This is a genomic window from Mycobacterium sp., from assembly GCF_035506235.1.
In the GTDB taxonomy this organism is placed as follows: domain Bacteria; phylum Actinomycetota; class Actinomycetes; order Mycobacteriales; family Mycobacteriaceae; genus Mycobacterium.
Window position 1 is genome coordinate 1 of sequence record NZ_DATJPU010000301.1, and the last position, 47,077, is coordinate 47,077.

Sequence of the window (47,077 nt, forward strand, 5' to 3'; positions counted from 1 at the left end):
CTGCGACGTGTTGTCCGCCACCTGATTCGTTCCTCGCTCGCTTGGCTGCCCACCCTTTGAGGCAAACCTACCCCGCCCGGCGCGGTGGCTGCCCGTTATTGCGATGCCTGTCCCAGCGGCGACACCCCCAAGGCCCGCGACCGCTCCAGGCTCGTCTTGACCTCAAACGCCATCTTCTTGCCCGCCACCCGACGGCGGTGGTTCATCCTCGTTAGGTTCATCCGCGCGAGCTGCCATGCCGCGGCGCCGGCCGGTTCGGCATGCAGGAAATAGTTCAGCACCACCCCGTCCAGCACGGGTTCCAGCCAGACCTCCATGGTGCCGGTCAATGCCCCGGTCACCGTCCACCGGACGCCTTTGTCACCACGGTGCTCGATGACCTCCAGGCGCAGGTCCGGCCACCAGCGCCGCCAGTTCGCCGGATCTGCGACAGCCTTGCCGACGTCGGCCGCGTCCGCGGCGACGAACGTCTGGTCGGCGACCTGGATGCTGTGCACGGTGGTCAGCTTTCCACGCGGGACGGGGCCGCGACTAGGGTGGATGCCCTAACAGGGCTACCGCCGTCGAGAGGCTTCCCATGGTGCGTGAGCTGAGCGCTCCGGCAACGTTTAGCGTGGCTGAACACGACAACATCGCCAACGCGGTGTTCGGCTACGAACGCACCGATCCTGACCTCGCCATCTTTGCCCGCCTCGTCGACGGGGTATGGACCGATGTGACGTGCGCGCAGGCCGCCACCCAGATCCGTTCGGCGGCACAGGGTTTGATCGCCGAGGGTGTGCGGCCTGGTGACCGGGTGGCGATCCTGTCGGCCACCCGCTACGAGTGGGCGATCCTGGACTACGCGATCCTGTCGATCGGCGCGGTCACCGTGCCGATCTATGAGACGTCCTCGGCGGAGCAGGTGCAGTTCGTGCTGAGCGATTCGCGTGCGGTGTTGGCGTTCGCCGAGACCGACGCGCATGCCGAGCTGATCGAGCAGCTGGCTGACCGGTTGCCCGACCTGCGCAAGGTCTACCGGATCGCCGGCGCCGGCCCGAAGGCCCTCGAGGTGCTGACCGATGCGGGCTCCTCGGTGGACCCGGCCGAGGTGCAACGCCGGCTGTCGGGGGTGCGATCCGGCGACCTCGCGACGCTGATCTACACCTCCGGCACGACGGGCCGGCCGAAGGGCTGCCGGCTGACTCACGCGAACCTGGTGGCCGAAACCCGCGGCGTCAAGGCGGCATTCCCCAATCTGCTGGACCGCGATGAGCGGTTGCTGGTGTTCCTGCCGCTGGCTCATGTGTTGGCCCGGGCGATCGCGATAGCGGCGTTCCAGTACAAGGTCACCGCCGGGTTCACCAGCGACATCCGCAACCTGGTGCCGATGTTGGGTGTGTTCAAGCCGACGCTGGTGGTGTCGGTCCCGCGGGTGTTCGAGAAGGTCTACAACACCGCCGAGCAGAACGCCGTCAACGACGGCAACGGGCGCATCTTCGCGATGGCCGTGGAAACCGCGGTCGACTGGAGCCAGGCCCACGACGACCGCGGGCCCGGCCTGCTGCTGCGCGCCAAGCACGCGCTGTTCGAACGGCTGGTCTACCACAAGCTGCGCGCCGCGCTGGGCGGCGACTGCCACGCCTCGGTCTCGGGCGGCGCACCGCTGGGCGCGCGGCTGGGCCACTTCTACCGCGGCGTGGGCCTGACCATCCACGAGGGCTACGGCCTGACCGAGACGAGCTCGGCCATCACGGTCAACCAGGTCGGCAGGGTCAAGATCGGGACGGTCGGCACCTTGCTGCCGGGCAACAGCATGCGCATCGCCGACGACGGCGAGCTGTTGGTGCGCGGGGGCGTGGTGTTCAGCGGCTACTGGCGCAACGAGCAGGCCACCAGCGACGCGTTCACCGACGGCTGGTTCAAGACCGGCGACCTGGGCGCGCTCGACGAGGACGGCTTCTTGAAGATCACCGGCCGCAAGAAGGAGATCATCGTCACCGCCGGCGGCAAGAACGTCGCCCCCGCGGTGCTCGAGGACCAACTGCGGGCGCACCCGCTGATCAGCCAGGCCATGGTGGTGGGCGACGCCAAGCCGTTCATCGGCGCGCTGATCACCATCGACCCCGAGGCGTTCGGCCCCTGGAAGGAGCGCAACCACAAGCGGGCCGAGGCGTCGATCGCCGACCTGGTGACCGACCCGGACCTGTTCGCCGAGGTCGACGCCGCCGTCAAGAACGCCAACCTGGCGGTGTCGCACGCCGAGTCGATCCGCAAGTTCCGCATCCTGCCGGTCGACTTCACCGAGGACACCGGCGAGCTGACGCCGACGATGAAGGTCAAGCGCAACGTGGTGGCCGAGAAGTTCGCCTCCGACATCGAATCGATCTACGAGAAGGATTAGTTTCGCCGGGCGCGCCGGTTTAGTCCGCCGAGCTGGGGGCACCGCCCGCTTGCGGGGGACACGCCGGCGTTGCGGTGACTGCCGATCGTCACGCTGGCGTGACACCCGCGCCCGCCAGTCAGCCCAGCAGTTCGGCGAGCCGGGCGGCCAGCGTGTCCCAGCGCCACTGGGACGTCACCCACTTGCGGCCGGCCGCGCCCATCGCGGCGGCGCGGTGGGGATCTGCCAACAGCCCGGCGACGGCCTCGGCCACCTCGTCCACCGAGCGGCCGTCCACCACCAGCCCGGTCTTGTTGGGCTGCACCGTTTCCGGGGCCCCGCCCGACAGGCCGGCGACGACGGGCACGCCCGTCGCCGAGGCCTCCAGGAAGACGATGCCCAGGCCCTCGACGTCCATGCCCGCGCCGCGGGTGCGGCACGGCATCGCGAACACGTCGGCCAGCGCGTGGTGGGCGGGCAGTTCGTCGGAGCGCACGCCGCCGGTGAATGTCACGTGCGCGGCCACCCCGCAGTCCCGGGCCAGTTTGCGCAGCGCCTCCAGGTAGGGGCCCCCGCCGACCACGACCAGCGCAGCCCCGTCGACCCGCCGCCGGATCGACGGCAGCGCCCTGATCAGCGCGTCCTGGCCCTTGCGCGGCACCAGCCGCGACAGGCACACGACGACGGGCCGCTCGCCCAGTCGGTAGCGCCGGCGCAGCTCGGCCCGGGCCGCCGGGTCGGGCCGGAACCGGTCGGTGTCCACCCCGGGCGGCAGGTACTCCAGCCTCGCCGCGGGACCGAAGGCCGACGCGAAGCGCGAGCGCGTGTAGCGGCTGACGAAGGTCACGACGTCGGTGCCGTCGCCGATGCGGCGCAGCACCGACCGCGCGACCGGCAGCATCGACCAGCCCACCTCGTGGCCGTGCGTGCTGGCCAGCACCCGGGTCGCCCCGGCCTGCCGGGCGCGGGGCGCCAACAGCGCCAGCGGTGCGGCCGCGCCGAACCAGACGGTGTTGATGCCGTGCTCGCCGATCAGCCGGCGCATCCGGGCATCGACCGCCGGGCCCGGCAGCATCAGCGTGCCGGGGTGGCGCACCACGCGATAGCGGGCCGCGGCGTCGTACGCGTCGGCCCCCTTCCATTGCGGCGCGTACACCGTCACCGAATGCGACCCGGCGTCCACCAGCCGGCCGACGAACTCGCCCAGGTAGGACTGGATGCCGCCCGGGCGGGGCGGAAAGTCGTTGGTTACCAGCAGAACCCGGCTCACCTGCGTCAGGCTAGCGGGCCAGCCATTGGTGCCACCGCACCAGCAGGCCGGCCGTGTCGGCGCCGAGGACGTCGTGGACGGCGGTGGGCACGTCCACGTGACCGGCACCGCAGCCGGCCAGGTACAGCTCGCGCAGTTTCGGCGTCCCGTAGGTGTCGGCGACGAAGCGGGCGAACCACCATGCCTTGTCGTACGCCAGTGAGCGCTGCGGTCCCGGCGCGTCCAGATCGCTGTCGGCCGGCAGCGTCAGCGGCACCGGCAGCGCGTCGGCGGGCACCGGGATCTGCGGGCGGGCGACGAAGTCGGCGACACCCTCGGTGAGCCATCGGGGCGCGTCCGCGGCGGTGTCGGCGCGCGCGGCGTAGTGAAAAAGCTCGTGTGTCAACACAATTCGTAACGCGCCCTCGTTCATGTTGGCCGCGCCCGGTGCGAACACGATCCGTTGGCCGACGGCCACGCGGCGCGCGGGATCGACGCGTTCGGCCACCGTCACCGCCGCGATGTCGGCCCACTGCGACGCCGGTCCCCCGCCTGCGGCGGCCCGAAACTGTTCGTCCGAGCCGGCGGCGAGGATCGAGATGTCGCGCGGCCAATCAGCGCCCCAGAAAGCCGTCACCGCGGTGATCGCGGCACCGATGTCGGAGGCCACCCGCGACAGCAGCCGGTCGGCGGCGGCGCCGCCCGGGCCCGCGAGCCGGACGGTGCGGCCACCGACGACCAGCGACCTCGCCGCAGCCCCGACCTGGCTGCGGGCGGGCGTGACGAGCTGCGCGTGCCTCGCCTTGCCGTCGCCGGCCGCGTCGAACGGCACGGCCGCGGCCACGATCAACTCAAGGGCGAAAACCCACGCCAGCAGGATCGGCAGCCGCCGACGCCGCGGGCCGAGGTGGTCAGTAGCGACGGGCGTCGTGGACCGGGCCGGCGGCGTTCATGGGCACCACCCGCACCGGCACGCCGTAGGTGGAGGAATGGATCACCATGCCGTCCCCGATGTAGATGCCGCTATGTGACGCGTCGGAGTAGAAGGTCAGCACGTCGCCGGGCTGCAGGTCCGCCAGCGACACCGGCTGACCGCCTTGGGCCTGCGCCTGGCTGGAGTGCGGGAGCGAGATGCCGGCCTGCTGGAACGCCCACATCACCAATCCGGAGCAGTCGAAGCCGCCGGGTGCGGCACCGCCCCACACGTAGGGCGAGCCGACCTGCGTCAACGCCGCCTGCACGACGGTCGCGCGGTCACCCCCGCCGACGCCGCCGGGAGCCATGCCGGGCAGTCCGGGCATTCCGGGCATTCCGGGCATTCCGCCGGGAGGGGGAGCCATACCGGGGGCCTGCCCGCCGGGAGCCCCGGGTGGCGCCGCGTCCGGCGCCGGCGCACCGGGTGCCGGGCCGGCCGCCGGAACCTGCCCGGGGTCGGCGAGCGCGGTGCGCTGCTCCGGCGTCAGGGCCACGTACTGCGATTTGACGACGGCGATCTGGACCTGCAGCTGGCTCTGCTTGGACTGCAGGCCCGCGCGGACCGCGGCGGCCCGCTCGGCCGCGCTCTTCGCGTCGGCCGCGGACTTGGCGGACGCCTGCTCGGCCTTGGCCGCCTGCTCGCTGGCGGCCCGGTAGCTCTCCATCTGTGTGCGCAGCTGCGCCGCCATCAGACGCTGCACGGCCAGCTTGTCGATCAGGCCCTGCGGCGATCCCGCGGTCAGCATGGCCTCCATGCCGTCGACGCGGCCACCCATGTACTGCGCGGCGGCGAGCTTGTTGACGGCGCCCTGGAAGGAGGCCAGGCGCGCCTTCGCCGAATCCACGGCGGCCTGGTCATTCGCGTGCTTCTTTTCCGCCGCCTGCTGGACCACCAGCTTCTCGTTCAGGTCGAGCTGGGCGCTGTGCATCGCCTCGGTGGTCTGTTCGGCCTGGCGGGACAGCTGGTTCAGTTTGGCCAGCGCGTCATCGGCGGGATCGGCCACGGAATTCGCGGCAAAAACCCCCGAGAAGACGACCAAGCCCGCTAACGTACCTAGGGCAGAACGTGTGATGACACGCGCACAGGGGTACATAGAGTCGAGCCTCAAAATTGCTTCCTTAAACGGCCTTGGACTGGCACTGCCGGAGCGCCGTCGAGCTAGTTTAGGTCTCAAACAGGTTACGAAACGATATCGACGTTTGTCCAAACCGGCTCGTTAAGAAATCAGAAAGATTTCTGTCATTACTTTGTGAATGATGGCAATCCCCTAAGACGATCGAGCGGTTTTGGCGCACAAGGCAATTAGGCTACACCGGCCCCGCGGTCCCGACGAATCGGCACCAGCCGCAGCCTCGGCGCCAGTCCGACGTCGGCGAGCACTTCCAGCGCGGCCCGTTCGTCCTGCAACAGGGTCTCCGGCACCCCGAGCAGCACGCTGACCACGCAGTCGCGGCATCCCGGCCCGCGCACCGCGCACTCGTCGCAGTCGATCACCACCGGCGCCTCCGGACCGGGCGCTGGTTCACCCTTGCCACTGCCGTATGCCATCTGGGCCGTCCTCTCGGTCGTTCGAACACTGACTTCGCGCGCTTATCCGCACGCTAACCGGGCGCACCGACAAAAAATCCGCCCCCGATCCGCCCGGCGTGGGAACCCCGCCGCTGTCGGTGCGGGTGCCTAACGTCTCGGCCATGACTGGTGCGACTCAGCTGAGTTTCGCCGACTTGGGACCGCGCTGGGACCCGGCCGCCTGCCCGATCGACGAAATCCCGTTGCGCGAAACCACTTTCGTCGTCGTGGACCTGGAGACCACCGGCGCGCGCACCAAGAGCGCCGACGGCGCGCCGTGCGACGCCATCACCGAGGTCGGGGCGGTCAAGGTGCGCGGGGGCGTCGTGCTCGGCGAGTTCGCCACCCTCGTCGATCCGCAGCGCGCCATCCCGCCCCAGATCGTGCAGCTCACCGGCATCACCACGGCGATGGTGTACGACGCCCCGACCATCGACGCCGTGCTGCCGATGTTCTTCGAGTTCGCCGGCCTGGAAAAAGGGGTCGTGCTGGTCGCCCACAACGCCGGGTTCGACGTGGGGTTCCTGCGGGCCGCCGCGCAGCGCTGCGAGATCGCCTGGCCCCGCCCCCAGGTGCTGTGCACGGTGCGCCTGGCCCGCCGGGTGCTCAGCCGCGAGGAGGCCCCCAGCGTGCGGCTCGCCGCGCTGGCGCGGCTGTTCGCCGTCGCGGCCCAACCGACCCACCGCGCGCTCGACGACGCCCGCGCCACCGTCGACGTGCTGCACGCGCTCATCGAGCGGGTGGGCAACCAGGGCGTGCACACCTACGCCGACCTGCGCTCGTACCTGCCCGGCGTGACGCCCACCCAGCGCCGCAAACGGGTTCTCGCCGAGGGCCTTCCGCACCGGCCGGGGGTGTACCTGTTCCGCGGACCGGCCGGCGTGGGGTCCCCGCGCAGCTGGGGAGTGCTCTACGTCGGGACCGCCGTCGACCTGCGCCGCCGGGTGGGTCAGTACTTCACCGGCTCCGAGCCCCGCGGCCGGATGAAGGAGATGGTCGCGCTGGCCGGCGCCGTCGACCATGTCGAGTGCGCGCATGCGCTCGAAGCCGGTGTGCGGGAGCTGCGGTTGCTGGCCGCGCACGCGCCGCCCTACAACCGGCGGTCGAGGTTTCCGCAACGGTGGTGGTGGCTGGCGCTCACCGACGAGGCGTTTCCGCGGCTGTCGGCGATCCGGGCGCCCCGGCACGACCGCGCCGTCGGCCCGTTCCGATCCCGCGCCGACGCCACCGACACGGCGGCGCTGCTGGCCCGGTTCACCGGGCTCCGGACGTGCACCGGGCGGCTCGGCCGTTCGGCCCTGCACGGGCCCGCCTGTCCGGAGGGCGTGGTGTCGCCCTGCCCGGCCGCCCGCGGCGCCACGGCCACCCAGTACGCGGCGGCCGTGGCGCGGGCCGCGGAACTGATCGACGGGCTGGACGACGCCGCGCTGGCCGCGGCCGTGCGCCACGTCACCTCGCTTGCCGAGCAACGCCACTTCGAGAGCGCCGCGCGCCTGCGCGACCGCACCGCCACCGCCATCGAGACGCTGTGGCGCGGCCAACGGCTGCGGGCGCTTGCCGCGCTGCCCGAGCTGATCGCCGCCGCGCCCGATGGTTTGGGCGGCTACCACCTCGCCGTGATCCGCTACGGCCAACTCGCCGCGGCCGGCACCGCCGGGCGCGGGGTGCCCCCGATGCCGGTGGTCGACGCCATTCACGCCGGCGCGCAGGCGATCCTGCGAACGGCGGCCCCGCTGGGCGGCGCGCTGGTCGAGGAGACCGCCCTGGTCGCGCGGTGGCTGACCGCCCCCGGGGTGCGCATCGTCCGGGTGGCCGGTGTTGACGACGCCGGGTGGAGCACTCCCTTGCGGTCGGCCGGCGCGTGGGCGGCGTGGGCGGCGTTGGCCCGCTCGGCGCGGCTGGCCTGCCAACAGGATCCGGCACAGGCGGGCTCAGCCCTGCTGGCCGAACCGCACCCATCGCGCGAGCAGCTGTTCGGCCGCACCGGAGTCGATGGCCGCGCACGCACGCCGCAGCCCGTCCTCCCAGGCCGGCAGCCATTCAGCGCGGCTGGATAGGCCGGCGTGCGCGACGATCGCCCCGGCGGCGTTGAGGACGACCGCGTCCCGGACCGGGCCCTTGGCGCCCGCCAGCACCGCGCGCGCCTCCGCCGCGTTGGCCTGCGCGTCGCCGCCCAGCAGCTCGTGCAGCTCGGCCCGGGCGAACCCGAATCCGGCCGGATCGAACGTCAGCCGGTCCACGGTGCCGGCCTGCACCCGCCAGATCGTGCTCGTGGTCGTCGTGGTCAGCTCGTCGAGTCCGTCGTCGCCGTGCACGACCAGCACGCTGGACCGGCGCGCCGCGAACACGCCGGCCATCACCTCGGCGAGGCCCGCGAACGCGCAGCCGATCAATCCCGCCCGCGGTCGGGCCGGATTGGTAAGCGGCCCAAGCAGATTGAACACCGTGGGCACCCCGAGCTCGCGGCGCACCGCAGACGCGTGCCGGTAGGACGGGTGGAACAGCGGCGCGAAGCAGAACCCGATCCCGATCTCGGCGAGGCTCTGGGCGACCTGCTCGGGCCCTGAGTCGATGCGCACCCCGAGTGCCTCCAGCGTGTCGGCTCCCCCGGACAGCGACGACGCCGCGCGGTTGCCGTGTTTGGCCACCGGCACCCCCGCGGCGGCCACCACGATCGACGCCATGGTGGACAGGTTGACCGTGTTGACGCCGTCGCCGCCGGTGCCGACGATGTCGACGGCGTCGTCGGGGATCGCGTCGGCGGGCATCGGGCGGGCGTGGCTCAGCATCACGTCGGCCAGCTCGCTCACCTCGCCCGCGGTGGGCACCTTCATCGTCATCGCCACCGCGAAGGCGGCGATCTGGGCCGGGCTCGCGGCGCCGGACATGATCTCGTCCATGGCCCAGGCGGCCTGGCCCCGCGCCAGTTCCCGACCGCCCGTCAGGCGGCCCAGGACCTGCGACCACGACGGCGCCACCCCGGGGGCTCCCCGGGGAGAGAAGGCTTCGGACGACGCGGGCACGCGCCGATGGTCCCACGAGGATCTGCCGCCCCCCAACCATTGCCGTAAGCGCGCCGGTGGGGCCCGATCGCGGCGGGGGAAACGCCGATCGGAGAAATTTCGGACCCGGGTAGAGTTCGACAACTACAAAGCGTCATACTTGCGGATGTGACCAGCGCTGTGGGGACCTCGGGTACTGCGATCACGTCGCGAGTGCATTCGCTGAATCGGCCCAACATGGTCGCTGTCGGCACCATAGTGTGGCTGTCCAGCGAACTCATGTTCTTTGCTGGACTGTTCGCGATGTATTTCACGGCGCGGGCTCAGGCCGGCGGGAAGTGGCCTCCGCCGCCGACCGAGCTGAATCTGTATCAGGCCGTTCCGGTGACGCTGGTGCTGATCGCGTCGTCGTTCACCTGCCAGATGGGCGTGTTCGCGGCCGAGCGCGGCGACGTGTTCGGGCTGCGCCGCTGGTATGTGCTCACCTTCCTGATGGGTTTGTTCTTCGTCCTGGGCCAGGCGTACGAGTATTACCACCTGATGTCACACGGGACCACGATCCCGGGCAGCGCCTACGGCACCGTGTTCTACCTGGCCACCGGCTTCCACGGCCTGCACGTCACCGGCGGACTGATCGCCTTCATATTCCTGCTGGCCCGCACCGCGATGAGCAAGTTCACGCCGGCGCAGGCGACGGCCAGCATCGTCGTCTCCTACTACTGGCATTTCGTCGACATCGTGTGGATCGCGCTGTTCACCGTGATCTATTTCATCCGCTGAAGCCCGGCGCTGGCAAAGGGAATGGACAGGAGTGCTCGGTTGAAGAAGCTGGTGTCTACCCGAAACGGTGCGCGGCGTGGCCGGGCCCGAAATGGGCACAGCGATCGCTCGCGACGGCGCCTGCGGCGCAGGCTGTCGGGCGGGCTGCTGCTGCTGATCGCGCTGACGGTCGCCGGCGGCCTGGCCGCCGTGCTGACCCCCACCCCGCAGGTGGCCGTCGCCGACGAGAACTCGTCGGCGCTGCTGCGCACCGGCAAGCAGCTGTTCGACACGTCCTGCGTATCCTGCCACGGCGCCAACCTGCAGGGCGTGCCCGACCACGGGCCCAGCCTGATCGGCGTCGGCGAGGCCGCCGTCTACTTTCAGGTGTCCACCGGCCGGATGCCGGTCATGGCCGGCGCCGCCCAGGCTCCCCGTAAGGAGCCGATTTTCGACGAAGCTCAGATCGACGCGATCGGCGCCTACGTGCAGGCCAACGGCGGCGGCCCCACCGTCGTCCGCAACCCCGATGGCAGCCTGGCGATGCACTCGCTGCGCGGCGACGACGTGGGCCGCGGCGGCGACTTGTTCCGGCTCAACTGCTCGTCGTGCCACAACTTCACCGGCAAGGGCGGGGCCCTGTCGTCGGGTAAGTACGCGCCCGACCTGGGCGGGGCCAACGAGCAGCAGATCCTGACCGCGATGCTGACCGGCCCGGAGAGCATGCCGAAGTTCTCCGACCGCCAGCTGTCCTTCGACGCCAAGAAGGACATCATCGCTTACGTCAAGACCGTCACCGAGGAGCGGCAGCCGGGCGGCTACGGCCTCGGGGGCTTCGGACCCGCGCCCGAGGGCATGGCCGCTTGGATCATCGGCATGGTCGCCGCCATCGGGCTGGCACTGTGGATTGGGGCGCGATCATCATGAGCGAGCAGGACGTGCGCGGCTCTGACACCGACAAGGGCGGACCGGGGGCACCCCACGAGCCCAGCGAATCGGCGCTGGCCGCGATGTCGCAACAGGAATTGGTGGCCCTGGGCGGAAAAATCGACGGCGTCGAGACCGTCTTCAAAGAGCCACGCTGGCCGATCGAGGGCACCAGGGCCGAGAAGCGCGCCGAGCGCTCCGTGGCCCGGTGGCTTTTGCTGGGCGGTTTCTTCGGGGTGGCGTTGCTGCTGATCTTCCTGTTCTGGCCGTGGGAGTACAAGCCGAAGGACGCCCCGGGCAGCCTGCTGTACACGCTGGCCACCCCGCTGTACGGCCTGACCTTCGGGATGTCGATCCTGTGCATCGCGATCGGCGCGATCCTGTACCAGAAAAGGTTCATCCCCGAAGAGCTTTCGATCCAGGAGCGCCATGACGGCGCCTCCCGCGAGATCGACCGCAAGACGGTGGTGGCGAACCTGGCCGACGCGTACCAGGGTTCGACGGTCGGGCGGCGCAAGGTGGTCGGCCTGTCGCTGGGGCTGGGGCTGGGCGCGTTCGGGCTGTCCACCCTGGTGGCGTTTGCCGGCGGCCTGATCAAGAACCCGTGGAAGCCGGTGGTGCCGACCGCTGACGGCAAGAAGGCCGTGCTGTGGACGTCCGGGTGGACCCCGCGCTACAAGGGCGAGACCATCTTCCTGGCACGTGCCACAGGTTCGGCCGGCGCGTCACCGTTCGTCAAGATGCGCCCCGAGGACCTCGACGCCGGCGGCATGGAGACCGTCTTCCCGTGGCGGGAGTCCGACGGGGATGGCACCACCCCGGAGTCGCAGGAAACGCTCCGCGCGATCAACCAGGGCGTCCGAAACCCCGTGATGCTCATCCGGATCCGGCCCAGCGACATGTCGCGGATGGTCAAGCGCCAGGGCCAGGAGAGCTTCAACTGGGGCGAGTTCTTCGCCTACACCAAGGTCTGCTCGCACCTGGGCTGTCCCGCGTCGCTGTTCGAGCAGCAGACCTACCGGATCTTGTGCCCCTGCCACCAGTCGCAGTTCGACGCCCTGCACTTCGCCAAGCCGATCTTCGGCCCGGCGGCGCGTGCGCTGGCGCAACTGCCCATCACGATCGACTCCAACGGGTACCTGGTCGCCAACGGCGACTTCATCGAGCCCGTCGGACCGGCATTTTGGGAGAGGACGACGACATGAGCCCCAAACTGAGTCCCCCGAAGATCGGTGACGTCCTGGCCCGCCAAGGCGAGGACATCGATACGCGCTACCACCCGTCGGCGGCGGTGCGCAGGCAGCTCAACAAAGTGTTCCCGACGCACTGGTCGTTCCTGCTGGGCGAGATCGCGATGTACAGCTTCATCGTGCTGCTGCTCACCGGCGTGTATCTGACGCTGTTCTTCGACCCGTCCATGGCCGAGGTCACCTACAACGGCGCCTACCAACCGCTTCGCGGCGTCGACATGTCCAAGGCCTTCGCCTCGACTCTCGACATCTCGTTCGAGGTGCGCGGCGGGCTGTTCGTCCGCCAGGTACACCACTGGGCCGCTTTGCTTTTCGCCGCGTCGATCATGGTGCACATGGCGCGCATCTTCTTCACCGGCGCGTTCCGGCGGCCCCGCGAGGCCAACTGGGTCATCGGCTCGCTGCTGTTTATTCTGGCGATGTTCGAGGGTTTCTTCGGTTACTCGCTGCCCGACGACTTGCTCTCGGGCATCGGGATCCGGGCGTCACTGTCATCGATCACGTTGGGGATGCCGATAATTGGCACCTGGCTGCACTGGGCGCTGTTCGGCGGCGACTTCCCCTGCGGCGGTGTGGGTAACGAGTGCGCGACCGCAGGCTACATCATCCCGCGCATGTACGCCCTGCACATCCTGCTGTTGCCGGGGATCATCCTGGCGCTGATCGGACTGCACCTGGCGTTCGTGTGGTTCCAGAAGCACACCCAGTTCCCCGGCCCCGGCCGCACCGAGCACAACGTGGTCGGCGTGCGGGTGATGCCGATCTTCGCGGTGAAGTCCGGCGCATTCTTCGCCGCGATCGTCGGTGTGCTCGGCCTGATGGGCGGGCTGCTGCAGATCAACCCGATCTGGAACCTGGGCCCCTACAAGCCGTCCCACGTTTCGGCCGGATCGCAGCCCGACTTCTACATGATGTGGACCGAGGGTCTGGCCCGTGTCTGGCCGCCGTGGGAGTTCTACTTCTGGCACCACACCATCCCGGCCGCGGTCTGGGTCGCGCTGTTGATGGGGCTGATCTTCATCCTGCTGATCATCTACCCGTTCCTGGAGAAGCGGTTCTCCGGCGACTACGCCCACCACAACTTGCTGCAGCGGCCGCGCGACGTTCCGGTGCGCACCTCGATCGGCGCGATGGCCATCGCCTTCTACATGGTGCTGACCCTGGCGGCGATGAACGACATCATCGCGTACAAGTTCGAGATCTCGCTGAACGCGACGACGTGGATCGGGCGCATCGGGATGGTGATCCTTCCGCCGTTCGTCTACTTCATCGCCTACCGGTGGTGCCTCGGGCTGCAGCGCAGCGACCGCGAGGTGCTCGAGCACGGCATCGAGACCGGCATCATCAAGCGGCTGCCGCACGGTGCGTACATCGAGCTGCATCAGCCGCTCGGCCCCGTCGACGCCCACGGACACCCGGTGCCGCTGGAGTATGAGGGTGCCCCGGTGCCCAAGTCCATGAACAAGCTGGGCTTCGCCGGCTCACCGGGCAGCGGCAGCTTCTTGCGCGCCGACCCGGCGTCCGAGGACGCCGCTTTGCGCGAGGCGGACCATGCCGCCGAGCACCGTGAGCTGACCGCGCTGCGCGAATACCAGGAAAGCATCGTCGGCTCCCCGAACGGCGAGCACGGCGAGCACTAGGCCGGGCCGCCCTCCCCGACGGATGAGCGCGGCGCATCCGCCGAATATCGAGCACACCAACCTGTCGCCGCAGCCGGGCGGCCGTAGCGCGGCTAGCGCGCGTCCTGAAGGCCGCGTAGCTGCCGGATGTGCAACCACTCCACCGCCGGCATCGCCGCGGTGACGACCCCGGCCACCGCGTAGACCACCCAGGACGGGCCGTCGTGACCGGCGGCCATCAGGTACGTCGCCGCCGCGGCCGCAATCAGAGCGGCACCCATCGTGCCGGTGAGGATGACGGTGCCGCGCAACCAAACCCGGTCCACCGCGGCGCCGGACCACTCCGTCGCCGGCTCCGCCGCCTGCATCCTCGGCTGGCGCGCCCGCTCGGCCGCGGTGCGCGGCGCGGGGGCCATGAGGCGCACCGGAGGCCGGTCCGGCGCGCCCGCCGGACCCGCTCCCGGCCGGGTTGCCGGCTCGATCAGGCCCATGCGACGGGCCCGCAACAGCACCGGGATCGCCCCGGCGATGATCAGCGCGGACACGATGATGACGGCGTACAGCCCCCACGGGGTGTGCGAGCCGCCGGCCGTCTTGTGAAAGCCCCGGCCCAGATTCGCCAGCGCGACGGCGGCGGCCACGCTGACGCCCAGCAACACCAGCCAGACGGCGGCGCAGGCGCCGATCAGGAGGCGATCGATGACGTCGGGCGCGATGGTGTCCGAACCGCGCCGGTAGGCCGAATATCTGCTGACCATCAGCAGCTCGTCTGCGGTGCGTCGCTGTTGTTCGACGACAGCACCGCTCCGTCGCTGGTGGTGATCGAGCAATTGAGCCGGCTGACCCGGAAGAGGCTGGAGGCCTGGACCGATCCGACGTCGGACGTGGAGATCGGTGTCACGGTCATCGACCACGGGATGTACACGTTGTGCTGGGTGCGGGACCGGCCGGAGGCGTCGACGTAGGTCACCGAGATGATGTCCCCCGGCGCCTTGGTGCCGGTCACCGAATAGGTCACCTGCCGCGGCCCGGCCGGCGTCGTCGTAGGCGGGGGCGCCGCCGCCGCGGTCGAGGTGGCCGGCGGCGGAGCCGGCGCGGGCGGGGGCGGCGGTGGCGGCGGTGGCGGCGGAGAGGGCGTCACCGTGACGGTATGCGTCTCGGTTGCCGTCGGCGGCGGCGGCGCCTCGGTGGTGGGCGGTGGCGGCGGAGGAGGCGGCGGTTTGGTGGTCGTTATCTCGTCCTGCGGGGCCGGCGCCGACGGGGTGGTCGTGGTGGCGGGGTTCGCCAGCTTGTTGGTGTCGGTGCGCGTGACGAGCAGCGAGACCGAGACCACCAGCGCGATCGCGGCCACGATGGCGGCGATGCCGACCACCCACGGCCAGCGCGGTGCGTGGTGTTCGTCGTCCGGGTCGGCAGACTCGTCGTAGCCGTCGTAGTCGTACAGCCGCAGATCGGCCGGCAGGTATGGGCCGCTGAGGAAATGCTCGGATTCGGGCGCCGAGTAGGCCCGCGAGTATGCGTCCGTCTGACCGGTCTGTTCCGCAGGCGCGATCTCGGCGCCTTCGTCGACGGGTTCCGGCTCCTCGTGGGAATCGACTGCCTCGTGTCCCGACTCGTCGCCGGAGACCGGTTCGTCAGGTTCCCGGCCCGGGGGATTCGGCCCGCTCATAATCGCCTGCCCTGTCCAACTGCATCACCAGCGCGCGGGGCTTCACGGGTACCTCGTTGCGCGCGCGCTTGGGAGTTTCTCATATGCCTGGGCAAACCCTACCGAACCGGATGAAGCGGGATGTCTTGGCAAACGGGCCACCGATCAACTGATGCCCTGATTGTGACCTTTGAGTCGCAAATCAGTGCTTCTCGGGGCCGATGTAGTACTCGAAGACCAATCCGGCCGCCGAAGCAAGGACGAACACCACCCCGGCGACGATCAGCCACGGCAGCCACAGCGCGATGCCGGTCGCCGCCACCGCGGCCGCCAGCGCGATCAGGATCGGCCACCAGCTGTGCGGCGCGTAGAACCCCAATTCCCCTGCGCCGTCGCTGATCTCGGCGCCCTCGTAGTCCTCGGGCCGGGTGTCCAGCCGGCGCGCGACGAACCGGAAGAACGTCGCGGTGATCAGCGCCAGGCCACCGGTCAGCGCCAGCGCGGTGGTACCCGCCCACTCCTCACCGCCGGTGGCGTACAGCGCGGTCAGCACCCCGTACAGCACCGCCACCAGGAGGAAGAAAGCGGCGATGAATTCGAACAGCCTCGCTTCGATATGCATTGAGCGTCCTCACCTACTGGCTTGTGGTCATTTCACCGCGGCGGGTATCGAACGGGTGGGTGGTCACCGCGACCGGCGACTGCGCGATCGCCTTCAGCGCCTCGGCGTTGTTCTTGCCGGCGACCCGCTGCTGCAGGTAGGCCTTGAAGTCGTTGGCCGCCACCACCCGAACCTCGAAGTTCATCATCGAGTGATAGGTGCCGCAGAACTCGGCGCAGTGCCCGACGAACGCGCCGGTCTTGGTGATCTCGTCGACCTGGAACACGTTGACTGAGTTGTTCGCCTGGGGGTTGGGCAGCACGTCGCGCTTGAACAGGAATTCCGGCACCCAGAAGGTGTGCACGACGTCCGCGGAGGCCAACTGGAATTCGATACGCTTGCCGGCCGGCAGCACCAGCACCGGAATCTCGGTCGCGGTTCCCAGGGTCTCGACCTTGTCGTAGTTCAGGTAGGTCCGGTCCTGGGGGTTGAGCCCGCGCACCGCGCCGACGCGCTCCTCGCCGTGGGCGTCTTTACCCTCGGGCCTGGACACCATCGCGGCCTTGCGCGCGGGATCGGCGCCTTCGTAGGTCAGCGTGCCGTCCTTGAAGTTGACGCGCTGATAACCGAACTTCCAGTTCCACTGGAAGGACGTGACGTCGACGACGACCTCGGGATCCTTGGCCAGATGCGTCATCTTCTCCTGCACCACCACGGTGAAATAGAACAGCACCGAGATGATGAGGAAGGGCGTCACGGTCAGGCCCAGCTCGAGGGGCATGTTGTAGCCGAACTGCCGGGGCAGTTCGGTGTCGGTGGCCTTCTTCCGGTGAAACGCCGACGACCAGAAGATCAGCCCCCACACGATGACCCCGACGACGAGGGAGGCGATCACCGCTCCCAACCACAGCTGCCGGTTGACATGGGCCTGCGGCGTGATGCCCTCCGGCCACCCCATGCCCAGCGCCTCCGACCAGCTGCATCCGCTCAGGGTGACCGCCAGCACGCCCAGCGTCGCGGCCAGCGCCAGCGGCCGCAGACGACGGGAAAGACCCCCGGACCGGCGCTGGAACCTGGCCTGCGACAAACGTTGCGAACGGACCTGCTCGCGAGGTGTCACGTTGGCGCCTCCTGCTCGGATATCGAATACTACGCAGCGTAGACCACGCCGCTTACCTCGGCGACGAAACCCCGACCCGTCAGCGGTGTGCGGCACCACATGTGGCGGCCACGTGCGGCATACTGGGGCGCCGTGTGTGGTCTGCTGGCGTTCCTCGCGGCCTCCGCCGGGGGCGATCCGGCCAGAGCCGACGGCGCCATCTCCCGCGCGTCGCACCTGATGCGCCACCGCGGGCCCGACGAGCCGGGAACGTGGGCCGACCCCGGCGCCGACGGCCTGGTGGTGTTCGGCTTCAACCGGCTGTCCATCATCGACATCGCGCATTCGCACCAGCCGCTGCGTTGGGGGCCGCCGGAGGCGCCCGACCGCTACGTGCTGGTGTTCAACGGCGAGATCTACAACTATCTCGAGCTTCGCGACGAATTGGCCACGCGCCACGGTGCCGCGTTCGCGACCGACGGCGACGGCGAGGCCATCGTCGCGGGCTACCACCACTGGGGCACCGAGGTCTTGACCCGGCTGCGAGGCATGTTCGCGTTCGCGCTGTGGGACACCGTCACCCGCGAATTGTTCTGCGCCCGTGACCCGTTCGGCATCAAACCACTTTTCATGGCCACCGGCACCGGCGGCACCGCGGTGGCCAGCGAGAAGAAATGCCTGATGGAGCTGGCCCAACTGATCGGGTTCGACACCGGTATCGACGAGCGGGCGGTGCAGCACTACACGGTCCTGCAGTACGTGCCGGAGCCCGAGACGCTGCACCGCGGGGTGCGCCGGCTGGAATCGGGCTGCTACGCGCGCATCCGGCCCGGCATCGCGCCGGAGATCACCCGGTACTTCGTGCCGCGATTCGCCGCCACGCCGATCACCCGCGACGCCGAACAGGCCCGCTACGACGAGATCACCGCGGTGCTCGAGGACTCGGTGGCCAAGCACATGCGCGCTGACGTCACCGTCGGGGCGTTCCTGTCCGGCGGTATCGACTCCACCGCCATCGCGGCGCTGGCCATCCGGCACAACCCCAGGCTGATCACCTTCACCACCGGCTTCGAGCGCGAGGGGTTCTCCGAGATCGACGTGGCGGTGGCCTCGGCCGAGGCGATCGGCGCCCGCCACATCGCCAAGGTGGTCAGCCCCGACGAGTTCGTGGCCGCCCTGCCCGAGATCGTCTGGTACCTCGACGAGCCGGTTGCCGACCCGGCGCTGGTGCCGCTGTTCTTCGTCGCCCGCGAGGCCCGCAAGCACGTCAAGGTGGTGTTGTCCGGCGAGGGGGCCGACGAGCTGTTCGGCGGCTATACGATTTACCGGGAGCCGTTGTCGCTCAAGCCGTTCGACTATCTACCGCGGCCGGTGAGGCGGTCGATGGGCAAGGTGTCCAAGCCGCTGCCGGAGGGGATGCGCGGCAAGAGCCTGTTGCACCGCGGGTCGCTGGCGCTCGAGGAGCGCTACTACGGCAACGCCCGCAGCTTCTCCGACGCGCAGTTGCGCGACGTGCTGCCCGGGTTCCGCGACGAGTGGACCCACACCGACGTGACCGCATCGGTGTACGCCCAGTCGGCCGGCTGGGACCCGGTGGCCCGCATGCAGCACGTCGACCTGTTCACCTGGCTGCGCGGCGACATCCTGGTCAAGGCCGACAAGATGACGATGGCCAACTCGCTGGAGCTGCGGGTGCCGTTCCTGGATCCCGAGGTGTTCGCCGTCGCGTCCAGATTGCCCGTCGAGGCCAAGATCACGCGCACGACCACCAAGTACGCGCTGCGACGCGCGCTGGAGCCGATCGTTCCCGCGCATGTGCTGCACCGGCCCAAGCTCGGCTTTCCGGTGCCGATCCGGCATTGGCTGCGCGCGGGCGAACTGCTGGAGTGGGCGTATGCGCTGGTGGACTCGTCGCAGGCCGATCGCCTGGTCGACCCGGCCGCGGTGCGCCGGATGCTCGACGAGCACCGAAGCGGCACAAGCGATCACAGCCGCCGGCTGTGGACGGTGCTCATCTTCATGCTGTGGCACGCGATCTTCGTCGAGCACAGCGTGGTGCCCAGGATCAGCGAGCCCGTCTACCCGGTCCAGCTTTAGCGCCTCGCGAAAAATCACGCGAAATTCCGCAGCGTGGTTACGCTCGCGGCGTCAACTCAGGCGAGCACGGCGGCGATCTCGGCGGCCGCGTCCTCGCCGTAGGCGCCGGCCAGCCGGGACTTCGCCACCTCGTGGTCCCAGGCCCACTCCTGCGTCCCGACCGACTCGAGCACCAGCACCGCCACCAGCGAGCCCAGCTGCGCAGAGCGCTCCAGGCTCAGGCCCGCGCTGCGCCCGGTCAGGAAACCGGCGCGGAAAGCGTCGCCGACGCCGGTGGGGTCGGTCTGGCTGGTCTCGGGCACCACGTCGACGTGCGTGGTGGTGCCGTCGGGCTCGACCAGGTCGACGCCCTTGGGGCCCAGCGTGGTCACCCGCAGGCCCACCATGCCCTGCACCTCGGCTTCCGACCAGCCGGTCTTGTTGAGCAGCAGCTCCCACTCGTAGTCGTTGGTGAACAGGTAGGCGGCGCCGTCGACGAGCCTGTCGATCTCGTCACCCGACAAGCGCGGCAGCTGCTGGGACGGGTCGGCGGCGAACGGCAGGCCGAGCTTGCGGCACTCCTCGGTGTGCGCCACCATCGCGTCCGGGTCGTTGGCCCCGATGATGACCAGGTCCGGCTCCCCCACGGACGACACGACGTCGGCGAGCTTGATGTTGCGGGCCTCCGACATGGCCCCGGGATAGAACGACGCTATCTGGGCCATGTCGAGGTCGGTGGTGCAGACGAAGCGCGCGGTGTGCGCGGTCTTGGAGATCAGCACGTGGTCGCAGTTGACACCGTGGGACTGCAGCCACCGCCGGTAGTCGTCGAAATCGTCGCCGGCCGCACCCACCAGGGTGACGTCCCCGCCCAGCACGCCGATGGCGAAGGCGATGTTGCCCGCCACACCGCCGCGATGGATGACCAGGTCGTCGACCAGGAAGCTGAGCGATACCTTCTGCAGATGATCAGCCAGCAGCTGCTCGGAAAATTTGCCGGGGAACCGCATCAGGTTGTCGGTCGCAATCGAACCAGTCACCGCGATCGTCACGAAGTCTCCATCCGTCGTTAGTAAGGTTATCTAGCTTACTCAGGCGTATCGGGCGTCGTCGCGTCCCGGTCGGCGCAAAGCCGTGCGCTAGCCTGCCTTACGAACGACTCAAGTCGCCGGGACCCCAGTCCTCGGGCCCCGGGCCCCGGCCCGCCCGATGGTCCCTTCCACCACCGTAGGAGAACCACATGGCAGGTCCGCACCCGCCGAACCACACCGTCGGCGCCGCCGGACCAACGCCCCACGCCGAATCCCGGCCGCTCGAGTTCCCCCATCAGCCCGCCGCTCCGGGCAACTATGCGGGTCAGCCGCCCCCGGTGCCCTACCCGAGGCGACGGCCCAGGCGGCGGCTGCTCATCGGCGCGCTGATGGCCGTCGCGCTGGTGGCCGCGATGACGCTGGCGATCGCGTACGGGGTCCGCACCAATGGGGCCAACACCGGCACCTCGTTCTCCGAGGGCGCGGCCAAGACCGCGATCCAGGGCTACCTGGACGCCCTCGAGCACCGCGACGTCGACGTCATCATGCGCAACGCGCTGTGCGGCATGTACGACGCGGTGCGCGACAAGCGGAATGACCAGGCGCTGGCCAAAATGAGCAGCGACGCCCTGCGCAAGCAGTTCTCCGAGGTCCAGCTCACGTCGGTCGACAAGATCGTGTACCTGTCGCAATATCAGGCCCAGGCGCTGTTCACCATGCGGGTATCCCCCGCGACCGGCGGCCCGACGCGCGACGGCGTGCAGGGCCTTGCCCAGCTGCTTTTCCAGCGCGGCCAGATCATGGTGTGCGCGTACGTGCTCCGCACCGCGGGCTCGTACTAAGCGGCGAGACCGGTCAGTTGAACGAGTCCCCGCAGGCGCACGAACCCGTGGCGTTGGGGTTGTCGATGGTGAAGCCCTGCTTTTCGATGGTGTCGACGAAGTCGATGGACGCGCCCTCGACGTAGGGCGCGCTCATCCGGTCCACGGTCAGCGTCACGCCACCGAACTCGGCGGTCAGGTCGCCATCCAGCGACCGGTCGTCGAAGAACAGGTTGTACCGCAGGCCGGCGCATCCGCCCGGCTGGACCGCGATGCGCAGCGCCAGGTCGTCACGGCCCTCCTGGTCCAGCAGGGACTTCGCCTTGGCAGCGGCGGCTTCGGTGAGGATCACGCCATGCGTCTTGGCGCTCGACTCGTTTTGCACCGTCATTGCTTCTCCTACATAGCTCATGGTCGGGCACGACCCGCGCGGGGAACGCCCACTGCCTCAACGGTACATTGCGGGACCGCTATTCCCGAGTCGCGCCGCCACCTCAGATGCCAAACCCATGAGCTGGTTGGCCGCGTCGGCCTGCGCCAACCGCACCGAACCGGCGTAATCGGCGATCGACAGGGCGGACATGATGCCCGACGAGCGCACCGCGGAATTTTCCAGGCCGACCTGGCCGGCCAGCACGATCACCGGAATTCCCAGCGCACCGGCCGACTCCGCAAGGCAGCCCACCACCTTTCCGTGCAGGGACTGCTCGTCGAACCGGCCTTCACCTGTGACGATCATGTCCGCGGTCTCGAGATCGTCGGCCAGGCGGGTGTGCTCGGCGATGATTTCCGCGCCCAATTCACACCGGCCGCCCAGCGCAAGCAGGCCGGCGCCAAGACCACCGGCGGCGCCCGCGCCGGGTTCCGAGCTCACGTCCCGGCCCGCCGCCGCCTCCAGTTCGAGCGCCCACGCCTCGAGCCGGACTTCGAGCGCGGCGACGGTGACGGTGTCCGCGCCCTTCTGCGGCCCGAACACCTTGGCCGCGCCCCACGGGCCCAACATCGGGTATTCGGTGTCGGTGGCGGCGATCAGGTCCACGTTGGTCATTGCCCGGCGAGCCTCTTGCAGCCCGCCGAGCTGGGTGATCATTCCCTTCCCGCCGTCGGTGCACGCGCTGCCGCCCAACCCGACCACGATGCGGCTCGCCCCGGCCCGCAACGCCTCGGCGATGAGCTGACCGACGCCGCTGCTGTCGGCCGTCAGCGCGGTCTCCAGGGTGGGAGGACCACCGAGCAGGGCGAGGCCGCACGCCTGCGCACACTCCAGGTAGGCGGTCGACGAGCGACGGTCGAACACCCACTCGGCGTCCACCTGGGTTCCCAGCGGCCCGAACACCTTCACTCGCCGCTTCTGTCCCAGCCGGCTGGCCAGCACCTCGATGAAGCCCGGGCCGCCGTCCGACTGCGGGGCGACGATGAACCGATCGGCCGGACGCGATCGGGTCCAACCGGTCGCGATGGCGGCGGCGGCCTGCACGGCGGACAAACTGTCCCCATAGCAATCCGGGGCGACCAATACCTGCATGGCCGGCAGCCGGAGACGGCCGGGTGCGAGGCCATCATCCGAGGCCATCGTGCCGTCGCTCATCACAGGTAGCCATTCATCACAGTCAAGCGTAGGTGCAAGCGTCGCGCTGGCGCATGGCTAATAACGACGCATTCCGGGGGCGTTACCGGGTGGTCCCCCGGGCCAGTAACCTGGCACTGTGAAACTGATGGGCCGTAAGAAGGGCCAGGACGACGTCCTCGAAGGATCCGCCGAGGTGGCGGCGAAAATCGACGCTGCCGGTTCCGTGGACACCGCGGCACGCAGGACCGGCCCCAAGGGTCGGCCCACGCCCAAGCGCAGCGAGGCCCGGCGCAACCCGCGGAAGGGCCCGATCGCACCGGCACCCATGACCGCGTCGGAGGCGCGCGCCCGCCGGAAATCTCTGGCCGGCCCCAAACTCAGCCGCGAGGAGCGCCGGGCCGAGAGGACCGCAGGCCGCGCGCGCATGACGGATCGCCGCGAGCGCATGATGGCCGGCGAAGAGGCATACCTGTTGCCGCGCGATCAGGGGCCCATCAAGCGCTACGTGCGCGACGTGGTGGACTCCCGGCGCAACCTGCTCGGCCTGTTCATGCCGGCGACGATGCTTTTGCTGGTCGCCTCGATCGGCGTCCCGCTGCTGCAGCTCTACGCCACCCCGGCGATGCTGGTGCTGATGGTCGTCATGGGCGTCGACGCGGTGATCCTGGGACGCAAGGTCAGCAAGCTGGTGGACGAGAAGTTCCCGAAAAACACCGAAAGCCGTTGGAAGCTGGGCATTTACGCCGCGGGCCGGGCTTCACAGCTGCGCCGCATGCGGGCGCCCCGGCCCCAGGTCGAGCGCGGCAGCAGTGTTGGCTGAGCGGCGCCCGAAAGCCGTCTGATCCCGGTGCGCACCCTGGTGCTCGGCGGGATCAGGTCCGGGAAGTCACGCTGGGCCGAGGAAGCCATCGCCACGTCGCTGCCGCCCGGTGAGCCGGTCCGTTACCTGGCCCCCGCGGTGACGGGCCGGGCCGACGCGGACTGGGCCGACCGGGTCGCGCGGCACCGGGACCGTCGGCCCGCCCATTGGTCGACGGTCGAAACCGACGACGTCGCAGCCGAATTGCGGCGGGCGCCGGGCACCCCGGCGCTTGTCGACGACCTCGGCGGCTGGCTGACCGGCACGCTGGACCGCAACGACGCGTGGGACGACGGCTCGGTGGCGGCCCCCATCGACGAAATGCTCGTGGCCATAACGGCATTCGGTTCGACGCTGGTGCTGGTGAGCCCGGAGGTCGGGCTGAGTGTGGTGCCGGCCACGGCGTCCGGTCGCCGGTTCGCCGACGAGTTGGGCGGCCTCAACCAGCGCGTCGCGGAGCTGTGTGATCGGGTGGTGCTGGTGATGGCCGGGCAGGCGGTGCAGATCAAGCCGTCGGGAACCTGATGGAATTCGCGCCAGTCACGCCGCTCGATGCGGTCGCCGCCGCGGCGGCCCGCGCCCGCCAGGACGCGCTGACCAAGCCCCGCGGCGCCCTGGGCCGCCTTGAGGACCTGTCGGTTTGGGTCGCGTCCTGCCAAGGGCGTTGTCCGCCAAAACAATTCGAGCGCGCCCGGGTGGTGGTCTTCGCGGGCGACCACGGTGTCGCACGGTCGGGGGTGTCCGCGTACCCGCCGGAGGTCACCGCCCAGATGGTCGCCAACATCGACGGCGGCGGCGCGGCGATCAACGTGCTGGCCGGCATCGCCGGCGCGACGGTGCGACTGGCGGACATCGCCGTCGACGCCGAGGCGGCCTCCGAGCGGATCGGCGCCCACAAGGTGCGGCGCAGCAGCGGGGACATCAGGACGCAGGACGCGCTTTCCGACGATGAGACGGTCGCCGCGATCGCCGCCGGCCGGGCCATCGCCGACGAGGAGGTCGACGCCGGCGCAGACCTGCTGATCGCGGGCGACATGGGGATCGGAAACACCACCGCGGCGGCGGTTTTGGTGGCGGCGCTGACCAACGCCGAGCCGGTCACGGTGGTCGGCTTCGGGACCGGCATCGACGACGCGGGATGGGCGCGCAAGACCGCCGCGGTGCGTGACGCGCTGTTCCGGGCGCGGCCGGTGCTGCCCGACCCCGTGGGGCTGCTCCGCTGCTGCGGCGGCGCGGATTTGGCCGCAATGGCCGGCTTTTGCGCCCAGGCCGCGGTGCGGCGCACCCCGCTACTGCTCGACGGCGTGGCGGTGACCGCCGCGGCGTTGGTCGCCGAGCGACTCGCGCCCGGCGCGCGGCAGTGGTGGCAGGCCGGTCACCGGTCGACGGAACCGGCCCATGAGCTGGCCCTGGCGGCGCTCGAAATGGACCCGATTCTGGACCTGCGCATGCGGCTGGGCGAGGGCACCGGCGCCACGGTGGCGCTGCCGGTGCTGCGCGCCGCGGTGGCTGCGTTGTCACTGATGGCGACGTTCGAAGAAGCCGGGGTGGCCGGCCCGTCCATCCCGCAGCCGTGATGCGTTCTTTGGCAACGGCTTTCGGGTTCGCAACGGTGCTGCCCGTACCGCGGAACGTCCCGATGGGCCGCGGCGCGATGACCGCGCTGCCCGTGGTCGGCCTCGCGCTGGGGGCGCTGGCCGCCGGCGTGACGTGGTGCGGCGCCGCGGCTTTCGGTCCGTCCAGCCCGCTGCCCGGGCTGCTCGCCGTGGCGGCACTGCTGCTCGTGACCCGCGGGCTGCACATCGATGGCGTCGCCGACACGGCCGACGGGCTGGGCTGCTACGGCCCGCCGCAGCGAGCACTGGCGGTGATGCGCGACGGATCGACCGGACCGTTCGGTGTGGCGGCCGTCGTGCTGGTGATCCTGTTGCAGGGGTTGGCCTTTTCGGCGCTGAGACCGCCGGCAGTCGTGCTGGCGGTCTTCGCCGGGCGGGTGACGGCGGTGCTGGCCTGCCGGCGGTCGGTGCCGGCGGCCGGGGGCAGCGCGCTGGGGGCGCGGGTGGCCGGCAGCCAGCCCGCGCCGGTGGTGGCCGCCTGGGCCGCGGCGCTCCTCGCGGTTTCGCTGCTGGCGGGCCCGCGACCGTGGCAGGGGCCGGTGGCGGTGCTGGTGGCGGTGGGCTGCGGCGCGGCGCTGGTGGCGCATTGCGTGCGCCGGTTTGGCGGCATCACCGGCGACGTGCTGGGCGCCGCGATCGAACTCACCACGACGGTGTGCGCTCTGGCGCTGGCGGCGTTGCACTAGCGGGGGGTGGGTCCCACCCGCGCCGCTAGGCTAGCCCAGCCGGGCCATCCAGCCGTGCGTATCGGCGAAGGTGCCCCGCTGAATCCCGGTCAGCGTGTCGCGCAGCGCCATCGTCACCTCGCCCGGTTGCCCGTCGGCAATGGTGAACTCGTTGTCGCCGTACTTCACCCGCGAAACCGGGGTGATGACGGCGGCGGTGCCACAGGCGAAGACCTCGGTGATCTCACCGGCGGCGGCCTTCTTCTGCCACTCGTCGATGTCGATCCTGCGCTCCTCGACCGAGAACCCGGCATCAATGGCCAACTGCAGCAACGAGTCCCGGGTGATGCCGGGCAGCAGCGAGCCGGACAGCTCCGGGGTGACCAGCCGCGCCGATCCGCCGCTCCCGAAGACGAAGAACAGGTTCATCCCGCCCATCTCTTCGATGAAGCGGCGCTCGACCGCGTCGAGCCACACCACTTGGTCGCAGCCGTTTTCGGCGGCCTGGGCCTGGGCCAGCAGCGAGGCGGCGTAGTTTCCACCGAACTTGGCCGCACCGGTGCCGCCGGGACTTGCCCGCACGTATTCCGTCGACACCCACACGGTGACGGGGCTGATGCCGCCCTTGAAGTAGGCGCCGGCCGGCGAGGCGATCAGCAGGTAGCGGTACTGCTTGGCCGGCCGCACACCCAGTCCCGGCTCGGTCGCGAAGATGAACGGCCGCAGGTACAGCGCCTCCTCGCCGCCGGTCCGCGGCACCCACGCCTTGTCGACAGCGACGAGCTGGCAAAGGGATTCGACGAACAGGGATTCGGGCAGCTCGGGAATCGCCAGCCGTCGCGCTGACGAACGCAACCTGGCCGCGTTGGCCTCCGCGCGAAACGACACTATCGAGCCGTCCGCCCAGCGGTACGCCTTGAGCCCCTCGAAGACTTCCTGCGCGTAGTGCAGCACGATCGCCGACGGGTCCAATTCGATCGGGCCGTACGGGATGACGCGCGCGTCATGCCACCCCCGGCCCTCGTCGTAGTCGATCGACACCATGTGGTCGGTGAAGTATTTGCCGAAACCCGGCTCCGCCAGGATTGATTCACGTTCTGCGTCGGTCGCCGGATTAGACGCGCGTAGAACCGTGAACTCGAGTGAGCCGCTGGTCATGGGGCCGATTCTATATCCGCGCGGCACCGGGTTTTTCCCACGTGAACCCCTGGCGGCTAACGCGTTTTCACGGCGACGAAGGGCGGGCGCACCACCTCGCACTCGACGGCGCGGCCACGGACGTCGACGGTGACGTGCCGGCCGTCCTCGATTCCGGCGTCGGTGTCGATCAACGCCAGCCCGATACCGGCCTGCAGCGTCGGCGAGAACGTCCCCGAGGTGGTGAACCCGACCGGGGCGTCGCCGGCCAGTACCGTCAGCCCGGGGCGCAGCACCCCCCGGCCGACCATCCGCAGCCCGCGCAGCAGCCGACGCGGTCCCGCCGCCTTCTCGGCCAGCAGCGCGTCGCGGCCGAAGAACGCATCCTTCTTCCAGCCGACCGCCCAGCCGCATCGGGCCTGCAGCGGCGAGATGTCGAGCGAAAGCTCGTGCCCGTGCAGCGGATAGCCCATCTCGGTGCGCAGCGTGTCGCGGGCGCCGAGCCCGGCGGGCTCTCCCCCGGCGGCCGTCACCGCGGCGATCAGCGCGTCGAACACCATCCCCGCGGAGTCCCAGGGCGGCAGCAGCTCGTAGCCGTGCTCGCCGGTGTACCCGGTGCGACAGACGCGCACCGGCACTCCTGAGTAGGAGGCGTCGGCGTAGCCCATGTAATCCATGTCGGCCGGCAGGCCCAGCTCGCCGAGGACGCCCGCCGATCGTGGGCCCTGCACCGCCAGCACCGCATACGAGCGATGCTCGTTGGTGATGGTCAGCCCGGGCCCCGAACCGGCTTCAGCAGCCGCCCGCAGCGCCTCGACCACCACCGCGGTGTTGGCGGCGTTGGGCACCAGGAAGATCTCGTCGTCGTCGACGTAGTAGGCGATCAGGTCGTCGATGACGCCGCCGGATTCGGTGCAGCACAACGTGTATTGCGCCTGGCCCGGGCCGATGCGGCCCAGGTCGTTGGTCAGCGCCGAGTTGACGAACTGAGCCGCGCCCGGCCCGCGCACCAGCGCCTTGCCGAGGTGGCTCACGTCGAACAGGCCGACCGCGTTGCGGGTGGCGTTGTGTTCGCCGACCGTGCCGGCGTAGGACACCGGCATCGACCAGCCGCCGAACTCCGCGAAAGTTGCGCCCAGGTCGCGGTGGCGGTCTTCCAGCGGTCCGTGCTGTAGCTCGGTCACGACGCCCCACCCTAATCAGGGGCATTGCTGGCACACTTGGGCAGGTGTCCGGTCCGCTCGACTCCCTGGATTTCGGAGAGCTGGAGGCCGCGGGTATCGCAAACCCCCGCGAGCGGTCCGACCTGATCAAGTACCTGGACGGGCTCGGCTTCACCGTCGGCGAAATGGCGGAGGCCGAACGGCGCGGGCGGCTGTTCGGCCTGGCCGGCGATGTCCTGGCGTGGTCGGGACCCCCGATCTACACCGTGCAGTCCGCGGCGGAACGACTCGGACTGTCCGCCGACGACGTGGCGCACGCGTGGGCGTTGCTCGGCCTGACCGTCGCCGGTCCCGATGTCCCCGCGCTGAGCCAGGCCGACGTCGACGCCCTGTCGACCTGGGTGGGGCTCAAGGCGGTGGTCGGCGAGGACGGCGCGCTCGGGATGCTGCGGGTGCTCGGCGCCGCGATGGCCCGCCTGGCGGAGGCCGAGTCGACGGTGATCCGGGCCGGGACGCCGGACATCCAGATGAACCACACCCACGACGAGCTCGCCACTGCGCAGGCATACCGGTCGGTCGCCGAGTTCGTCCCCCGCATCGGGGCCCTGATCGACGTCGTGCACCGGCATCACCTGACCAGCGCCCGAACCCACTTCGAGGGCGTCCTCCGGGACACGACGGCGAGCGTGGTGTGCGGCATCGGTTTTGCGGATCTGTCCAGCTTCACCGCGTTGACCCAGACCCTGACGCCCGCGCAGTTGTCGGACTTGCTCACGGAGTTCGGCGGCACCGTCGCGGACGTGGTGCATGCCGACGGCGGTCGGGTGGTGAAGTTCATCGGCGACGCCGTGATGTGGGTGTGCTCGTCGCCCGAGCGGCTCGCGCAGGCGGCGCTCGATCTCGTCGACCATCCGCGGGCGCGCGAGGAGGGCCTGGATGTGCGCGCCGGTCTCGCGTACGGCGAGGTGCTGGCCATCAACGGCGACTACTTCGGCATCCCGGTGAACCTGGCCGCCCGGCTGGTGGCGGCCGCCGCGCCGGGGCAGATCCTGGCCGCGGCCGCGCTCCACGAGCGGTTGCCGGACTGGACCGCCGCGCCCCACGGCCCGTTGACGCTCAAGGGTTTCGACGCGCCGGTGACGGCGTTCGACCTGCACGGGCGGGAAAGCCCCGGCCCGAGTGACTAGGGTGGTTGCCCGTGACCACCACCGAACCGGGCTACCAGGCCCCCACCGTCAACGTCGCCACCTCGCTGCCCAAACGTGGCGCGGGTTCCGCGGTATTGCTGGTGCCGGTCGTCTCGACCGGCGACGAGGACAGGCCGGGAGCCGTCGTCTCGGCGGCCGGCCCGTTCCTGTCCGCCGACGCGGTCGCCGAGATCGAGTCCGGCCTGCGGGCGCTCGAGGCCACCGGCGGCAGCGAGCAGGTGCACCGGCTGGTGGTGCCGTCGCTGCCGGTGGCCAGCGTGCTGACCGTCGGGCTGGGCAAGCCGCGGCCCGAATGGCCGGCCGAGGTGATCCGCCGCGCCGCCGGCGTGGCGGCGCGGTCGCTGGGTGGGGCCGAGGCGGTGCTCACGACGCTGACAGCGCTGCCCGGTGCATCCGGCGACGACGTCTGCTCGGCCACCGTCGAGGGGCTGATCCTGGGCGCCTACCGGTTCAGCGAGTTCCGCAGCGACAAGACGGCACCGAAGGACAAGGGGCTGCGCAAGATCACCGTGCTGTCCACCTCCAAGGACGCCGAGAAGGACAGCGCGCACGGGGCGGCCGTCGCGACCGCGGTCGCCACCGCGCGTGACTTGGTCAACACGCCGCCGAGTCACCTTTTCCCCGCCGAATTCGCCAGGCGCGCAAAGGTTTTGGGCGAATCCGTCGGGCTCGAGGTGGAGGTGCTCGACGAGAAGGCGCTGCAGAAGGCCGGGTACGGCGGGGTGATCGGTGTCGGCCAGGGCTCGTCGCGCCCGCCCCGGTTGGTGCGGCTCGTGCATCGGGGCTCGAAGCTGGCGAAAAGCAAGAAGGGCAAGGCTGGAAAGCGAGTTGCTTTGGTCGGCAAGGGCATCACGTTCGACACCGGCGGCATCTCGATCAAGCCGGCGGCGTCGATGCACTACATGACCTCGGACATGGCCGGCGCGGCCGCCGTCATCGCGACCGTCGCGCTGGCCGCGCAGCAGCAGTTGCCCATCGACGTGATCGCCACGGTGCCGATGGCCGAGAACATGCCGTCGGCGACGGCGCAGCGCCCGGGCGACGTGCTGACCCAGTACGGCGGAACCACGGTCGAGGTGCAGAACACCGACGCGGAGGGCCGGCTCATCCTGGCCGACGCCATCGTGCGGGCGTGCGAGGACGACCCGGACTACCTGATCGAGACGTCGACGCTGACCGGCGCGCAGACGGTGGCGCTGGGCGCCCGGATCCCCGGGGTGATGGGCAGCGACGAGTTCCGCGACCGCGTCGCGGAGATCTCGCAGCGGGTGGGCGAGAACGGCTGGCCGATGCCGCTTCCCGACGAGCTCAAGGAGGACCTGAAGTCCACGGTGGCCGACCTGTCGAACATCAGCGGGCAGCGCTTCGCCGGCATGCTGGTGGCGGGGGTGTTCCTGCGGGAGTTCGTCGCCGACGGGGTGGCGTGGGCGCACATCGACGTGGCCGGCCCGGCCTACAACACCGGCAGCCCGTGGGGCTACTCACCGAAGGGCGCCACCGGCGTGCCGACCCGCACCATGTTCGCGGTGCTCGAGGACATCTGCGAAAACGGCTGACCGCCGACCGTGGCAGCGCCGAGCGTCGCGCTGGCGTGACGCTCGGCGCTGTACGCCACGCTGGCGTGACGCTCGGCGCTGGCCGCTACTTCGTCAGCAGCGAAATGACGGCCCGGCTCAGCTTGCGGCGCGGCCAGCCGGTCACGCGGGCGGCGGCCAGCGCGGCGTCGGCCGCGTTGCGCCCGCACGCACCGTGCACGGAACCGCCCGGGGTGGCCGACGCGCTGCCCAGATACAGGCCCTCGACCGGGGTTTCGGCGCGGCCCATCCCGGGTGCGGGACGAAAGATCAGCATCTGCTGCAACTGCGCGGTGCCGCCGTTGAGCGCGCCCAGGTGCAGGTTGGCGTCGCTGGCCTCCAGGTCCGACGGGCGCTGCACGAACCGGTCGATCACGGCCGAGCCGAAGCCGGGGGCGTGCTCCTCGATGACGTGGTCCATCGACTTGGCGAGCCGCTCGGCCGCGGCGTCGTCGGCCACATTGCGCGGCAAATGCGTATACGCCCAAACACTTTCGGTGCCCTCCGGCGATCGGCTTGGGTCCGCCGTGGTGGTCTGGCCCAGCAGCATGAACGGATGCTCGGGCACCACCCGGGTGTTCAGGTCGGCCATCCAGCGCACCAGCCCGTCGGCGTCGGCCCCCAGGTGGACGGTGCCCACACCGCGCAGCCTCTTCGCCCGCCACGGAATGGGGCCGTCGAGCGCGTAGTTGACCTTAACCACCGGTGGATCCCAGACGTAGTGCTCGAGCTCGCGGCGCAGCCCGGCCGGGACAGCGTCCCCGGGCAGCATGTCGCAGAACAGCCGCGGCGCGGTCACGTCGGCCACGATAGCCCGGCGGGCCCGCACCGTTCGCCCGCCGGCGGTGGTCACCCCGACCGCCCGGCCGCCGCGCACCTGGATGCGGGACACGTTCTGGTTGCACTCGATGCGCGCGCCGGCCGAGCCGGCCCGCCGCACCAGCGCCGCCGTCAGCTGACCCGAACCACCGACGGGCACCGGCCAGCCGCGATCCTGGGCGAGCATCGTCATCAGAAAACCCATCGCACCGCTGACGGGCGCGTCCGGCGGGACGTCGGCGTGCATCGCGTTGCCCAGCAACAGGATTCGCGGCGCCTCGCCGTCGAACAACTGCCCCGCCATGGCGTTGGCGGGCTGGATCAACAGGCGGGCGAGCCGGACGGCGTCGGCGGTGCCCAGCTTCAGCAGCAGCCGCAGCATCGGGCGCACGGGTGGAAACGGCGCCAGCATGGCATCCAGCAGTGGCGCCTTGATTTTCTGCCACAACTCCACCGCGCGCCACCAGTTGTCGCCGTCCGCGTGCTCCCGACGCGCCAATTCCGTTGCGGTGCGGGCCGGGTCGGGGTAGATGATGGGCGGGTCATCGTCGGTCCCGCCGCGCGGATGGCCCACCACCGCCGGCGCGCGGGACCAGCGCAGCCCGTTGTCTTCCAGCCGCAACGCCTCCATCGCCGGCGAGGCCACCGTCATGGGGTAGAACGAGCTGAACAGGTCGGTGATGTACCCCGGTGTCAGTTCGGCGCTGCGCACCGCCCCGCCCGGCTCGGGCTGGGCCTCGAGCACCAGCACGTCCCAACCGGCGTCGGCCAGCATCGCCGCCGCCACCAGCCCATGGTGTCCGGCCCCGATGACGACGGCGTCGGCCGTCTCGTCGGCCATGCCCTATTTGACCTGGCTGGGCTCTAGACGTTCGGCGAGGGCCGTCAAGCGCAACAAGCATTCCCGGTTGCGCGGGTAGACGGCCGCCAGGACCAGTCGGTCGGGAAGCAGCCGCAGCGGCCCGGAGGCCGGCGTCTCGACCATTTCGATGCGGCACCCGTCAGGAATGTCCTTGACCCGCAACGTTATCCGGGCTGAACCGAGCGCCCCGAGGCCCGCCCGCAGCACGAGTTCCTCACCGGGCGTGCAGCTTTCGACTACCGTCTCGTCGCTGATCACCAACGGCCACACCCCGACCGAGTGCTTGATGGCCGACCCGGGCTGTGGCCAATTCGAGTCGACCGCGCGGGTTCGGCTGTTGCCCACCACCCACTGCGCATACGTCCACCCGTCGGTCATCGCATCCCAGATCTGCTGGCGGGAAGCCCGCACTTCGCGGGTGGTGGCCATCTGTCGAGTCGCAGTCATTGCCCTCGAATACCCCGCTCGGGGGGAACTATGCGCCGCATCGGCCACCGGCGATCGGTTTAGGAGCGGCGGCCAGTGGTTACTACGCCGTTACCAAGCTCGCGTTTGACGGGAGGCTAATAGTGACTGTGCGACGGATGATCATCGCAGTGGGTGCCGTGCTTTTGCTGGCCGGGATCATCGGGTTGGTGGTGCCGGTGTCCGTCTCGGACGGCAACGGCAATTCCGTCTCATGCGGGAACGGGATCGCCATGGACCTGAACAGCGCCAGGAACGCCAACGACAAGAACGGTGCCAACATCCCCATCCTCAACCAAGTCCTCCCGCACACCGACTACGTGGCGCAATGCCAATCGGCGGTGAACAGCCGGCGCAGCTGGACCATCCCGTTGGCCGTCATCGGTGCACTCGCGATCGGCGGCGCGCTGCTGGTGCGACGACCAGCGGGGTCTAGAACCGTCTAGATCACGCGCACCCGCGCGGTGCTGCGCAACGCCTGCGGGGCCACGCGCGAAAGGCCGTAGAACGCATACGCTTCCGGCGCGACGGGACGGATCGGCTGCTGCTTCTTGACCGACGACAAGATCGCCCTGGCGACCTTGTCCGGCCCGTAGTGGCGCAGCGCGAACAGCCTGCCGATCTGGCCCCGCCGGTCGTCGACGTTCTCGTCCTTGCCGGCCGGTGCGCTGAAGCGGGTGGTGCTGATGATGTTGGTGTTGATGACGCCGGGGCAGATCGTGGTCAGCCCGACCCCATCGGCGTCCAGTTCGGCGCGCAGGCAGTCGGAGAACATATAGGCGGCGGCCTTCGAGGTGCAGTAGGCGCTCAGCGACTGCAGCGGCGAGTAGGCGGCCATGGAGGCCACGTTGACGATGTAGCCGCCGGTGCCGCGCTCGACCAGGCGCCGCCCGAAGGACCGGCAGCAGTTGACCACGCCGCCCAGGTTGATGTCGAGCACCCGGTCGAACTCCTCGGCCGGGGTGTCCAGGAACCCGCCCGCCGCCCCGATGCCGGCGTTGTTGACCACGACGTCGGGGACGCCGTGCTCGGCGCTGACCCGCTCGGCGAACGCCTCGACCGCGCCGGCGTCGGACACGTCGAGCACGTACGCGTGCGCGACGCCGCCGCGGGCGGCGATCTCGGCGGCGGTCTCCTTGACGGTGGCCTCGTCGATGTCGCTGACCACCAGCTCGGCGCCGTGGCGGGCGAACGCGAACGCGGTCTCCCGGCCGATGCCGCTGCCCGCGCCGGTGACCGAGACCAGGGTGTCGCCGAAGTCCCCGCGCGGGCGCCCGACCTGCGCGCGCAGCATCGCGCGGCCCGGCTGTTCGCCGTCGGCCAGGTCGGCGAAGTCGTGCACCGCCGCGGCCATCACCTGCGGGTGCGACATCGGTGAGAAGTGGCCGGCCTTGATGTCGCGGCGCCACAGCCGCGGCACCCAGCGCGCCGTGTCGTCGAACCCGTAGGGCCGGATGTACTTGTCCTGCGTGTTGACGATCAGCTGCACCGGCACGTCGATGACGTGCAACTCGCGCTTGCGCGAGAACGACCGAAAGTAGTTGGCGGGATAGGTTTTCACCGAGTGGGCGGCGTCGCTGGGCAGCTTGGCGGAGTGGTGGATCTTCTCGTCGGGGATGTTGTCGACCGCGTTGCGCCGCAGCGCCGGGATCGACAGCGCCAGCCGCAGGCACAGCGGCGCCAGCATCGGGATCGAGAAGAACAGCATGTAGGTCAGCCGCAGCGCCTGGCTGATCGCCCGCAGGAACCTCCGCGGCCGCCATGGGCGCCGCAACCCGCCGAAGATGTACTCGACCAGTTGGTCCTGGCTGGGTCCGGACACCGAGGTGAACGAGGCGACCCGGTCGTCGGCGCCCGGGCGCTTCAGGTACTCCCAGATGCCGACCGAGCCCCAGTCGTGCGCCAGGACGTGCACCGGCTCGCCCGGGCTGAGCTCGCCGGTCACCGCGGCGAAGTCGTCGGCGAACCGCGCCATGGTGTAGGCCGACACCGGCTTGGGCGTCGACGACATGCCGACGCCACGGTTGTCGTAGCGGAGGACGCGGAACCGCTCGGCCAGCAGCGGGACGACACCGTCCCACAGGACGTGGGAGTCGGGGAAGCCGTGCACCAGCACGACGGTCGGGCCCTCGCGGTTGCCCTCCTCGTAGACGGCGATGCGCGCGCCGTCCGCGCTCTCGACGAACCGCTGGGGCACCTGTTCGATAGCCGGCATAAGACCCTCCCGCTCTGACTACGTCGCCACACCGTAGCAAGCGTGTTCGGGGTGCCCGGGCAACCGCGCGCCGTCCGCCCTGGATGTGTGCCGAGGAATGCGCAGTGACAGGATAGTTTCGGATAGCTACGTCGGTTCTCCCAAGCGAGATGCACGACCAACCCCGACCCAGCCCCGACCCACGAGCGATCGAGGAGTCAGAAAAGATGGCCTTCTCCGTCCAGATGCCGGCACTCGGTGAGAGCGTCACCGAGGGGACGGTCACGCGCTGGCTCAAGCAGGAAGGCGACACGGTCGAACTCGACGAGCCGCTCGTCGAGGTGTCGACCGACAAGGTCGACACCGAAATCCCTGCACCGGCCGCGGGCGTGCTGACCAAGATCGTCGCCCAGGAGGACGACACCGTCGAGGTGGGCGGCGAACTTGCCGTCATCGGCGAGGCGGGCGAGCAGGCTCAGGCCCAGCCCGCGGCGCCCAGCCAACCGGAACCCGAGCCGGAGCCGGAACCGCAGGCCGAGGCTCAGCCCGAGCCCCAACCCGCGGCGCCGCCCCCGGCGGCCCGGCCCGCGTCAGGCGGCGGCGCTTCCGGCGACTCCAAGCCGGTGCTGATGCCCGAGCTCGGCGAGTCGGTGGCCGAGGGCACCGTGACCCGCTGGCTGAAGAAGGTCGGTGATTCGGTTCAGGTCGACGAGCCGCTGGTGGAGGTGTCCACCGACAAGGTGGACACCGAAATCCCCTCACCGGTCGCCGGCGTCCTGGTCAGCATCACCGCCGAGGAGGACGCGACGGTGCCGGTGGGCGGCGAATTGGCGCGGATCGGCTCGAGCGCGCAGGCATCCGGCGCGAGCGCCCCGTCCGCTCCGGCGGCCCCGCCCGCGCCCCAGCCCGAACCGAAACCCGAGCCCGAGCCTCAGCCGGTTCCCGAGGCCAAACCGCCCGCCGCGCCCGAGGCGGCGCCGAAACCGCAACCGGCACAGGCCCCGCCCGCCGCGCAGGCCGGCGGCCCCGGTACGGACGGCGCGCCGTACGTGACGCCGCTGGTGCGAAAGCTGGCCAACGAAAACAGCATCGACCTTTCCGAGGTCACCGGCACCGGCGTCGGCGGTCGCATCCGCAAGCAGGACGTGCTCGCCGCCGCACAAAAGAAGGAACAAGCGAAGAAAGCGCCCGCACCCGCGCAGGCGCCCGCCGCCGCGCCGGCCGCGGGGCCGGCCAAGGCGGCTCCCGCGGCCGCGGCCGCCCCGGCTCCCGCGCTGGCACACCTGCGCGGCACCACGCAGAAGGCCAGCCGGATCCGTCAGATCACCGCGGCCAAGACCCGCGAATCCCTGCAGGCCACGGCCCAGCTCACCCAGACCCACGAGGTCGACATGACCAAGATCGTGGGCCTGCGGGCCAGGGCCAAGGCCGCGTTCGCCGAGCGCGAGGGCGTGAACCTGACCTACCTGCCGTTCATCGCCCGGGCCGTGATCGACGCCCTCAAGATCCACCCCAACATCAACGCCAGCTACAACGAGGACACCAAGGAGATCACCTACTACGACGCCGAGCACCTCGGCTTCGCGGTCGACACCGACCAGGGTCTGCTCTCCCCCGTCATCCACAACGCCGGCGACCTGTCGCTGGCCGGGCTGGCCAGGGCGATCGCCGACATCGCCGAGCGCGCCCGGTCGGGCAACCTCAAGCCCGACGAGTTGTCCGGCGGCACCTTCACAATCACCAACATCGGCAGCCAGGGCGCCCTGTTCGACACCCCGATCCTGGTTCCGCCTCAGGCGGCCATGCTGGGCACCGGCGCGATCGTGAAGCGGCCGCGGGTGATCGTCGACGAGTTCGGCAACGAGTCCATCGGCGTCCGCTCCGTGTGCTATCTGCCGCTGACCTATGACCATCGGCTGATCGACGGCGCCGATGCCGGACGTTTCCTCACCACGATCAAGCACCGGCTCGAAGAGGCAGCGTTCGAGGCCGATTTGGGTCTTTAGGAGGCTTGGACAACTGTGGCCAAGCCCGTCATCGCGATAGCGGGTTCGTCCGGCCTGATCGGCTCGGCCTTGGCTGCGGCGCTGCGCGCCGCCGACCACCCGGTGGTGCGCATCGTGCGCCGGACGCCGGCGAATTCCGAGGAACTGCACTGGAATCCCGACAGCGGCGATTTCGACGCCGACGCGCTGGCCGACATCGACGCCGTCGTCAACCTGTGCGGCGTCAACATCGCCCAGCGCCGCTGGTCGGGCGCGTTCAAGCAGAGCCTGCGCGACAGCCGCATCGCCCCCACCGAGGTGCTGGCCAACGCCGTCGCCGACGCCGGCGTCGAAACCCTGATCAACGCCAGCGCGGTGGGCTATTACGGAAACACCAAAGACCGCGTGGTCGACGAAAACGCCAGGGCGGGAAGGGGTTTCCTGGCCCAGCTGTGTGAGGACTGGGAGGCCGCCACGCTGCCGGCCCAATACGCCGGCACCCGGGTGGTGCTGGTCCGCACCGGCCTGGTGCTGGCGCGGTCGGGCGGCGCGCTGCGCCGGTTGCGGCCGCTGTTCTCGACGGGCCTGGGCGCCCGGCTGGGCAGCGGCCGCCAATACATGTCGTGGATCAGCCTCGAGGACGAGGTGCGCGCGCTGCTGTTCGCAATCTCACACCCGTCGCTGTCGGGCCCGGTGAACATGACCGGACCGGCGCCGGTGACGAACGCCGAGTTCACCACCGCCTTCGGGCGGGCCCTCAACCGCCCCACCCCGCTGATGCTGCCCGGTTTCGCGGTGCGGACCGCGCTCGGGGAGTTCGCCGACGAGGGGCTGCTCATCGGGCAGCGCGCGATCCCGTCGGCGCTGGAGCGCGCCGGTTTCCAGTTCCACCACAACACCATTGGCGAAGCGCTCGCCTACGCCACCGCCGGGCGCGATCACGACTAGCGGCGATCGCAAGCGCGGCGGGAGCCGGGCGAAGCGGGTCGCCGCCATCAGGACCAGCCCGCTCCGCCCCGGCCGACGCGTCGTCGGGCGAGTACCGTCACGGACGTGAGTTCATCCATCCGGTCGAGTTCGACCGCGATCGACGTGCGCCAGTTGGGGACGGTCGAATATCGCACCGCCTGGCAGCTGCAGCGTGACCTGACCGATGCCCGGGTCGCCGGCGGACCCGACACGCTGCTGCTCCTCGAGCACCCGCCGGTCTACACGGCCGGGCGGCGCACGGAACCGCACGAGCGGCCGGTAAACGGCGCAGCCGGTCCTGATGTCATAGACACCGACCGCGGCGGCAAGATCACCTGGCACGGCCCCGGGCAGTTGGTCGGGTACCCGGTCATCGGGCTCGCCGAACCGCTCGACGTGGTGAAATACGTTCGGCGCCTTGAGGAATCGCTGATGAAGGTGTGCGCCGACCTGGGCCTGGACACGGTCCGGGTCGACGGCCGGTCCGGCATTTGGGTGCCGGGCGGCGGCGGCCGGCCGGCACGCAAGGTCGCCGCCATCGGCGTGCGGGTGTCGCGCGCGACCACGATGCACGGGTTCGCGCTCAACTGCGACTGCGATCTGGGCGCGTTCACCGCGATCGTTCCGTGCGGTATCAGCGACGCCGGAGTGACGTCCCTGTCGGCCGAATTGGGGCGGACGGTTGCGGTCGACGAGGTGCGGGCGGCGGTCGCGGCCGCGGTCTGCGACGCACTGGACGGCGCGCTGCCGGTCCAGGACCACGTGCCCGTCGCCCGCGTAGCATCAGGCATGTGACTGTCGCTCCCGAAGGCCGCAAACTCCTGCGCCTGGAGGTGCGCAATGCGCAGACCCCGATCGAGCGCAAGCCGCCGTGGATCAAGGTCCGGGCGCGGATGGGACCGGAGTACACCCAGCTGAAGGGCCTGGTCCGGCGGGAGGGCTTGCACACGGTCTGCGAAGAGGCCGGCTGCCCCAACATCTTCGAATGCTGGGAGGACCGGGAAGCCACCTTCCTGATCGGCGGCGACCAGTGCACCCGCCGCTGCGACTTCTGCCAGATCGACACCGGAAAGCCCGCCGCGCTGGACCGCGACGAGCCCCGCCGGGTCGCCGACAGCGTGCGGGCGATGGGCCTGCGCTACGCGACGGTGACCGGCGTCGCCCGCGACGACCTGCCTGACGGCGGAGCCTGGCTGTACGCGGAGACGGTGCGCGCCATCAAGGGCCTCAACCCCTCGACCGGCGTCGAGCTGTTGATCCCCGACTTCAACGGCGAACCCCAACGGCTTGCGGAGGTTTTCGGGTCGCGCCCGGAAGTGTTGGCGCACAACGTCGAAACCGTGCCGCGCATCTTCAAGCGGATCCGTCCCGCGTTCACTTACCGGCGCAGCCTGGCCGTGATCACCGCGGCCCGCGACTTCGGCCTGGTCACCAAGAGCAACCTGATCCTGGGCCTGGGCGAAACCGCCGACGAGGTGCTTGGCGCGCTGGCCGACCTGCGGGCCGCCGGCTGTGACATCGTGACGATCACCCAATACCTGCGTCCGACGGCGCGCCACCACCCGGTCGAGCGCTGGGTGCCGCCCGAGGAGTTCGCCGAATTCGCCCGGGACGCCGAGGCGCTGGGCTTTTCCGGGGTGCTGGCCGGCCCGCTGGTGCGTTCGTCCTACCGGGCCGGACGGCTGTATTCACAAGCCGTCGACAGCCGCACCCCGTAACTTCGCGCGTACGTATCCTTGATGACTATGGCTAAACCCCGCAATGCCGCCGAGAACAAGGCCGCCAAGGCTGAGGCGGCCGCCGCCCGCAAGGCCGCCGCGAAGGAACGCCGCGGCCAGTTGTGGCAGGCGTTCAACATGCAGCGCAGGGAGGACAAGCGCCTGCTGCCGTACATGATCGGCACCTTCGTGCTGATCGTCGGCATCTCGGTGGCCGCCGGCGTGTGGGCCGGCGGGCTCACCATGATCACGCTCATCCCGCTCGGCGTGCTGCTGGCCGCGCTGGTCGCGTTCATCATCTTCAGCCGCCGGGCCCAGCGCTCGATGTTCAGCAAAGCCGAGGGTCAGGCCGGCGCCGCGGGGTGGGTGCTGGACAACCTGCGCGGCAAGTGGCGGGTGACCCCCGGCGTCGCCACGACCGGCCACTTCGACGCGGTGCACCGGGTGCTCGGCCGGCCCGGGGTGATCCTCGTCGGCGAGGGATCGGCGGCCCGGATCAAGCCGCTGCTGGCCCAGGAGAAGAAGCGCACCGCCCGGGTCGTCGGGGATGTGCCGATCTACGACATCGTCGTCGGCAGCGGCGAGGGCGAGGTCCCGTTGCGCAAGCTGGAGCGCCACCTCACCCGGCTGCCGAACAACATCACCGTCAAACAGATCGACACGCTGGAGTCGCGCTTGGCCGCGCTGGGATCGCGCGCCGGCGCCGGCGTCATGCCCAAGGGCCCGCTGCCGAACGCCGGCAAGATGCGCGGCGTGCAGCGCACCGTGCGCCGCAGGTAGCGCTCGATCTCGAAGCGGGTCGTCTCGAAGCGGGTCGCCGCCATCGGATCAGCGGCGATCGCGAGCGCGGCAAAGCCGGGCGAAGCGGGTCGCCGTCATCGGATCAGCGGCGGAGCACCGCGGTGCCGCTCAGCCGATCGTGCACACCACGGCCGTCGGCATCGGTGAACAACGCCGGGACGACCAGCGCGACGAGCAGCCCGCGCACCGCCAACCGGCCGAGCCCGACCGGCACCCTCCCGTCCACCGACGCCACCTGGAGACCCAGCACCAACTGCCCCGGCGTGAAACTGAACAACCGCACCGACACCACGCCGAGCACGAGCCACACGACCAACACGGCCGTCGCCAGCATCCGTTCGGAGAAGAGACCGAACGCCATGGCCAGCGCCGCCAGGCCGTAGGCGATCAGCCAGTCGATCGTCAGCGCGGCGAGCCGGCGGCCCATCGGCGCCAGCGACCCCGGCCCGCGCTCCGGCAGGCCGAGCCGCTCCCCGGGATAAGTGGATCGCGCGCCCGGCAAACCCTCGGTCATAGGATGCTTCCCGGGGCCTGGCCTGGCTCCCCCGCCGGCCCGGTAGCGGGCCGCCGAGAACTAGTGCGCCCGTGCGGCCGACCAGATACGATCTTGCGGGTCATGGCCCCACAATAGAACCCGCCAGCAACCCGGATTCTGAGGCGGGGAGCATGGTCACGTAACCTCTGCGCAACATCGAGTTGACTGACGGGCAACATGCGCTCCATAGCGTCAGGCCGCGGATCACCAAGTAAAGGAGCATTCTGTGACGGAAATGACGCCCGACGACGTCTTCAAACTCGCCAAGGACGAGAACGTCGAGTTTGTCGATGTCCGGTTCTGTGACTTGCCAGGCATCATGCAGCACTTCACGATTCCGGTTTCGTTTTTCGACCAGAGCGTGTTCGAGGACGGCCTGGCCTTCGACGGCTCGTCGATTCGCGGGTTCCAGTCGATCCACGAGTCCGACATGCTGCTCCTGCCCGACCCGGAAACCGCGCGCATCGACCTGTTCACCGAAGCCAAGACGCTGAACTTGAACTTCTTCGTGCACGACCCGTTCACCCTCGAGCCCTACTCGCGCGACCCGCGCAACATCGCCCGCAAGGCGGAGAACTACTTGATCAGCACCGGCGTCGCCGACACCGCCTACTTCGGCGCCGAGGCCGAGTTCTACATCTTCGACTCGGTCAGCTTCGACTCGCGCACCAACGGCTCGTTCTATGAGGTCGACGCGATCTCCGGCTGGTGGAACACCGGCGAGCCCAACGAGAACGACGGCAGCCCCAACCGCGGCTACAAGGTCCGGCCCAAGGGCGGCTACTTCCCGGTCGCCCCCGTCGACCACTACGTCGACCTGCGCGGCAGGATGCTGCACAACCTGATCGCGAACGGCTTCAGCCTGGAGAAGGGCCACCACGAGGTGGGCAGCGGCGGGCAGGCCGAGATCAACTACAAGTTCAACACGTTGCTGCACGCCGCCGACGACATGCAGCTGTACAAGTACATCGTCAAGAACACGGCGTGGCAGGCCGGCAAGACGGTGACGTTCATGCCCAAGCCGCTGTTCGGCGACAACGGTTCCGGGATGCACACCCACCAGTCACTGTGGAAGGACGGCAGCCCGCTGATGTACGACGAGACCGGCTACGCCGGCCTGTCGGACACCGCCCGCCACTACATCGGCGGCCTGTTGCACCACGCGCCGTCGCTCCTGGCGTTCACCAACCCGACGGTGAACTCCTACAAGCGGCTGGTTCCCGGCTTCGAGGCCCCGATCAACCTGGTGTACAGCCAGCGGAACCGCTCGGCGTGCGTGCGCATCCCGATCACCGGCAGCAATCCGAAGGCCAAGCGGCTGGAGTTCCGTTGCCCCGATTCGTCGGGCAACCCGTACCTGGCGTTCTCGGCCATGCTGATGGCCGGGCTGGACGGCATCAAGAACAAGATCGAGCCGCAGGCGCCGGTCGACAAGGACCTCTACGAGCTGCCGCCCGAGGAGGCCGCCAACATCCCGCAGGCGCCCACCCAGCTGTCCGCGGTGATCGACCGGCTGGAGGCCGACCACGAATACCTTACCGAGGGAGGCGTTTTCACGCCCGACCTGATCGAGACGTGGATCAGCTTCAAGCGCGAGAACGAGATCCTGCCCGTCCAGATCCGGCCGCACCCGTACGAGTTCGCGCTCTACTACGACGTCTAAGTCGCCAGACGACGCGCCCGCCCGGTTTGATTGCCGGGCGGGCGGTTTCGTCGGCTTTCGGGCCGAAACGCGATCTCGACTGGGATGTGACCTTTCCGCGACAGCGACAAAGGACGCTCATCTCATGACAGCGCTTGCCCTTATCTCGGCGCTCGGGACGGCAGTGTGCCTCGGCTATTACCTCGGGCGGCGCGCCGGCTCGAAGCCGTCGACCTGGAGGAAGCGGACGAGCCGCGTCGCAATGGGCCGGCTCGCGTTCAATCTGGTCATGTTGATGGCCGCACGCCGCGTCCTGGCGCTCAGAGTCGTTGAACCGCTTGGGCTTTTGCGCGGCGGCGTCGCGTGGTTGCGATAGGTCAATCCGGGCGTCGGCCCAGGATCCCGCGGGTCATCCTGACGGGTTGTCCCTCGGCCATCTCGACGACCTCCAGCCAGCCACCCGGAGCGACGTAGTGCCGCTCGACATCCTCACGGTGCATTTGGATGATCAGCACCCCCGCGTCAGTGACCTCATAGCTGTCGAAGGCACCGTAGTCGCGTGGTTCGCCGTTGCTGAAAACCACCGTAAACGCCACCCGTCGAGTATGGCGGTCGAGCAAACGAAGCGTCCAGCCGTCGAGCGCCAGGTCCTTGTGGAAGCGCTGCATGCCGTCGACCTCGTCGGCCGACGCGGCGTTCGGCCCAGCGTGCGGCGTCAGGAGTGAATCCAGCTAAGGGGAACCCGTTTTCGGCCCCGAGCTCCGAAGCCGGCGTCCACGCCCTGATCGGTCGTAATCAGGGCTCACCCGCTCCCCGATCACAGCACCAATTGCTGAACCGGCACTCATCGGCATGCGGCGCAAAAGTCGCCTGATGAAGAGTCCTCCTTTAAGTGATGTTGTGGGGCGCCGACATGATCGCTTTGATCTCGGGTCCCGGTGCTGGATAGCTGAGATTTTCCGGATCATCGAAATGAAGATCGCCCGACTTCATTTACACCGCCGGAAAGCCGCGACGCTCTATTCTCCGAGAGTGGATCATGCAAGTGAGCGCCGCTCCGGTGCGGGGTCGCCCGGGCCGAGAGGACCGGGCCTTTCACGGATCCTGCGCCAAAACACGGCGCAAGCGCACCGGACCGCAGAGGCGGCGATGCGTCTCGACTTCCGCCACCCCGGTGCGTCGGAATACCTGGCTGTCCTCAACGGTTTGCTGGTATTCCACACTGCAGTGGCGGATTTCAGCCGCGAGACGGTCGCAAGGGAGCTCGGCCCGGGCGTAGCCCTGCTGAACCGGCACCGGGCGCTGCGAGCAGACATCCGGTCGATGTCGCTGCTGCTGCCCACCGCAGCTGGTCAGGCCTGCGCCCCGCAGAGCAGGCCGGCCTTCGCCACTCGGCTACGCGGAGGCCGCGAGGAGAGGATCGGGGCGGCTTACGTGGCGGCCGGCTCGGTCCTCGGCGGACGCGTGATCGCGGCAAACCTCGCTGCTTCCGGCTGCGACGACCTTCCACGATCTTTCTTCGCCTCCGACACGCTCGACGTCGGCCGGCTCTGGCGGTACTTCAAGACGGCATTGGATGCCTTCGGCGAATCCGGAGTGGACTCCGCCCGGGTCATTGCGGGCGCGCTGGCCGCTTACGCGTTGATCCACGAGATTCTGAGCGGGGCCGATGCGTCGCAGGGAGCGAAGGGATGACCGCCCAAGCCCATCCGAGCCCGCCGGCTCCGGCCGATTGTGCGAGCGAGCAGCTGCACCTGTCCGGCCGAGTTCAAGCCCATGGAGCGCTGGTTGCCGCCGATCTGCAAGATCGCCGCATCACGTACGCCAGCGCCAATACGTCGGAGTTCATCGGCGCAAGGCCGGATCAGCTTTTCGATTCTCCGGTGATGGGCATCTTCTGCACCGACGAATTCCCCCGGCTCGAGCAGGCGATCGAACAGACCGGCTACCGGCCTTCGTCGCCCGATCTGTATGGGATGCGCCTGGCGGCCGGAACTGACGGCAAGGTCGACGTGATCCTGCATCAGGTCGGCGGGCAGCTCGTCATAGAGCTCGAGAGGGCGCTCGGGGACGATCAGGCCAATCTCGTCCCTGTTCTATATGCCTCGGAGGCGATCGGCGAGGCGACGAGCGTGCCCGACGTCGAGGCGGCCGTTACGAGCGCAATGCGCGCGCTGACCGGATTCGACCGCGCGATGGTCTACCGCTTCCACGACGACGAGCACGGCGAGATCGTCGCGGAGGATCGTCTCCCGGGGCTGGTCCGGTACCTCGGGCACCATTTTCCGGCGACCGACCTTCCGCCCCAGGCCCGCCAGATCTACACCCGCAAGGCCTCACGCTATATACCCGACGTCGACGAAGGCGACGTGCCGTTGATTGCGTCGCCGCGCATGGCCGGCGCGACTCTTGACCTGAGCCGCGCCGCGCTGCGCAGCGTTTCCCCCTTCCACCTCGAATACATGCGCAATATGAATACGGCAGCGAGCGTTTCATTCGCCATGATCGACGGGGACCGGCTGACGAGGCTCGTCTCGTGCATTTCTGCAAACCCCCGGTGGCTCTCACGCTCAAAGCGCAGGTCGTGCGAGCTCCTCGTCCTGCAGGCGAAACTCCAACTCTCTGCGGCCGAACAGATCGCCGGACTGAACGATGCGGCCGGCCGCGAGTCCATCCGGGCCAGGCTCAGGGCAGCGATGCAAAGCGCGCCCGCCGTCGCCGAGGGCCTGACGTCGGGTTCCAGCGACCTGCTGGAGCTGTGCGGGGCCGACGCCGCGGCTGCATGCGCGGACGGCCAGTACCGGTCGATAGGCGCAGCGCCATCCGAGGAGGCCGTCCGCGGGCTCGCGGGCGAAATCCGCGCAGCCCGTTCCCCGGACGCGCCCTGGGCCGCCGACCGCTTGCCACAATCGACAGCGGACGCCCTCGGCGCAGCCGGCTGCTTGTTCGTCGCGCTCGGCGCGCCGAATGACTTCGTGATCTGGTTCCGGCGGGACCGTCCGCGGCAGCTGCGCTGGCTGGGAGATCCGCGCACTCCCTCCACCGGACTGATCAATCCGAGGAAGTCTTTCGACACCTGGCTGGAGCAAGTCAGCGGCTCGAGCGCGCCCTGGACCGACGCCGACCTGCGCGCGGCGCAACTGCTGGCATATGACGTCGAATCGGCCCAGCTGAGCCGAGCCCAGGCCAAACTCGCCTACCTCGGCCTGCACGACTCGCTGACTGGGCTACGAAATCGCCACAATCTGAACAGCGTCATGGCCACGATGCTGGCGGAAGCAACCCCGGATGATCCGGTGGCCGCCATCTTCATCGATCTCGACCGCATCAAGGAAGTCAACGATAAGTACGGGCACGAAGCAGGCGACTGCGTGCTGCGCGAGGCCGCCCGGCGCGTCGCCGAGGTAACGCGCACCCGTCATGACGTTGCGGGGCGGGCCGATGCGGCGGAGCCGGTCGCGGCCAGGCTCGGTGGTGACGAGTTCGTCGTGCTGCTGTCGGGGACGGATGCGGACGGCGCCGCGTTGGTGGTCGAACGGATCCGTCAGTCGCTGCTCGAGCCGGTAGCAATCAGCCCAGACCTCCAGCTGACCATAAGCGCGGCGATCGGAGCGGCGCTGGCGGCACATCCCGAAGAACCCCACCATTTGCTGAAACGGGCCGACGCCGCCATGTATGAAGACAAGCGACGGCGCGCACGGGCCGCCACTGAATTCGAATGACCAACCAGCCCGGTATCGATCAGCCGTCGAGCGCCAGGTCCTTGCGGAAGCGCTGCATGCCGTCGATCTTGTCGGCCAGCGTGGCGTCCGGCCCGGCGTAGAACATCCACGGCATGGTGATGATGCCGGTGATGCCGGCGTCGGCGGCGCGCCGGTAGTCGGCGGTGGTGAACGCGTCGGTCAGCGGCGTCAGGATGGTGAAATCATCCATCGCGAGCCCGTTTTCGGCCCGCAGTTCCCGCAGCCGGCCCACCGCCTCGATGGCGCGGTCGGTCTTGATCAGGTCGCCGATCCAGCCGTCGTTGCGGGCCGCGCGGCGCAGCGCGACGTCGCTGAGCCCGCCGACGTACACCGGGATCGGCGGCGGCGTCGGTTCCATTTCCAGCCGCGGCGCCCGGTAGAACTCGCCGTCGAATTCGGCCCAGCCGGGTTGCCACAGCGCGCGCATCAAGTCGATGATCTCGTCGGTGCGTTTGCCGCGTGCGGTGAACTGCTCGCCCATCAGGGCGAATTCCTCTTTGCACCAGCCGACGCCGATGCCGAGCTCCACCCGGCCCGACGCCAAGACCGCCGCGGTGCCAATG

Annotated in this window: 44 protein-coding genes and 1 pseudogene; 24 read left to right on the plus strand and 21 right to left on the minus strand. The window is 69.8% G+C overall.

What is annotated here, in order from left to right; genetic code table 11:
• Window positions 1-95 precede the first annotated feature (95 nt).
• Complete coding sequence (locus VMD50_RS28060) at window positions 96-497, minus strand: polyketide cyclase / dehydrase and lipid transport (protein ID WP_325432950.1); 402 nt, start codon at window positions 495-497, stop codon at window positions 96-98.
• Window positions 498-580: 83 nt separating this feature from the next.
• On the opposite strand from VMD50_RS28060, the gene VMD50_RS28065 reads away from it, so the two are divergent.
• A complete protein-coding gene (locus tag VMD50_RS28065) occupies window positions 581-2,383 on the plus strand; it encodes an AMP-dependent synthetase/ligase (protein WP_325432952.1) in 1,803 nt (600 codons plus the stop codon).
• Window positions 2,384-2,501: 118 nt separating this feature from the next.
• On the opposite strand, the gene pimB is transcribed toward VMD50_RS28065, so the two are convergent.
• The 4 genes from pimB to VMD50_RS28085 form a co-directional block, all read right to left on the minus strand.
• Window positions 2,502-3,632 carry a GDP-mannose-dependent alpha-(1-6)-phosphatidylinositol monomannoside mannosyltransferase gene (gene pimB, locus VMD50_RS28070; protein WP_325432954.1) on the minus strand — a complete coding sequence of 377 codons (1,131 nt, stop codon included), beginning with the start codon at window positions 3,630-3,632 and terminating at the stop codon, window positions 2,502-2,504.
• A 10-nt stretch (window positions 3,633-3,642) separates the two neighbouring features.
• Entirely contained in the window at window positions 3,643-4,461 is an 819-nt protein-coding gene (locus VMD50_RS28075; protein WP_414686198.1) for a hypothetical protein, read from the minus strand.
• Window positions 4,462-4,522: 61 nt separating this feature from the next.
• Complete coding sequence (ripC, locus tag VMD50_RS28080; protein WP_414686200.1) at window positions 4,523-5,680, minus strand: peptidoglycan hydrolase RipC; 1,158 nt, start codon at window positions 5,678-5,680, stop codon at window positions 4,523-4,525.
• Between the two features lie 209 nt (window positions 5,681-5,889).
• Window positions 5,890-6,135, minus strand: coding sequence for a hypothetical protein (locus VMD50_RS28085; protein ID WP_325432958.1), 246 nt, complete (start codon window positions 6,133-6,135; stop codon window positions 5,890-5,892).
• A gap of 143 nt (window positions 6,136-6,278) precedes the next feature.
• Between VMD50_RS28085 and VMD50_RS28090 the strand changes: the two are divergent.
• Window positions 6,279-8,150 (plus strand): annotated as a pseudogene (locus tag VMD50_RS28090) (DEDD exonuclease domain-containing protein); the annotation flags it as partial.
• On the opposite strand, the gene trpD reads toward VMD50_RS28090, so the two are convergent.
• Window positions 8,088-9,179 (minus strand): anthranilate phosphoribosyltransferase, encoded by a 1,092-nt coding sequence (trpD, locus tag VMD50_RS28095; protein ID WP_325432960.1) that lies wholly within the window; start codon window positions 9,177-9,179, stop codon window positions 8,088-8,090. The pseudogene VMD50_RS28090 and the gene trpD sit on opposite strands and share 63 nt — an antisense overlap.
• 147 nt (window positions 9,180-9,326) lie before the next feature.
• Between trpD and ctaE the strand changes: the two genes are divergently transcribed.
• Genes ctaE through qcrB form a run of 4 tightly spaced genes read left to right on the plus strand, consistent with a single transcriptional unit; the run spans window position 9,327 to window position 13,734 of the window.
• Complete coding sequence (gene ctaE / locus VMD50_RS28100; RefSeq protein ID WP_325432962.1) at window positions 9,327-9,938, plus strand: aa3-type cytochrome oxidase subunit III; 612 nt, start codon at window positions 9,327-9,329, stop codon at window positions 9,936-9,938.
• Window positions 9,939-9,977: 39 nt separating this feature from the next.
• Complete coding sequence (gene qcrC / locus VMD50_RS28105) at window positions 9,978-10,844, plus strand: cytochrome bc1 complex diheme cytochrome c subunit (RefSeq protein WP_325432964.1); 867 nt, start codon at window positions 9,978-9,980, stop codon at window positions 10,842-10,844.
• Window positions 10,841-12,049, plus strand: coding sequence for a cytochrome bc1 complex Rieske iron-sulfur subunit (gene qcrA, locus VMD50_RS28110; RefSeq protein ID WP_325432966.1), 1,209 nt, complete (start codon window positions 10,841-10,843; stop codon window positions 12,047-12,049). Before qcrC ends, qcrA begins: the two co-directional genes overlap by 4 nt.
• On the plus strand, window positions 12,046-13,734 hold the full coding sequence (qcrB, locus tag VMD50_RS28115) for a cytochrome bc1 complex cytochrome b subunit (protein WP_325432968.1): 1,689 nt from the start codon (window positions 12,046-12,048) through the stop codon (window positions 13,732-13,734). The genes qcrA and qcrB overlap by 4 nt, the downstream gene beginning before the upstream one ends.
• A 92-nt stretch (window positions 13,735-13,826) precedes the next feature.
• On the opposite strand, the gene VMD50_RS28120 is transcribed toward qcrB, so the two are convergent.
• The 4 genes from VMD50_RS28120 to ctaC form a co-directional block, all read right to left on the minus strand.
• A complete protein-coding gene (locus tag VMD50_RS28120) occupies window positions 13,827-14,471 on the minus strand; it encodes a DUF2561 family protein (protein ID WP_325432970.1) in 645 nt (214 codons plus the stop codon).
• Window positions 14,471-15,382, minus strand: coding sequence for an MmpS family transport accessory protein (locus VMD50_RS28125; RefSeq protein WP_325432972.1), 912 nt, complete (start codon window positions 15,380-15,382; stop codon window positions 14,471-14,473). Before VMD50_RS28125 ends, VMD50_RS28120 begins: the two co-directional genes overlap by 1 nt.
• 181 nt (window positions 15,383-15,563) lie before the next feature.
• Entirely contained in the window at window positions 15,564-15,983 is a 420-nt protein-coding gene (locus tag VMD50_RS28130; RefSeq protein ID WP_325432974.1) for a cytochrome c oxidase subunit 4, read from the minus strand.
• A gap of 13 nt (window positions 15,984-15,996) precedes the next feature.
• Entirely contained in the window at window positions 15,997-17,082 is a 1,086-nt protein-coding gene (gene ctaC / locus VMD50_RS28135; RefSeq protein ID WP_325432976.1) for an aa3-type cytochrome oxidase subunit II, read from the minus strand.
• Window positions 17,083-17,214: 132 nt separating this feature from the next.
• On the opposite strand from ctaC, the gene asnB reads away from it, so the two are divergent.
• Window positions 17,215-19,158: an asparagine synthase (glutamine-hydrolyzing) gene (asnB, locus tag VMD50_RS28140; RefSeq protein ID WP_325432978.1), complete on the plus strand. Its 1,944-nt coding sequence runs from the start codon at window positions 17,215-17,217 to the stop codon at window positions 19,156-19,158.
• 56 nt (window positions 19,159-19,214) lie between these two features.
• On the opposite strand, the gene VMD50_RS28145 is transcribed toward asnB, so the two are convergent.
• Window positions 19,215-20,189, minus strand: coding sequence for a carbohydrate kinase family protein (locus tag VMD50_RS28145; protein WP_325432980.1), 975 nt, complete (start codon window positions 20,187-20,189; stop codon window positions 19,215-19,217).
• A gap of 188 nt (window positions 20,190-20,377) precedes the next feature.
• Between VMD50_RS28145 and VMD50_RS28150 the strand changes: the two genes are divergently transcribed.
• On the plus strand, window positions 20,378-21,010 hold the full coding sequence (locus VMD50_RS28150) for an Rv0361 family membrane protein (RefSeq protein WP_325432982.1): 633 nt from the start codon (window positions 20,378-20,380) through the stop codon (window positions 21,008-21,010).
• Window positions 21,011-21,023: 13 nt separating this feature from the next.
• Here VMD50_RS28150 and VMD50_RS28155 read toward each other — a convergent pair whose 3' ends face one another.
• Complete coding sequence (locus VMD50_RS28155; RefSeq protein ID WP_067871612.1) at window positions 21,024-21,380, minus strand: iron-sulfur cluster assembly accessory protein; 357 nt, start codon at window positions 21,378-21,380, stop codon at window positions 21,024-21,026.
• A 57-nt stretch (window positions 21,381-21,437) separates the two neighbouring features.
• Entirely contained in the window at window positions 21,438-22,514 is a 1,077-nt protein-coding gene (locus VMD50_RS28160) for a glycerate kinase family protein (protein WP_325433036.1), read from the minus strand.
• 181 nt (window positions 22,515-22,695) lie between these two features.
• Between VMD50_RS28160 and VMD50_RS28165 the strand changes: the two genes are divergently transcribed.
• From VMD50_RS28165 to VMD50_RS28180, 4 genes are read left to right on the plus strand one after another with little or no spacing between them, the layout of a single operon-like run.
• On the plus strand, window positions 22,696-23,379 hold the full coding sequence (locus tag VMD50_RS28165; RefSeq protein WP_325432988.1) for a DUF3043 domain-containing protein: 684 nt from the start codon (window positions 22,696-22,698) through the stop codon (window positions 23,377-23,379).
• Between the two features lie 27 nt (window positions 23,380-23,406).
• Complete coding sequence (locus VMD50_RS28170) at window positions 23,407-23,943, plus strand: bifunctional adenosylcobinamide kinase/adenosylcobinamide-phosphate guanylyltransferase (protein ID WP_325432990.1); 537 nt, start codon at window positions 23,407-23,409, stop codon at window positions 23,941-23,943.
• Window positions 23,940-24,995 carry a nicotinate-nucleotide--dimethylbenzimidazole phosphoribosyltransferase gene (gene cobT, locus VMD50_RS28175; RefSeq protein ID WP_325433038.1) on the plus strand — a complete coding sequence of 352 codons (1,056 nt, stop codon included), beginning with the start codon at window positions 23,940-23,942 and terminating at the stop codon, window positions 24,993-24,995. Before VMD50_RS28170 ends, cobT begins: the two co-directional genes overlap by 4 nt.
• Complete coding sequence (locus VMD50_RS28180) at window positions 24,992-25,720, plus strand: adenosylcobinamide-GDP ribazoletransferase (protein ID WP_325432992.1); 729 nt, start codon at window positions 24,992-24,994, stop codon at window positions 25,718-25,720. Before cobT ends, VMD50_RS28180 begins: the two co-directional genes overlap by 4 nt.
• 30 nt (window positions 25,721-25,750) lie before the next feature.
• Here VMD50_RS28180 and VMD50_RS28185 read toward each other — a convergent pair whose 3' ends face one another.
• Window positions 25,751-26,857 carry a branched-chain amino acid aminotransferase gene (locus tag VMD50_RS28185; RefSeq protein WP_325432994.1) on the minus strand — a complete coding sequence of 369 codons (1,107 nt, stop codon included), beginning with the start codon at window positions 26,855-26,857 and terminating at the stop codon, window positions 25,751-25,753.
• A 56-nt stretch (window positions 26,858-26,913) separates the two neighbouring features.
• Complete coding sequence (gene gcvT, locus VMD50_RS28190; protein WP_325432996.1) at window positions 26,914-28,020, minus strand: glycine cleavage system aminomethyltransferase GcvT; 1,107 nt, start codon at window positions 28,018-28,020, stop codon at window positions 26,914-26,916.
• Window positions 28,021-28,064: 44 nt separating this feature from the next.
• On the opposite strand from gcvT, the gene VMD50_RS28195 reads away from it, so the two are divergent.
• Entirely contained in the window at window positions 28,065-29,186 is a 1,122-nt protein-coding gene (locus VMD50_RS28195) for an adenylate/guanylate cyclase domain-containing protein (protein ID WP_325432998.1), read from the plus strand.
• Window positions 29,187-29,197: 11 nt separating this feature from the next.
• Complete coding sequence (locus VMD50_RS28200; protein ID WP_414686199.1) at window positions 29,198-30,763, plus strand: leucyl aminopeptidase; 1,566 nt, start codon at window positions 29,198-29,200, stop codon at window positions 30,761-30,763.
• 85 nt (window positions 30,764-30,848) lie between these two features.
• On the opposite strand, the gene VMD50_RS28205 is transcribed toward VMD50_RS28200, so the two are convergent.
• Window positions 30,849-32,441, minus strand: a complete 1,593-nt coding sequence (locus VMD50_RS28205; RefSeq protein WP_325433002.1) for a phytoene desaturase family protein — start codon at window positions 32,439-32,441, stop codon at window positions 30,849-30,851.
• Between the two features lie 3 nt (window positions 32,442-32,444).
• Window positions 32,445-32,909 (minus strand): SRPBCC family protein, encoded by a 465-nt coding sequence (locus tag VMD50_RS28210; protein ID WP_325433004.1) that lies wholly within the window; start codon window positions 32,907-32,909, stop codon window positions 32,445-32,447.
• 122 nt (window positions 32,910-33,031) lie between these two features.
• On the opposite strand from VMD50_RS28210, the gene VMD50_RS28215 reads away from it, so the two are divergent.
• The gene (locus VMD50_RS28215) at window positions 33,032-33,373 is read left to right on the plus strand and encodes an aminopeptidase (RefSeq protein WP_325433006.1); all 342 of its coding nucleotides are present in this window, start codon (window positions 33,032-33,034) and stop codon (window positions 33,371-33,373) included.
• On the opposite strand, the gene VMD50_RS28220 is transcribed toward VMD50_RS28215, so the two are convergent.
• Entirely contained in the window at window positions 33,370-35,142 is a 1,773-nt protein-coding gene (locus VMD50_RS28220) for an SDR family oxidoreductase (protein WP_325433008.1), read from the minus strand. The genes VMD50_RS28215 and VMD50_RS28220 overlap by 4 nt on opposite strands.
• Before the next feature lie 206 nt (window positions 35,143-35,348).
• On the opposite strand from VMD50_RS28220, the gene sucB reads away from it, so the two are divergent.
• From sucB to VMD50_RS28245, 5 genes are all read left to right on the plus strand, one after another.
• A complete protein-coding gene (gene sucB, locus VMD50_RS28225) occupies window positions 35,349-37,127 on the plus strand; it encodes a 2-oxoglutarate dehydrogenase, E2 component, dihydrolipoamide succinyltransferase (protein WP_325433010.1) in 1,779 nt (592 codons plus the stop codon).
• A 15-nt stretch (window positions 37,128-37,142) separates the two neighbouring features.
• Window positions 37,143-38,054 (plus strand): TIGR01777 family oxidoreductase, encoded by a 912-nt coding sequence (locus tag VMD50_RS28230; RefSeq protein ID WP_325433012.1) that lies wholly within the window; start codon window positions 37,143-37,145, stop codon window positions 38,052-38,054.
• Window positions 38,055-38,159: 105 nt separating this feature from the next.
• Window positions 38,160-38,870 (plus strand): lipoyl(octanoyl) transferase LipB, encoded by a 711-nt coding sequence (lipB, locus tag VMD50_RS28235; protein WP_325433014.1) that lies wholly within the window; start codon window positions 38,160-38,162, stop codon window positions 38,868-38,870.
• On the plus strand, window positions 38,867-39,793 hold the full coding sequence (gene lipA, locus VMD50_RS28240; RefSeq protein ID WP_325433016.1) for a lipoyl synthase: 927 nt from the start codon (window positions 38,867-38,869) through the stop codon (window positions 39,791-39,793). The genes lipB and lipA overlap by 4 nt, the downstream gene beginning before the upstream one ends.
• 27 nt (window positions 39,794-39,820) lie before the next feature.
• Window positions 39,821-40,573, plus strand: coding sequence for a DUF4191 domain-containing protein (locus VMD50_RS28245; protein ID WP_325433018.1), 753 nt, complete (start codon window positions 39,821-39,823; stop codon window positions 40,571-40,573).
• A 103-nt stretch (window positions 40,574-40,676) separates the two neighbouring features.
• Here the strand turns inward: VMD50_RS28245 and VMD50_RS28250 are convergent, their stop codons facing one another.
• The gene (locus tag VMD50_RS28250) at window positions 40,677-41,108 is read right to left on the minus strand and encodes an RDD family protein (RefSeq protein WP_325433020.1); all 432 of its coding nucleotides are present in this window, start codon (window positions 41,106-41,108) and stop codon (window positions 40,677-40,679) included.
• A gap of 247 nt (window positions 41,109-41,355) precedes the next feature.
• On the opposite strand from VMD50_RS28250, the gene glnA reads away from it, so the two are divergent.
• Both glnA and VMD50_RS28260 read left to right on the plus strand, forming a co-directional pair.
• Window positions 41,356-42,792 carry a type I glutamate--ammonia ligase gene (glnA, locus tag VMD50_RS28255; RefSeq protein ID WP_325433022.1) on the plus strand — a complete coding sequence of 479 codons (1,437 nt, stop codon included), beginning with the start codon at window positions 41,356-41,358 and terminating at the stop codon, window positions 42,790-42,792.
• 124 nt (window positions 42,793-42,916) lie between these two features.
• Window positions 42,917-43,147: a hypothetical protein gene (locus VMD50_RS28260; protein ID WP_325433024.1), complete on the plus strand. Its 231-nt coding sequence runs from the start codon at window positions 42,917-42,919 to the stop codon at window positions 43,145-43,147.
• A gap of 1 nt (window position 43,148) precedes the next feature.
• On the opposite strand, the gene VMD50_RS28265 is transcribed toward VMD50_RS28260, so the two are convergent.
• The gene (locus VMD50_RS28265) at window positions 43,149-43,439 is read right to left on the minus strand and encodes a hypothetical protein (protein ID WP_325433026.1); all 291 of its coding nucleotides are present in this window, start codon (window positions 43,437-43,439) and stop codon (window positions 43,149-43,151) included.
• Between the two features lie 304 nt (window positions 43,440-43,743).
• Between VMD50_RS28265 and VMD50_RS28270 the strand changes: the two genes are divergently transcribed.
• Complete coding sequence (locus VMD50_RS28270) at window positions 43,744-44,466, plus strand: biliverdin-producing heme oxygenase (RefSeq protein ID WP_325433028.1); 723 nt, start codon at window positions 43,744-43,746, stop codon at window positions 44,464-44,466.
• Window positions 44,463-46,493: a diguanylate cyclase gene (locus tag VMD50_RS28275; RefSeq protein WP_325433030.1), complete on the plus strand. Its 2,031-nt coding sequence runs from the start codon at window positions 44,463-44,465 to the stop codon at window positions 46,491-46,493. Before VMD50_RS28270 ends, VMD50_RS28275 begins: the two co-directional genes overlap by 4 nt.
• A gap of 19 nt (window positions 46,494-46,512) precedes the next feature.
• Here VMD50_RS28275 and VMD50_RS28280 read toward each other — a convergent pair.
• On the minus strand, window positions 46,513-47,077 hold a 565-nt coding region (locus VMD50_RS28280; protein ID WP_325433032.1), incomplete at its 5' end, for an LLM class flavin-dependent oxidoreductase.

Coding starts and splice junctions, on each gene's coding strand:
- VMD50_RS28085 (WP_325432958.1), bottom strand. CDS start 6,135: ATGGCATACGGCAGTGGCAAGGGTGAACCAGCGCCCGGTCCGGAGGCG.
- qcrA (WP_325432966.1), top strand. CDS start 10,841: ATGAGCGAGCAGGACGTGCGCGGCTCTGACACCGACAAGGGCGGACCG.
- VMD50_RS28160 (WP_325433036.1), bottom strand. CDS start 22,514: ATGCAGGTATTGGTCGCCCCGGATTGCTATGGGGACAGTTTGTCCGCC.
- VMD50_RS28210 (WP_325433004.1), bottom strand. CDS start 32,909: ATGACTGCGACTCGACAGATGGCCACCACCCGCGAAGTGCGGGCTTCC.
- VMD50_RS28185 (WP_325432994.1), bottom strand. CDS start 26,857: ATGACCAGCGGCTCACTCGAGTTCACGGTTCTACGCGCGTCTAATCCG.
- VMD50_RS28270 (WP_325433028.1), top strand. CDS start 43,744: ATGAAGATCGCCCGACTTCATTTACACCGCCGGAAAGCCGCGACGCTC.
- VMD50_RS28260 (WP_325433024.1), top strand. CDS start 42,917: ATGACAGCGCTTGCCCTTATCTCGGCGCTCGGGACGGCAGTGTGCCTC.
- sucB (WP_325433010.1), top strand. CDS start 35,349: ATGGCCTTCTCCGTCCAGATGCCGGCACTCGGTGAGAGCGTCACCGAG.
- VMD50_RS28245 (WP_325433018.1), top strand. CDS start 39,821: ATGGCTAAACCCCGCAATGCCGCCGAGAACAAGGCCGCCAAGGCTGAG.
- qcrB (WP_325432968.1), top strand. CDS start 12,046: ATGAGCCCCAAACTGAGTCCCCCGAAGATCGGTGACGTCCTGGCCCGC.
- VMD50_RS28250 (WP_325433020.1), bottom strand. CDS start 41,108: ATGACCGAGGGTTTGCCGGGCGCGCGATCCACTTATCCCGGGGAGCGG.
- VMD50_RS28265 (WP_325433026.1), bottom strand. CDS start 43,439: ATGCAGCGCTTCCACAAGGACCTGGCGCTCGACGGCTGGACGCTTCGT.
- VMD50_RS28155 (WP_067871612.1), bottom strand. CDS start 21,380: ATGACGGTGCAAAACGAGTCGAGCGCCAAGACGCATGGCGTGATCCTC.
- VMD50_RS28120 (WP_325432970.1), bottom strand. CDS start 14,471: ATGGTCAGCAGATATTCGGCCTACCGGCGCGGTTCGGACACCATCGCG.
- ripC (WP_414686200.1), bottom strand. CDS start 5,680: ATGTACCCCTGTGCGCGTGTCATCACACGTTCTGCCCTAGGTACGTTA.
- VMD50_RS28220 (WP_325433008.1), bottom strand. CDS start 35,142: ATGCCGGCTATCGAACAGGTGCCCCAGCGGTTCGTCGAGAGCGCGGAC.
- VMD50_RS28130 (WP_325432974.1), bottom strand. CDS start 15,983: ATGCATATCGAAGCGAGGCTGTTCGAATTCATCGCCGCTTTCTTCCTC.
- VMD50_RS28205 (WP_325433002.1), bottom strand. CDS start 32,441: ATGGCCGACGAGACGGCCGACGCCGTCGTCATCGGGGCCGGACACCAT.
- VMD50_RS28125 (WP_325432972.1), bottom strand. CDS start 15,382: ATGAGCGGGCCGAATCCCCCGGGCCGGGAACCTGACGAACCGGTCTCC.
- VMD50_RS28275 (WP_325433030.1), top strand. CDS start 44,463: ATGACCGCCCAAGCCCATCCGAGCCCGCCGGCTCCGGCCGATTGTGCG.
- VMD50_RS28150 (WP_325432982.1), top strand. CDS start 20,378: ATGGCAGGTCCGCACCCGCCGAACCACACCGTCGGCGCCGCCGGACCA.